Raw genomic sequence first — 57,671 nt, 5'->3', positions numbered from 1 at the left:
GCCAATGTCTTAAAGATACGGTAGTTTACACCGATCACACCAACCATGCCCAGTCCCTGAACGGTAATCAGGCAGGTGTCGTTGATAGAGGAAATACCTTTGATGATGGCTTTCCCTTCTTCTTTTACCTTTTCCTTGGAAATATAAGTACCCGGCGCTTCCGGATTGAATGTGTTCAGGATACGGATCGGAATATTCTTATGATATACCGGATAAATTGTCGGCGGATAGATGACCTTGGCTCCGAAGTTACACAACTCCATCGCTTCGGTAAACGTCAGCCGGTCGATTACATAGGCTGAACTGATGACGCGCGGGTCGGCAGTCATGAAACCGTCTACGTCCGTCCATATTTCCAAAACGTTGGCATCGAGCGCAGTAGCCAGGATAGAGGCAGTATAGTCGGAACCGCCACGTCCCAGGTTCGTTACTTCTCCGTTTTCCGTACTGGAAGAGATAAAGCCGGGAACCAGCGATACTTTAGGTAGCGGGTTGAAAGTCTCTTTAATGAGCTGGTTTGTCTGTTCGAAATCAACGATATGTTTGTTGAACTGCTTGAGCGTTTTGATAAACTTACGGGAATCGAACAGCTTGGCATCTTCAATGACATTCGACACGATGAGTGAAGAAATGCGTTCGCCGTAACTGACGATTGTGTCGGAAGTCTTGGCAGACAGGTCGTTGATAAGGTACACACCTTTGAAGATATTACCCAGTTCGTCCAGCAGGCTCATGACCTTTTTCTGCACTTCGATGCGCTGCATCTTATCGGGGATAACACCCTGAATCACATCCAGGTGACGTGTTATGATTTCGGAGAACTCCCTTTCGTATCCGACATCCCCTTTGGCAGCCATGGATGAGGTTGCCAGCAACTTATCCGTGATGCCGCCCAATGCAGATACGACAACGATTACAGGCTCTTCAATAGCCTCTACTATCTTCTTAACACTCAAAATACTATTCACGGAACCTACGGATGTTCCGCCGAATTTCAATACTTTCATCGGTATGTATTATTTTAATTGACAGCTGACGGTTGACAACTGACAATATATTTGTAACTAAATTAATTGATAAAAAGAACCGGAAAGAACCGGCATAAAGGATGCAATACAAATGATTGCAACAATGCAGGACGTGGCCGCTGCTCTTGTTTATTTGTAAATTCTAACCCCCCAAGGGGTCATCAATGCCCATGTATAATATGCTATACCTGCAATCATTCTTTTACTTTTCTAGTTTTCATATCTTATTGCAGGGGCAATATTACACATTATTTTTCAAATGCAAGCATTTTTTCAGTAGAAAGTGATAAAATAGTGGAAAGTTGATAGGAAAAGAGGGTATGATGATTACTATTGTTTATTTATTTTGCCCTTTTTCACCTGCCGTAACCAGAACACCGGGAGCAGACAAAGCAAGGTGACGATGAATGCGATATAGAAATCATCGTTGATGCCGCCTATGTATGCTTCTAGTTCGAGACGTTTGATTATTAGCTGTTCGGCGAGTGATTTGGCTGTCTCTTCGGTGGTGCCGGTTGTCTGTAAGGCGAAGAAACTCAGTTTATCTATTGTCTGGTGATATATCTTACCAGTATAATTTAATGCTTCGCTGTAGCGTTGGGTATGGTAACTGGTGCGTTGGGTAAGCATATGGCTGAAGATGGCGACACCGAAACTGCCGCCCATTTGGCGGACGATATTGGTGATACTCGATGCTTGTGCCATTTGTACGACACTGATACGGGCTAATGATAAAGTTAATAATGGCGTGAAAAGTATCCCCATGCCGATGCCGCGAAGATAGAGGCTCATCATGATATACCATTTTTCGGTCAGGAAGGAGAGGAAGATGTTGAGATAGAAACTGAGTGCCATCAGGATCAGTCCGCCTGCAATCAGTATTTTAGGGTTTATCTTCTGCCCCAGTGCTCCGGCAGTGGGAGAACAAAATCCCTGGATGATTCCTACGGGAATAAAGAACATGCCGGCCTGGAGGGCTGAATATCCCAGATTGTTCTGCAAATAAAGGGGAATCAGGAAAGTGCTTCCGAACATGCCGACCCCGAAGATGAACATCATCACGTTTGCCAGGGTGAAATTGCGGTCTTTGAATATACGCAGGTTGATTAACGGATGCTTCACCGTCAGTTCGATATAAATAAAGAGTATGAACATAAGTGCGGAAATCCACATCGAGCCTAATACGACAGGACTGTTCCAGCCTTGTGTGTTGGTAGACGAATTGACTTCCGATAACCCGTACATGAACAGAGGCAGGAAGATGCCGGAAGTGATGAATCCCGGAATATCGAAAGGCTGTACTGTCTCCGCCTTATATTCTTTTTGCAGGATGGCTGTTACAAAGAGAGCGAGAGCCCCGACCGGTACATTTACATAAAATATATAGTTCCAGTTCAGATTGTCGACCAGATAACCGCCGATGGAAGGACCGAACGAGACGGATGCTGCCGAAGCGATGGCCCAGAAACCGAGTGCCGTTCCCCGCTGCTCCGGAGGAAAAACATTGCTGACAATCGCCATTCCGACAGGCATGATTGCTCCGCATCCAAGGCCTTCGATTACACGCCAGAAAATAAGTTCTTCGATCGAGGTGGAGTTTCCGCACATGAACGAACCGAAAGTAAATACCAATAAAGAAAGGAAATAAATCCGTTTGTATCCGAACCGGTCGGACAGCCAGGCGGCTGCGGGAAGGATGCTCGCAATAGCCAGCATATATCCTGTCAGAACCCATTCGGCAGTGTTGATACTGGCACCGAGCGTCCCCATGATAGCCGGAAGTCCGGTGTTCACGACGGTGGAGTCGAGCACGGCCATAAATGTCCCGATCATGATGTTGCCCAACACCAGCCATTTGTAGGCATTATCATTTGTATTTCCGTTCTTACCCATTATTGCTTCTTGATAATCTTAACGGTTGCGGACATGCCTGATACCAGTTTCGGCATCCGGGTATTTTCTTTTCCTTTTTTTACCTGGTCGACGGAGACTTTTATCGGGATGCGCTGGGCAACTTTGGTATAATTGCCGGAAGCATTATTAGGAGGGATCAATGAAAACTCCGAAGCTGTGTTTGTACCTATATAGAATATCTTTCCGGAAAAGGTGAGTCCGGGGTAGGCGTCCAGCGTGAAATCGGCTTTCTGTCCGAGGCGGAGCGTCCGGAACTTGGTCTCCTCCAGATAAACGGCTACCCAAAGGTCTTTCCCTTCATTGATTGTAAAGAGTGTCTGTCCGGGTTGAACCATGTCACCCGGAAGCGACCACCGTTTGGCAATCACGCCGTCGACCGGAGCTGTGATGCGATAATATCCCAATGAAACACGGGTGGATTCTATCGCTGCATCAGCTGAGGCGATTGCCGCTTCACCGGATGTGATCTGTGCCCGTGAGACCTTGATCTGATCTTTGGCTACTTCTACTTTTATGCCTGTACTTTTCCAGGAGTCTTCCGCATCTTGGAATGTTTCCTGCGAAACGGCATTGGTGCTGTATAGTTTTTGGTCACGTAGATAGTTCACTTCTGCCTGATGGTAAGCGATTTCTGCCAGTTGGAGGTTCTTGATGGCAGTGTTGAGATTCTCTTTTTCCAGTTTCAGGTTGGCTATCGTCTGTTCACGGCGGGCAATGGTTTCCTGTAACTCTGCAACGATACCGCTGCTGTCAAGTTCGGCAAGGAGCATGCCGGCTTTGACCGTATCGCCTTCCCAGGCATATTGCCTGACCATCGGTCCCATGACCTGTGATGCGACGCTTACCCGGTAACTGTCAAGGTTGGCGTCATCAGTCGAAATATATTTGCGATAGTTCCACCACCATAGAAAGGCAATAATGACGGCGATAACCAATATGGCAATAAGCCATATCATACTTTTGTTGGGTGTTTTGTTAGAAGTACTTACACTATCCATAGTTGTGACGTATATTTTTCTGCTTAAAACAAATAAAATATATAAAGGTTCTGGCTATAAAGGTGATTAACAAGTTTGTACAAAAGCTTTTTCAACGGCTTTCCTTTTCCAAATCTGCCCGGCTCTTACTTTGTGTAACCAGATAAACCCCGGTAAAAACAAGGACTGCCGATAATACTTTTTGTAAAGAGAATGTGTCTTGCCCTATCATGACCGCAATCAGTGAAGCAATAATCGGTTGTATATAATTATACATGCTCACTGTTGTCGGACGGATGCGTTTCAGCGACATAGGTATTAATAAATAAGGAATGAATGTCGCACCGATCAGTACGAAACTGATGGCTCCAAGCTCTTGCATATTGAGTGTTTCCCGCTGGAAAGCAGGGGTATCGAGAACATGTCGATAAGTAAAAGGCAATAATACCAACGTGGAAAAAAGAAACATCCATTTCATCATCGTTACCGCTGAATAACGTAAACTCAACGGTTTGGATAAAACGAGGTAGATGGAATATACGAAAGCACTGACGATGATCATCAGATTACCTTCCAGACTGCTGGCTTGCCCCGTAGCATGTGTGGATGCCAGGATCAAAGATATCCCCCCGATGCATCCCATCAATACGCCCAAGGCTTTCATCTTGGTGATCGGCTCTTTCAGGATAACGGCTGCCAGTAGCATGACGAAGATAGGGACGCCTGTTGCGATGATGGAAGCATCCACCGGCGAGGTTCGGTTCAGCCCTACAATAAACAGTCCCTGATTGATGCCTACCCCGCACATGGCGCAGATAAAAAGCAGTCCCAGGTCTTTTATCGTTACCTTTTCCCGTTTGATAAATAACGAAGTTAACCAAAACAACAGGCAGGCAGACCCCATCCGCATGATGGTAAGCGCCTCGGGTTGCACATGGGAAGGTAACAGATATTTGGATATGGGCATATTGATAGCAAACAATATATTTGTTATCAAAATCAATATATGGCCCTTTAGTTTTTCTGAGTTCATCGTCTTGCTGCTTTACTGAACGCAAATGTAATCATAATACTTACACAGCCATTATTATTGGACATACATATGTAAAACAAGCCAGTTTTTAAATTATGTGGCTATATGTTTTTTTATCTTATCAAGGAAATTGATAAAACCGGGAATACATAAGTAAAACAATAGGGTTGGCCGGATAATGCAAATACCACAAGTTACAGTACACCGCAGCCGGCCATGGAAACAGGTTGCCCGCAATCCAAATATGGTGCCCGTTGCATCAAAGACCTCCCTGCCAAGTAAAATAAACGGCAATACATAGCAGCGGAACCGAAGATTTGAATATCTTTGTTTCTGCTGACTGTTTTTTAGCAGTAGCATACTATTATTAATATTTAAACTTAAATCAGAATGGCAGTTTACGAATTTTTCTGGAAGATCTGGCTACGGCTCAATCTTCTTACCAAAGATGTGGATAACGACTATACAGCCGAAGTTTCCACCATGAAAAACACCTTTCGCAACGAAGACATCGCCCGTGCCATCGTTGTGGAAGGCAGTGAAATCAAATTCGACACCATGTTGTCGATCATCAATCAACACGACCGTATTATCCGCGAAAAGGTACAGCAAGGCTACAGCGTACTGACCGAAACCTGCCAGTTCACTCCCCGCGTTAGTGGCAGCTGGATCACGGCAAAAGACCAGTTCGACCCGGCCCGCCATAAAATAACGCTCGACATAACGCTTTCCAGCCAGATGCGCGAAGCGTTGACAAAAGTCGGCGTCGAAGTGCTGGGCGTAAAAGACAGCGGAGCCGGTATCAACCGCGTTACCGACGGTGCGACAGGCGCAGTAGACAGCACGATCACTATCGGCGACACGATCGATATCGAAGGAGATAAAGTTCGCATAGCCGGTGATGCGGAAGGAGTAGGCGTTTTCTTTATCGACGCTTCCGGCGCCGTTACACAGGCCACCGGACGCCTGCGCCGCAACGATCCGAAATTCGTACAGATACAGGTTCCCGCCACCCTGTCGAAAGGCACGCAATATACGTTGCGCATTGTGACACAGTACACTACGGGTACCGGCCTGCTGAAAGAACCCCGTACCATCGAATTCGAACGCCCGCTTACTACTTCCGGCGACGGGGGAGGCGGCGACAGGCCCGAAATAGAATAGCGTCCTCTCTTTATGAGAAAATTTGCACAAAGGCTTTGTGGCGCCCGTCACAAGGCCTTTGTGCTGTACGTCACAAGGTCGTTGTGGTGGGCGGCACAAGGTCATTGTGAAAGCCGGCAGGTCGTACAGGTGAAACAACGCCGTGCTCTTATCTGTAATTAAGAGGGAAAATGATTGTTGTTAGATGCAAAAAAACTATCTTTGTATCTATCTAAAAAGTAGGAGGATTGAATATGACAGCATTTGAATTAGAAGCTCGTAAAACCGAACTTATCCGGGAAATACTTAACATTGATAATAGTGAAGTATTGGATAGAGTACGGCGAGAACTTCGTAAATGGCTATCCGTTAGTGAAAATGTACCTTGTTCCTATACGCTGGACGAAGTAAAACAACGACTCGAACAAACGGAGTCAGATGCAATAGCTGGGATTGGCATTAAGGGAGATGAAGCTGATCTGATAATAGATAGAATGCTATGAATCTTATATGGCATCCTTTGGCTTTAGATGATCTTGCTCAGATTATAGGATATTGCCGTCATAATTTGGGGATGCAAACTGCTAAAAGAGTAAGGACTAAATATCGATCGGATATAAATTTATTAAAGACACAACCTTATTTGGGGTTTGTAGAACCTTTATTAAAGGATGTTGGTTCGTTGGAATATCATTCATTAATAATAGATTGTACAAAAGTTATATATACTATTCACCCCGAATACGTCTATATACATATACTATGGAATTGTCGTCGTCAGCCGGAGCGTCTTTGTTCTGAAATAGAGAATCGTACCTTTGTATCATTATAATTAATGTATGGAAGAAAACAAACATAAAGACAAACCTATGAAACCAACCCGTATAATCGAGATATGTGCCAACTCGGCACAAAGTTGTGTAGAGGCCGAAGCCGGAGGAGCTAAGCGTGTGGAGCTTTGCGCCGGTATCCCTGAAGGGGGAACGACTCCCAGTTATGGTGAAATTAAAACAGCGCAGGCATTGACTTCTACCATTGATATAAATGTCATTATCCGTCCGCGTGGCGGCGATTTTCTGTATACTCCGGCGGAGATAGATGCTATGCTGCTGGATATTGAATTATGTAAACAACTGAAAGTACACGGCGTCGTTTTCGGATGCCTCACTAAAGAGGGAGATATAGATGTTCCGTTGATGCGCAGACTGATGGAGGCTGCCAAACCGTTGTCGGTAACCTGCCACCGGGCATTTGATGTCTGCCGTGACCCGTTTGCGGCACTGGAACAACTGATTGAACTCGGATGCGACCGTATCCTGACTTCCGGCCAGCAATCGGATGCCGTTAAAGGTATTCCTCTGATTGCCGAATTGGTGAAGCGTGCTGACGGACGCATCATTATCATGCCGGGATGCGGTGTCCGTGAAAACAATATCGCGAAACTCGAAGCGGAAACAGGAGCGAAGGAGTTTCATACTTCCGCCCGTAGCATCGTTTACAGTAAAATGGAGTACCGGAATGAAAATGTGCCGATGGGAAGCAGTATTGTCTCTTCGGAGTTTGAAACGGTAGAAACCGACCGGAATAAAGTGGCTGCTTATTTGTAACTGATGAGATGAAATACCGATTGTCCTTTGTTGCCTTGTTGTTGTCTTGTGCCCTGGGTAAGGCGCAACAAGATTCTATTGTCCCTTTTGAAGCGGCATATAAACGTGTTTATAATATAACGAAAGTGACAGGGGCGAAGCCGGTTATGGATGGGCGCCTGGATGAAGATTTCTGGACGAAGCAGGGCGAGTGGTCCGACCGTTTTGTTCAGATTATTCCTTATGAACGGCAAATGCCGGATGCGCCTACCCGTGTGAAACTATTCTATGACAATAAGTATATCTATGTCGGTGTCTATTGTAAGGAAAGCCATCCGAAAAAGATGAACCGCTTTATCGGCAACCGCGACGATAACAGCATGGGCGACCTTATCAGTGTTGCCTTTGATACGTATCATGATTACCGGGCCGCTCCGGAGTTTAATATCAATCTGGGGGGAAACAAGACTGACCTGGTCGTGACCGATAAGCTGAATGTCAATTTAAGCTGGAATGCCGTATGGGAAGGGAAGACTCATATTGACATGGCTGATTCCAGTTGGACGGCGGAATTGCGTATCCCGTTCAGCCAATTACGATATAACCAGCATTCCGATGATGGCATCTGGGGACTTCATGTCCGCCGTATCAGACGTCAGAATAATGAGGTTCAGAACTGGAGCATGATTCCTCTGAAGAATAACGGACATGTCTTTTCTTTCGGAGAGATGCACGGGATGGACGATTTGCCGAAGCCTCGTGGCATCGAATTTCTCCCGTATGTGATGGGAAAATACCGGAATGAACCGAAGGTTGCCGGAAGCCCTTATCAGAAAGGACATAGCTGGGGTGGCAATGTCGGCCTGGATGCGAAGTTCGCCCTTTCGGATTTTACGCTGGACCTGACGGTCAATCCGGACTACGGCCAGGTGGAACTGGACCCTTCGGTGATGAACCTGACGGCTTACGAAACATTTTATGACGAGAAACGTCCTTTCTTCCTGGAGGGAAAACATATCCTTGATTTTGCCAATGGCAGTGACATGATGTTTTATACCCGTCGTATCGGTGCCGCTCCCTCATATACTCCACAGGGAATCGACAATATCAACAGTTTTGCAGACAGCAAAGACAATGTTCCTATCATCGGTGCCCTGAAGCTGACCGGGACAAACAGACGCGGAGTGACAGTAGGCGTGGTGCAGAGCGTAACGGCTCGTTCTTCCGCTAACGTGACCCGTAACGGGGTTGAAGATGTTGAAGTCGTGGAGCCGCTGACAAATTATACAGTAGCCCGCGTACAGAAAAACTGGAAAGGAAATAGCCTGCTTGGAGGAATGGTCGCATCCGTCAATCGGGCATTGGACCAGCCTTATCTGGAAGACTTTATGGTTCGTAACGCTTTTACGGCAGGAATAGATTTTACCCAGTATTTCAAGAACCGTCTTTATTATATAGATGTAAAGGGAATGTTCAGTTCCCTGAACGGAAGCAAAGAGGCGATAGCTGTCCGGCAAACCAGTCCGGTTCATTATTATCAGCGTGCATCGGCATCCGGTTATCTGGGAGTGGACCCTGACCGCCGTTCTCTGAACGGAACCGGCGGTTATGTGAAAGTCGGACGGAAGGGAAATGCCAAGTGGGCTTTCTCGGAAACTTTTAGCTGGTCGTCTCCCGGTTTCGACCTGAATGACATGGGGTATATGAAAGAAGCGGATAACCGGACGAATGAAACGGAAGTGGTGTACCGCCAAACGGATATCTGGAAGTTATTCCGTTATAATGCCTTTACGTTTACCCAGAAAAACCAGTGGAATTATGGGGGAACTCCTTTCAGCAACGATGTCGCCCTTCGCTGGCAGAGTATGACAATGAGCCGTTATGAAATGGATATGAAGGAAACTTTCGTCTGGAATCGGTTGGATAGCCGTTTGCTTCGCGGAGGCTGGGATATGCGGTTGAATCCTTATTTCCAGACTTCGGTTAAAGTGAATACGGATAAGGCAAAGCGGATGATGTTCATGTTGAAATATGAAGGAAATCATAATCTGGACGGGTATAACCGTTTTAATACGTTGTCACCCAGCCTGACTTTCCGCTTAGGAAATCATGTGTATTTGTCGGGGCAGGTGGATTATGCCTGGAATACGGACAATATGCAGTATGTCGGAACATTAACGGCATCGGCATCTCCCGCTCAGACCGACCCTTCGCTGATCTATCTGATGGGGCACATGGACCAGAAAACGTATGGCCTGACAATGCGTTTGCAGGTCAATCTCACTCCGGATATCTCCATACAGTTCTATGGTTCCCCGTTTACCTCGACTGCGAAGTTCTCTGATTTTAAAGAGGCAGCGGATACGGAATCCCGTACGTATGACAAACGTTTCCATCTCTTTTCCGGAGATGAAATCGGTTATTCGGACGGAAGCTATCATCTAAAAAGTGGGGGACGAGAAGCATCCTTCAGGAATCCGGACTTTAGTTTTAATGAGTTCCGTTCCAACCTGGTGGCCCGTTGGGAATATTTGCCGGGTTCTACGATCTATTTTGTCTGGGAGCATCGCATGTCCAACCAGGACAACCACCGGGTGACAGGCTGGGGGAATAACCTGGACCGTATGTTCGGCCTTCCGGCAACGAATACTTTTATGCTGAAGATGAATTACTGGTTCAATTTGTAACCGGATTACTTCTGCCATATAGATATATATACTATCTTTACGAAACAAAAAATAAGACATCATGGAAGAAGAAGCACCAAGAAGACTTTATCGTTCGAATAATGGAATGATTGCCGGAGTATGCGGCGGTATTGCAGATTACTTTGGTTGGGACCCGACGCTGGTACGTGTCGGCTATATACTGTTGAGTATATTTACTGTGTTTTCCGGGGTTATAGCTTATTTGATACTCTGGATAGTTATACCTAAAAAAGGACTATACGAATAATGAATTTTGAGTTATCATCACCATTCAGCCCGACGGGAGATCAGCCGGAAGCAATAGCGGCTCTTTCGGAGGGCATTCAGAGTGGTGTGCCTTTCCAGACGCTCCTCGGAGTAACAGGTTCGGGAAAGACGTTTACTATTGCCAATGTGATTAAGGAGGTACAACGTCCTACTTTAATATTAAGTCATAACAAAACGCTGGCTGCGCAGTTGTATAGCGAGTTCAAAGCCTTTTTTCCGAATAATGCCGTAGAATATTTTGTTTCTTATTACGATTATTATCAGCCGGAGGCTTATCTGCCTACTACGGATACCTATATCGAGAAGGATTTGCAGATTAATGAAGAGATAGATAAACTCCGTCTTCGTACGACAGCTTCTTTGTTGTCGGGGAGAAGGGATGTGATTGTTGTTTCTTCCGTATCCTGCCTGTATGGTATGGCTGACCCGACGGCGTTTGCCGAAAAGGTGACCCATCTGGAAAAAGGAATGCAGATTGACCGCGACAAGTTGTTACGCCGTTTTGTCGATGCTTTATATGTAAACAATAAGTTAGAGTTTAACAGTGGATGTTTCCGGGTAAACGGAGATACGGTCGATATATTTCCGGCAATCGAATCGTTTGACGGAGTGGCTTACCGTATCGAGTTCTGGGGCGATGAAATAGACCGTCTGTCTTCCTTCGACCCGAAGACCGGACAGGAGATTGACGAGCAGGATGAACTGAATATTTATCCGACCAATTTATTTGTCACCACCCAGGAACGTATAAATATGGCTATCGGCCAGATCGATGTCGACCTCGGTACGCAGGTGAATTTCCTGAAAGAGATTGGCAAGCATTATGAGGCGAAGCGTTTGTATGAACGTGTAACCTTCGACCTGGAGATGATTCGCGAGTTGGGACATTGCTCGGGTATAGAAAACTATTCCCGTTATTTTGACGGCCGGATGGCCGGTGAACGTCCTTACTGCCTGCTCGATTATTTCCCGAAAGATTTTATGTTGGTAGTCGATGAAAGCCATGTCACGATCCCACAGATACGGGCCATGTACGGGGGAGATTATTCCCGTAAAAAGAACCTGGTAGAATATGGTTTCCGTCTGCCGGCGGCGATGGATAACCGTCCGCTAATGTTTGATGAATTTGAATCGATGACCCCGTTAGCTATTTATGTCAGTGCGACTCCGGCCGATTACGAACTGGAGAAGAGCGAGGGGATTGTTGTCGACCAGGTGATTCGTCCGACCGGATTGCTCGATCCGGTTATCGAGGTTCGTCCGACATTGAATCAGATCGATGACCTGATGGAAGAGATAACGCAGCGTTCGGCTAAAGATGAACGTGTCCTGGTCACGACGCTGACTAAACGTATGGCGGAAGAGTTGACCGCTTATCTGACCCGGATGGGAATACGTTGTAATTATATCCATAGTGATGTGGATACTCTGGAACGTATCCAGATTATGGATGATTTGCGGAAAGGTTTGTTTGATGTGCTGATTGGGGTAAACTTGCTTCGTGAGGGACTGGATTTACCGGAAGTCTCTCTGGTGGCTATTCTGGATGCAGACAAAGAAGGCTTCCTTCGTTCTCACCGTTCCCTGACGCAGACTGCCGGACGTGCTGCCCGTAATGTGAATGGAAAGGTTATTTTCTATGCAGATAAGATAACCGCCAGTATGCAACTGACAATGGACGAAACGACCCGTCGCAGAGAAAAGCAGCTTGCCTATAACGAAAAGCATGGCATTATTCCCCGGCAGGTTGTCAAGACCAGCGTCTCTCTTCTGGGTGAGAAACAGCCGGCTACAGCCGAACCGTATGCTTATGTCGAACCGGAACCAAGTCTGGTTGCCGATCCTGTTGTTAAGTATATGACTCGTCCGCAGCTGGAAAAAGCAATCGAACGTACCAAAAAGCAAATGACGGAAGCTGCCAAGAAGTTAGACTTTATTGAGGCCGCTCAGTTCAGGGACGAGTTGATTAAGTTGGAGGAATTGTTGAAAACGAAAGTGCAACCTTGATCTTTTGGTTACTTTTCTATCAAGAGAAAAGTAATATTCAAATCTGATAAATATTGAATTTATGAAAACGATTTTCTTGACATTCTTAGTCTGTTTAATTTGTTTCTGTGGGCAAGCGGCGGATAAGGTTTCTTATACAGAGGCTGACCGGGTTGTCTTTGACCAGTATGTTTCAGAGATGAAAGCAAATAAATCTTTGCCCACCGGTGAATTGATGGTTAAAACGGCACGTTTCTTTTTAGGCACTCCTTATGTGGCTGCAACATTAGAGATGGAGCCGGAAAGGTTGGTTGTCAACCTGCGTGAGATGGATTGCATGACATTGGTGGAGAATGTAGTTGCCCTGACACGGACAATTCAAAGTGAGAACCCTTCGTTTGAAACCTTTTGTAAGAATTTACAGGCACTTCGTTACCGGAATGGAGAGATTCATGACTATACCGATCGCTTGCATTATACCACCGACTGGATTTTCGAGAACCAGCGCAAAGGAATAGTGGAGGATGTTACTTCAGCGGCCGGAGGCATCTCCCTGCCGGTGAATGTCTCTTTTATGTCGACGCATCCCGATAGTTATAAGCCATTGAAAGAAAATCCGGAATTGACAGCCCGGATTGCCGCGAAAGAGAAAGAGATCAACGCCCGTCCTTATTATTATATACCGGAAACCGAGATAAACCGGAACGCAACAGGCATAAAAGACGGAGATATCGTTTGTTTTGTCACAACAATCAAAGGTCTGGATATATCTCATGTCGGTGTCGTTTGCCGGGTAGGGGATAAACTGACCTTTATCCATGCCTCTACTACGCAAAAGAAAGTGATAGTCAACGAAGCTCCTTTACAGGAATATGTGGAAAGTATCAAGCGTAACAGCGGTATAATGATCGTTCGCCCACAAATGTCCTATTAAAATAGTTCGAAGGCAAACTTGAGGCCGATATTCTGGTATTTCCATCTATCGAATCCGGCAAAGGCGGCAACATTGAAAATATGGTTACCGAAACCATATCCTACCTCTGTGTAACTCGGTAAAACGGGTGTCCACAGTTGGCTGAAATAAAAGCGTTCAGACAGAATGTACTTAGATGTTTTCTTCTTGAAAAGTTGTGACAGGATGAAGGGACTTTCGTACATAATATGTCCTTGCACATATTTGTCGGATGCATTGAACCAGAAACTCCTTAGTTGGTTGAAGACTCCTCCGAATTCATCTCCCCACGATTCAGGGAACTGGCGGCGTGAGAAATAACGGAAATCGGCAAAGTAAATAGATTTGGGATTCAGGTAAATGCCTCCGCTGATGTGATAATTGAGTTTTCTGGACAAACCGAGTGCGATGCTTTGGTGAATATCCGCTTCGATTCGTCCGTAATCACCGGAACTTTTACCTACTCCGGGGATTGCACGGGCAAATTCGACTGAAATGGTCGGATAATAGGAATATAGATATTCTTTGCGATATCCGTCCATCCAGTAATACTGGCGTGGCGTATAGGAAAAGCCGACGACGGGAGTAAAGTCATGATAGTTATCATTGATGATTTCTTCTATCCCTTCTCCGGGGTTTGAAATATCACTTTTCTTTTTTACCGGTATCCGGCGGTGGTAGGAAACGCCGGTCCATAGTTGGAATCCGTTGAACAGTTCGATGTTGTTGCGTATTTCAGCATAGTAGTGTTTGAAATATTCCAGATTTAGGTCATCGAAATTAAATGTAGAGTCTTTCAACTGCTCGTTTATCTCTTTCATAATGGCTGAAGAATAACTCTGGTTACCATTACCGATCGAGAGGCTCAATATGCCTTTTTTCTCCGGCAGATATTCCCAGTCTCCGGACACGGTGAAAAAGATTTCTTTCCGCTTAAATACAAAACCGACGTCCGGACGGAAACGGAGCTGGCGGTCTTTGTCGAAAGTTTTGCTGATGCGCAGACGTTGCCTGTACGTTATTCCGTTATGCCCTGAATATCCCAGTTGGAACGGGTTGAATATTCCCGAATATTTGAGGCGGGTCGTTTTATAGTCCATGCTGATGGTATTCGTGAACTTTTCTGTCAGTTTCAGGTATTTGGTGATATTCGCAGAATCTATTTTCTGTTCATTCGTATTGTTGGCGACATGATATAACTTCTCTTCTTCTTTTGTCAAAGGAATATCGCGTTTTTTGTTCCAGAATGTCGTGTCTGAAATGATGGGAACCGTATCTGAGGATAATTTATAATATCCGGTCAGGTCCAGTGATCTTTTTCTTTGCGTTTCGTTATCTTCTTCTACCCATTCCACCGCTTTGTATTTGAAAGAAGAATGGTAGCTGGTGGCAATGGCATTTCCTAGGACATGGTAGCGCAGATACAGGCTGGCTTTATCCGGAAGGATAAAGCGGCGGTAATCGCGTCCGAAAGTCATGATCAGGTTGAATTCGGCAAAATCGAAACGTCCGTTCACATCTATCTTGTCGATGATCCAGGATTGGTCGCGGATATACAGGTCGCCGCAGATTAGCTTCTGGCTCCATAATTTGGGCATGAACCGTATCTTATAGATCCTGAGCCCGCTGGTGTCACTGACACTTTCCAGGTCGAATGTATAGAATTTGGAAGCCTGGTTGGTCATAGGAGTGATGATACCTTCATTATATATGGTAGAAGAATAGACATTGAGGTTCAGAAAACTCAATGCTTCCTGCTGTTTCTTGTTGTTGGGGATACTATTTCCGTTTACGGCCTGGAAGTTGTGCAGGAAATTGTTGGGAGCATTGAATTTCGACTCACTTACCATTTCGAAGATCATATCCTTGTTTTTCCTGTCGACCGGGAAGAGATGATGTGCGAAACGTATCAGAAAGTTCTGTTTCAGTATTTCCGTACGCCCTTTTATATATATTTCCGCTTCGTACTTTGAAAGGACATGCTGGTATTTTTCGGCGTTTTTAATTACCTCTTTCATAATGGAATCGGCCTTTACGGACGATTCTGTTTTTTCTTTTAAATCAGGCAACACTTTACTTCTATAAGTGCTTTCCTGTTTGGCGGCAGCATTTATAGTCAATAAAATCAGAGCAAATATCAAAACGTACCTTTTCAACAAAATATCACCCCTTTTGCTACAAACGTAACGAATAAAATTCAAATTAGTAGTAAAAGAAAGTAAAATGTAATTATAAATACAATTTATCGTATTAAACATTTTATTATTTCAAAAGAAAAGTTGTACATTTGTGCTTCATAAGTATGTTATAAAACAGTCGTGGTTAAGCAACAAAAAGAAGAGGTCGATCTATCGGCCAGTTTAGCAGAAGTATGGAGAGTACTGACCGACAAAGAGCGGGAAGTTCTCCGTAATAATTCGACGATCCAGCATTTCAAACGTAACGAGTTGATCTATTGCGAGGGCGACGAACCAAGGGACATGATGTGTTTGCTGAGAGGTAAGGTAAAGATTTTTAAGGAAGGTGTCGGCGGTCGCAGCCAAATCATCCGCATGATCAAACCCGTGCAGTATTTTGGTTACCGTGCTAATTTCGCTCAGGAAAATTACCTGACAAATGCCTCGGCGTTTGAAGCATCTGTTGTTTGTTTGATACCGATGACAATAGTGACGGACTTGCTGATGGGTAATCCAAATCTGGCAATGTTTTTTATTCGTCAGTTATCGTTTGATTTGGGAGTGGCGGATGAACGTACCGTTAATCTTACCCAGAAACATATCCGGGGTCGTCTGGCGGAATCTTTATTATTCCTGAAAGATAGTTACGGTCTGGAAGAAGACGGGGCTACATTGAGTATTTACCTGTCTCGTGAAGATTTGGCAAACTTGTCGAATATGACTACTTCCAATGCTATCCGTACCTTATCGACATTTGTAACTGAGCGTATCATTGCTATCGACGGTAGAAAGATCAAGTTGATAGATGAGGATAAGCTGAGAAAGATAAGTAAGATGGGATAACGAAGATATGACTTTTGAAAACAAAAGAAGGGACTTTCATTTGCGAAGGTCCCTTCTTTTGTTTTTAAAAGTCATGACATTTATTTGATTGCTTCACGGATGCGGACTAAACGTGTCAGTAAGCCTTCGAGCAAATCTAATTGTAGCATATTGGCTCCGTCGGATTTCGCTTTGGAAGGTTCTGGATGAGTTTCGATGAAGAGACCGTCGGTGCCGACAGCGATAGCGGCTTTGGCTATTGTTTCTATCAATGCCGGCAGACCGCCTGTTACGCCGGATGTCTGGTTGGGCTGTTGTAATGAGTGGGTTACATCCATGATGACCGGATAGCCGAAATCCTGCATTTGCGGGATGCCCCGGTAATCGACAACCAGGTCTGTATAACCGAATGTAGTTCCCCGCTCGGTGATCATGACGTTGTCATTCCCTGCATCGGCAACCTTTTGTACGGCGAATTGCATGGCTCCGGGAGAAAGGAACTGTCCTTTCTTGATGTTGACGATCTTTCCGGTTTGTGCGGCGGCGACAAGCAGGTCCGTTTGACGGCAAAGGAAAGCCGGGATTTGCAGGACATCTACATATTCGGCAGCCATGGCGGCTTCATGGGTTTCATGTATATCCGTAACGGTCGGGACGTTGAATGTTTCGCTTACTTTGCGTAAAATCTTTAAGGCTTTCTCATCGCCGATCCCGGTAAATGAATCGAGACGGGAGCGGTTTGCCTTGCGGTATGAGCCTTTGAAGATATATGGAATATTCAGCTTCTCGGTGATGCCGATAACCTTTTCGGCGATACGTAGCGCCATGTCTTCCCCTTCGATCACACAAGGACCCGCCATCAGGAAGAAATTATCTTTATTCTTAAAATCGTTAACTGTTATCATAATTGTTATATATTGTTTTGTTCCAACAACTCCAATGTTTGCCTGATCTTTTCCTCTGTCGGTAATGTGGCATCTATCCAATGGATCGTGCAACCCCGGCGTTCCATTCCGCGGAACCAGGTCATCTGACGTTTGGCAAACTGGTGGATGGCTATCTCTAATTGGGAAACCATTTCTTCGTAAGAAAGTTCACCTATGATGTATAATGTGAGATATTTATACTCCAATCCGTAATAAATGAGGTCTTCCGGTTTGACGCCGGAGGCAATGATGCCTTTTACCTCGTCTACCATGCCTTCCTCCAGACGGGCACGCAGACGTCTGGATATTTTTTCGCGTCGCAGTTCCCGATCGATGTTTATGCCAATGATCAGGCTGTTGATCGGATCATATTCGTTTGCATCAGGGGCTTCGGTCTTGTAGTATTCTTCAATCTCGATAGCCCGTATTGCCCTTTGTGCGGAATCTACGTCTGTCTTGTTATGCAATACTTTGTAACCGGCCAGTATTTTTTCCAGTTCTTCCAGCGACTTGCCTTGCAAAGATTCCCTTAACTCCGGATTTTGGGGAACATCCAGCAGCTTGTATCCTTTCAATACCGCTTCGATATACATGCCGGTTCCACCGCAAAGGATAGGGAGCTTGCCTTTTTCCTGTACGGCCTGGTAGGCACGGAAGAAGTCGTGCTGATATTCGAATACATTATATTTATATCCCGGATCGCAGATATCGATCAGATGATAGGGGATTGCTTTACCGTTCACGGTATAATCGGCGAGGTCTTTCCCGGTACCGATATCCATGCCACGGTAAATCTGGCGTGAATCGGCACTGATGATCTCCGTATCCAGCCGGTCGGCCAATGCTGCAGCAAAAGGTGTTTTGCCGGAAGCAGTCGGACCTAGTATCGTTATAAGTTGATATGTTCTCATTGTGGAGCAAAGATAGTGCAAACTGAGTGCAGAATAAAATGAACTCGTTCATTTTTTATGCCGAGGTGCAGCCTGTCTTCGCATTAGTGCAAAGATAATAAAAAAAGCCGTCCCCTTTGCGGAGGACGGCTTCCATATACTGATTTGTATTTGATTACTTACCAGCGATAACGCGAGCCATTTCACAAACTTTGTTTGAATAACCCCATTCGTTGTCATACCAAGAAACGATCTTAGCGAAGTTGTCATCCAAAGAGATGCCAGCTTTAGCGTCGAAGATAGAAGTGTTAGAGCAACCACGGAAGTCAGTTGAAACAACTGCATCTTCTGTGTAACCCAGTACACCTTTCAATTCGCCTTCAGAAGCTTCTTTCATAGCAGCTTTGATGTCGTCCATTGTAGCAGCCTTTTCCAGAACTACTGTCAGGTCAACAACAGAAACGTCAGAAGTCGGAACGCGGAAAGCCATACCAGTCAGTTTACCGTTCAATACCGGCAGAACTTTACCTACAGCCTTAGCAGCACCTGTAGAAGAAGGGATGATATTTTCAAGGATACCACGGCCACCTCTCCAGTCTTTCTTAGAAGGACCGTCTACTGTTTTCTGAGTTGCAGTAGCAGCGTGAACTGTAGTCATCAAACCTTTAACGATACCGAACTTGTCGTTCAATACTTTAGCGATAGGAGCCAAGCAGTTAGTAGTACAAGAAGCGTTAGAGATGATGTCCTGTCCTGCGTAAGTTGTGTGGTTAACACCATAAACGAACATAGGAGTAGCGTCCTTAGAAGGAGCAGACATGATAACTTTCTTAGCACCAGCCTGGATATGTTTGCGAGCAGTTTCGTCTGTCAGGAAGAAACCTGTAGATTCAACTACAACTTCAGCACCAACTTCGTCCCATTTCAGGTTAGCAGGATCCATTTCTGCAGTCAAACGGATTTTGTTACCGTTTACAACCAGGTTGTTACCTTCTACAGCAACTGTACCATCGAAACGACCGTGTACTGAGTCATATTTCAGCATGTATGCCAAGTAATCAGCATCCAACAAGTCGTTGATACCTACAATCTGAATATCATTGCCGAAGTTTTTAACTGCAGCGCGGAACACCATACGTCCGATACGGCCGAAACCGTTAATACCTACTTTAATCATTGTAATAAAACTTTTATGGGTTTATTAAAAATATTACATAAAATCCATTTAACAGCCACAAGGAGTTGCGCATGAAGCCAATATCGTCAGCATTGCGGTGAATGCCATAAAGAGAATCAAATTACGTTTCATTTTATCCTTGTTTTTAACGACTGCAAATTTAGTCATGTTTTTTTATTCTGCCTTTATTAATGTGAGAAAAATATGCCCTCTAACATAAATTAAATGTTAGGAGTTATTTCTTTTTCTTAAACAGAAGGTTTGTAAACCAGCTTTGAGCTTTTCTGATTCCCCATGTCAGCAAGAATGGGCGGACTACATCCCAGGCTACCGGCAGCAGGCCTTGTGCGATACTCAGATAATCCGAGAAACCGATCGGGGTTGCCGGCTGGCTGGCTGTTGTTGCTGTTTCTGTAGATTCTGTTTTTTTTGATTTAGTGTTGGGAAATAGTAAGGTGGTGAAACCGGATATCAAAAGGCTGCCTGCATTTTCCTGGATATAAGAAAAGTCGTCATTCAGCTTTTGTTCCTGTATAACACATTGCTTCCGGATTCTTTCCTTGTCAGAAATCAGTTTCTCCAGTGGCGTCAGTGGCTTGTTTTGTATCTGTTGCATCATCTTTTTCGTCATTACCGTTTAATGCTGCAATCACTACGTTCAATACCGTGTTGCAGATTCTGCCTTTATTCATTATAATGAGCCCGATCAATAGGAGATATAACACTGCCACGAAAGCGAAGCCGGTTCCCATCGAACCGAAGATATCCCCCATAAAGAACCCTAATGCCAGGAATATGAACAGGATGGCAAAGAAAGCCAGAAACAATAAAATTAAGCCATACGAAAGAATGGCGATCAGTTGGCCGCTTCTTTCGTATGTGCTTAACTTTAAAAGTTCAAGCTTTAATTCTACGTAAGTTGAAACATCATCTTTCAGCTCACGAAAGATTTTTCCTGAATCTTTTTCCATAAATAATTATTCAGCTACGATTTCTTCGGTAGCTTTTACAACTTCAGTTTTACCTTCTTTGTACTTGGCGAGAGCGGAATTAAAGCCTTCTTTTACTTTTCCAACTACACCGTTCAATTCTTCCAGTAACTGTTCTCTCTTATCGGTAGCTGCCAGATATCCAACTGCTGCACCAACTGCTGCACCAACTACCAAACCTAGTAATAATTTAGAATCTACATTTTTCATAACTCTTACATTTAAATGTGTCTACTAAAATAACGCTTTTATTCGAATGATAGTTTACTTCTGTGTTAACTTTTACTGTTAAATAAAGTTATGGCTTCTGTGTCTTAACGGCAACCCAATTGTTTTTCTCTGCGTGGGAAATGAATTTCAATCCGTTGCGTTCGCACTCTGCCTGGATGGCGGGAATGTCTTCAGTGTAGAATCCGCTCATGAAAAGGGTGGCTCCCGGTTTCATGCAGCCGACGTATTGGTTGATATCGTTCAGCAGGATGTTGCGGTTGATATTGGCGAATACAATATCGAATGTACCGAATGCGGGGATTTGTTCGGCACCGCCTAAGGCAATCTGTATATCTTCCGTATAGTTCAACCGGGTATTTTCCAGCGCGTTGTTGTAAGCCCATTCGTCGATGTCGATTCCGACTACTTTATTGGCGTGTTTCATTTTTGCCAGGATGGCCAGTACGGCTGTTCCGCATCCCATATCCAGCAGGTCTTTGCCTTCCAGGTCGAGTTTCAGCATTTCGCTGATCATCAGGTAAGTCGTTTCGTGATTGCCTGTACCGAAAGCCATTTTCGGGTCTATTATAATATTATATGTATAACCCGGTTCCGGTTCGTGGAAAGAAGCGCGGATGATGCAGTCGTTACCGATACGGATGGGCTTGAAATAGTTTTTTTCCCATTCTTCGTTCCAGTCCTTGCTTTCCACCAGTTGTTCGGTGTACCGGATGGTTACGTTTTCCAGCGGAAATTCATTCAGTTTATCCTGTAATGCTTTTACATTATATAATTGGTCGGATACATAGGCCAGCAAGCCGTCTTCGTCTTCGGTAAAACTCTCGAAACCGATTTCGCCCAGTTCGGACGCCAGTACATCACTGATGATTGTTGCCTCGATAGGCGATTCATAGGTGAATTTCAGTTCGTAATAATTCATATTCTTTGCTTTTTATTCGTTTGGGGACAAAGGTATCGAATATATTTAAGAAAATATAATCAGGATAAGAAAGTAGGTATGCATAAACAGGTCGTTATGGTCGATATTCTATCATATTGTTCTTAATGACAAGCGGACATTTATATTTCTTTCTTAAATCTTCCTGCAATTTTTCGGTTGTCCGATCTTTTTGAGGAAAACGCGAACTGACAATAAACGCCTTTTGCAAAGAAATATTCTTGAGCAACCCTTCTTGCATAAAGCATTGAATCGTTGAAATGATCTGGCTCATCGCCTTGCCGATATTCTTACCTTTCAGCTCCACAAAATAAGCATGACGATCATTTTTCGTTTTTCCCGAAGGATAATAAAAGAAAAAATAATCGCATTTCTCTTTTTCCTGATTGCAGATAAGGGCACCATCGACTTTAATCTTTTCGACATTCTTCCAGTCTGAAACAATCAAAACAAACTTGCGCCCATTCTCTTCAACCATCAAACGTGCTTTTGATGTGCATTGGCATGTACTTGCCGGGAGGCGTTCTATTAAACTTCTTCCAGTTACTTCTTGGTTAAAACATTTACAGCTACTCATTGTATTTTATATCTAAAAGCGAATCGTAAATTTCGGATAATTCGGCAGAAACATCATCCATCTGATTAATACCTATTGTGTGGTATTCATCATCCAGAATATTGTGGCTTGTACCGTCGCTGGAAAAGAACTGACAAGTCAGGTCCTTGTAATCGATCCATTTATCAGGACTGACGAGTTTAGCCACTTGTTCTGCTTTCTCCGGACTTTCTGCGGCAACGTTGCCGGCTTGCAAAAGATTTTGGACAGTACTTAATATATAAGGACTATGGGTGGTAATGAATAACTTCGCCTTCATCTCTTTTGTTCGTTTGACAAGATATTCTGTCAGGTCCTTCTGTACCTGGGTGTACAGATTGAGTTCGGGTTCTTCGATGATAGTGCAGGTATCTATATCTAAACCAAGATCAAAAACAGACAATAATGGGATAATTGATTGCAAACCGCTCGATGCCTGGGTCAATTCAATCTCTTCTCCATTTTCCAGTCTGATTTTATCATTGGTAGTACTATCAAAATGCACTTCCAAATTAAGAAAATTTATTTTGTATTGTTCCTGATTGTCTTTAGCCAAGCTATACTTATTTGCAAATATTTTTAAGCAATCCGGGATATTTATTCCCTTTTCATAAAAACTGAATATTGCTTTGGAAAGAACTGACATTAATATTCGTTCTGCAGGAATATAAACAGATGGGATTTCGTTATAAACATAAGTATGCATTAATCGGGAATAGAATTGAATGTATTGATTATCCCGTATTTTTTCATCAGGAAATTGTTCGATATGTTCAAAATTCTGCAACTCCGGTAAACGGATATCCTCATTTAAGAGATTCAGCAGTTTGATTATTCGTGCTCTAAAAGGTCTATGGCTTTTTGTAAATAGGACATTCCCATGATACCATTCATTGGCAATATCAGTAAAAGGATAATCCGTTTCTATCCCTTTTTTTGAAATAGTCCATGTATATTCACCTTTTTTATACACAATACATGTATGCTCTTTAAAATCAAAGTCTATATCGTATTTTTTCAGCAAAGATATAAAAGGAACGAGATTGTCTTTCGGCTCAATGAAATAAAACTCCTGACTATTAAATAAATCCAGCAGCTTCGCCACCGTGCTTTTCCCACTTGAAGTATGCCCAATCAAAATGCAGAACGGTTTTATCTCTATCTCCGCATGTTGGATAGGCCCAAAATCAGTAACTGAAATTCTTTCCATATCATCTTTCTTTATTATGACAAATATACGTCTTTTCTTAATAGGTTAAATGATCTTTTGTATAATATCCTTTATATCCGGATTCAATTGTCTTTACCGTCATCCTTGACTCTGTTTATCAAAATGTCATTTTACCTCTGTTGTCAGCAGGTTGTATGTGTCGGGGCTTGGGTGTATTGTTTTTTATTCGATTCTAAAGAGGATTGAAAGTGTCTTTATTTTGATTTTTATGATTTTGGAGTGCCTTTTTGCTTTGTTTCGTTGATATAAAATAGATAAAGTGAGTGAATAAAGTTGTATACATGTAAATGTGTTGTTTGAATTGTATGTGTGTTTTTATCTCTTCCAGAAAATAATTCTGCTAAAAAACATGTATTTTAAGTGATAAAACCATCCAAAAACGGCTAAATTCAACTGCAATTAACAAAAATTTTCTTTTAAACGAACCTCTATTTTGTTTAAAAGGAAAATAATCTCGTTTTAAACGAAGTTCAAATTTATTTAAAACGAGATATTGGAATTGATATTAATAGCAGATGTGTTAAATATTGTAACTATTCTTATTCTGATTCAATCAAACTATCAAATACATCAGATACAGAAATGGCTATATAATGAACTTTGTGATAGATTATTGTAACTTAATAGATCAAATTGATATTTCGGGGAGATGTGAACTAAAGAAGAGTTGCATGAAATACACGTTTTGATAGTCCAAATCTTTCTACAATGTAATCTGACAATAAATTCAAAACAGATTCTGAATATTTTTTATGCAACCTTTATTTTTATTTATTTTGATATTACCTTTGTCAGGCGTACTAAAAACGTAGAAGTGTTATATATTATCCAGTATGCTTCACGCTACTGCAAACTTAGAGCTTTCTTTATAAATTGAATATATTTATGTTTGATGTTTCTTTATTAAGTCAGTTAAGAGAAGGGAACCGTGAGGCTTTCAACAGCTTGTTTCGTCATTACTATCCCCGTGTTATGGCGTATGTCGCAGCTATGGTGGAACAGGAAGTGGCGGAAGATGTCGTTCAGGATGTTTTTTTGCATGTTTGGGAAAATCGAAAAAAGCTATACGCCGGAGAAGGGTTTCATTCTTATCTGTTTCAGGCGGCTTATACCCGCTGTATTGATTATTATAGAAAAACACAGTCTGCCGACAAATATAATCTTCATATGGAGAGCGCATATCTGGAAGAGTATAATGCCTTATTACGTTCAGATGCGTCGGTCCTGGAAGAAATTTATTCAAAAGATTTTTACGAGCAACTACATAATTTACTGGAAAAATTGCCAACCCAGCGGCGTGAGATATTTATTCTTACTTATATTGAAGGCTTAAAGGCAAAGGAAGTATCCGAGCGTCTCCAAATCCCACAGCGCACGGTAGAGAGTCATATTTACCTGGCGATTAAGTATCTTAGGGCACATTTATCTAAAAATGATTTCTACATATTATCTCTTCTTTATTTTTTTCGTCAGTGAAATTAAAAAAAATGAATGATTGCTCCGTAGTTTTTACCTCTCATACGTTTAGCTTGTATAAAAGATGAAAAATGGAATTTGATTACGGACTTTTGGCAAAATATCTGGCAGGAAATATCTCTTCCGATGAAATGCAGAAGATGGAGGAGTGGAGTAACTTGTCACAGGATAATAAAAAGATATTATCTGAAGTGATGCGTCTTCGTGTTTCCTATAATATGATGTATTATAAAAGTTCGGACCATATTGAAAAGGCATTGGAAAAACTGAATGTGAAGATCAATCGTTCCAACCGTTTTAAGTTAATGCGTAACGTGTTGCAGTATGCTGCCGTCTTTTTGATACTGTTTTCCTGCTTTTATGGGGGTTATGAGTATTTAAAGCCTGAAAAATATATAAGTATTGTGGTCAAACCCGAGCAAGACGTGAAAAAGGTCGTGCTTGCTGACGGAACGTCCGTTTGGTTGAAGGGTGGATCGACATTAAAATACCCGGAATCTTTCTCTGACGAGAATCGTCAGGTCTCCTTGCAAGGAGAAGCTTTCTTTGAAGTCTCAAAGAAAGCAGAAACAATTTTCTCTATTTAATGTCTTTACCGGATATGTGAATATCCAGGTAAAAGGTACTTCTTTTGATGTAAAGACCGATGTAGAAAATAAAAGAGTAGAGGCTGTTTTAGTCAGCGGAGAAATAGAATTGCTGGATGCGAACCGTAATAAACTGCTGGATGTATCCCCCGGAGAAAAAGTAACTTATAACCAAAACAAGAATGAATATACTACAGAAACTGTCGATGTGAATATTCTGACAGCCTGGCGACTGAGACAGTTTGTTTTTGAAAACGCGACCCTGCGTGAAATAGTCAATAAACTATCCGTAAAATTTAATGTAAACATAAATATCGAGTCTTCAGCTCTTGCACAACGTAAATTCCGGTGTGTGATTAATGATGATGAAGAGTTGGTTGATATCCTGAAATTATTGGAATACCTGGCTCCAATACATTATAAGATAGAAGAAAACGAAGTTTTCATATACGAACAATTTAAAAAGTAATGCCTATGAGAAAATGATTGAAAAAACTGACACACACACAGAAATGTAACTAAAAAATAGTACTAACATTATTAAATCACATGTATGATTAAAAAAGTTTCTATTGCTACATTAGCAATGTTTTTGACTTCTGCATCGCCCGCCATGGCGATAAGCGATGCGCATTCTTTGTATGTGAATCTGGAACTGACGTTGAATAGCACAACGGTCGGTGCAGTTATACAGAGTATCAGTGAACAAACCGGATATGAATTTTCTTATGACGAAGCCTTGTTGAATAAGAAAATCTCCAACGTATTTGTTAATTTTAAAAATGAACACATCGAAAAAGTGCTCAAAGAGGTTTTTAAGAATACCGGTATTTCTTATAAGATCGTAAATAACCGTGTGTTTTTAAAAGATAATAATGTAAAGAAGAATGTTCGGACGGTAGAACAGCTGATCGTAAATGAAATTCAGCAGAATAAAAAGAAGATATCAGGAGTTATTGTCGATGAGGAAGGGACACCGGTTATCGGTGCAAACATTACTCTTGAAGGAAACAAAGGAGTCGGAACGGTGACGGATGCCGAAGGTAAATTCATCTTGAGCGAGATTCCGGCCGGGGCGACTTTGCTTGTTTCTTATATCGGTTATTTGGAACGGAAAGTACAGGTGGAGGATGGTAAGAGTTCTTATCAGATTACATTGCATGAAGATACCCAAAAACTGGATGAGGTAATCGTTATCGGATATGGTGTAGAGAAAAAGATAAATATGACCGGTGCTATTACAAATGTAAAAACAGAGGAGTTATCTAGCATTTCGACGACCAACTTATCTAATACATTAGCGGGGCGCGCACCGGGATTGACAATTGTCGGTAGTTCCGGCTTTATGGGAGCAAGTTCGGAAATCCGTATGCGTGGCGGATTCGGCGACCCGTTATTTGTTATCGATGGAATCATTCGGGACAAGGCGGCATTCGATGCGCTTGAATCGAACGAAATCGATCAGTTGAGTTTCTTGAAGGACGCTGCGACAGCTTCTGTTTACGGTTCTAAAGCCGGTAATGGCGTTGTCCTGGTAACGACTAAGTCGGGCGCGGATAGCATGGGAAAACCTAAATTTGAATATCAGGGATCATATACGTTCAACAGACCTACCCGCAAGCTGTTCACGGATGATATGAGCGCTTACAAAGAGTTGGTGTATCAAAATTTAGTGGCTGAGGCTAACGGACTTGCCCGGCCTAACAACGATGAAGAGATGGAGTATGCCAAGACACATGATTATAATGTGAATGATCTGATCTGGCAAAATCCATGGAATACAAAGCATTCTATTAGTGCGACAGGTGGTACGGAAAAAGTCAAATACTATGTTTTAGGTAGTTTTATCAGGGAAGAAGGATCTTATAAGAATCTGGAAAATAATAAATATTCATTTCGATCCAATCTGACAGTGAATCTGAGTAAATATATATCCTTGAATGCGAATGTTTCCGGTTATCAGAAAGATGACAGACGCTTTAATTGGTCTGGTAGTGGTGATGACAGTGAGGATATATTCGACTTTTACAGAACTACGTTTAATTGTTTGAGGACGGTTCCGTCTTATGCGTATCTGGATGGTACTCCGGCAAACGAAAAGACTGATTATCCTATTTATCCGGATGTCAGTAATTTTAAAGGTTGGAATGTCGCAGATGTGATATTGGGTGATCGTTATATCAAAACCCGCAGACGTAATGTAAATGGTATTTTATCATTAAACATCGATTTGAGCAAGCTTTTACCCGGATTATCAACCAAAGTAACCGGAAATTACATAATCAATGACTATGCCCGCAAGAAATATCTTACTCATCAGAAGGCCTACAATTTTCAATCGGCTGATCCTAATAACCGTTTTGTTCCGGGACCGCTGGATTTGAATAAATATAATATCTTCACGTTTGGTTCCAATTATGAGAATCTGACTTATGGTTCCCGCCAATTCTGGAATGAACAGTTTGACTGGACGGTGAATTATAAAAATAAGTTCGGTAAGCATGAAGTAGGCGGAATGATCACTTTTGAGCAGGCTCAAAGTCAGGGTGAAGCCATCTATGCAACAGCGAATGATCCGCTGACGGCTTATGACCAATGGTTCGTGTTTTCAACCGATCCGGAAAGACGGACGGTTTCAGTAAATGAATCGGAGAACTTAGGTTCGCATTTGTCGTGGATCGGACGTGCTACATATAATTATGATTCCAAGTATATAGCAGAGTTCTCATTCCGTTATGATGGAAATAATAAGTTTCCTAAAGAAAGCAGATGGGGCTTTTTCCCCTCGGCCTCACTTGGATGGCGTATCAGTAAAGAAGCCTTTATGGAGAGCGCTTCTAATTGGCTTGACGACTTAAAAATACGTGCTTCTTATGGTACAACCGGTAACGATTTGAATACATCGAATGCGTCGATTGGATATTTCCAGTATATAGAAAGATATACTTCCGGTAGCAGTTATATGTTTGGAAACGGATTGGCAAACGGTATACAGACAGGCAGTATGCCGACTTATAATTTGACCTGGGCTACTTCATCGACTATCAATGGTGGTTTGGATTTTACCTTTTTGAATAATCGATTGAGTGGAACAGTTGATGGGTTCTACAGAAAGGAAACCGATATTTTAGGTTCAAGAACATCTACTTTGCCAAGTACTTATGGGGCATCGTTGGCTCCTGAAAATTATGCTGAACGTTCATGGAGAGGTGGTGAAGTGACGCTGGGTTGGAGAGATAAGGCTAAACATGGAATAAATTATTCTCTTTATATGAATATCGGTTACTCGAAAGATCGTTGGGACGTATTGGATGAATCGGTGATTTATATGACTGGTAACCTGAAAGATTTGTCTTTGGTCGGAATGTCGGCCGGGCGTATCACGGGGTTGAAAGTCGATCATTTGTTGACCGATCAGGCGGAAGTAGATGAATTGATTGCCAAAGGATTCAAACAGTATGGACGCGATCCGTATCTTGGCGGTCTTTTGTTCCAGGATACCCGTGGTGATGGTTATGCTCCGGGGCCGGACGGAAAGATTGATGGAAATGACGCGTATAACTTGTTGTCCACAAACGGGACTCCCCGTATTAACTATGGTTTCGGTGGTAGCTTCAGTTGGAAGGGTATTACTATTGATATGCATTTTCAGGGTGTTGGCAACTATGACCGGTTGGTAGGATGTGAGGCAACCCAGGGCATACCGCAGTATGGTGGTAACACTCGTCCGTATTATCCTATCTGGACAAGTGATAAATGCTGGAGTCCGGAGAATCCTGATGGTATTTATCCCCGTGTAATCGGTAAGAACCAGTATGAATCAGGTTATGGTAATACTGATTTCTGGATGCGGAATGGAGCCTATGTTCGTTTAAAAAACCTGAATGTAGGATATGATTTGCCTATGGCTGTTCTTCGTCCATTAGGATTGACTCGTGCCCAGGTATTTATGAATGCAACTAACTTATTTTCTATCTCGGCGATGAATGAGTTCATGGACCCTGAACAGAAATACTATGATTCATTCCCTTTGATGAGATCATTTACATTCGGACTTAACTTCTCATTCTAAAATTAAAAAAATATGAAACTGAATAAAATAAAACAATTATCGATTGGTTTGGCAACTATATTGCTGGTCAATGGATGCAATAGTTTGGATATCTCGAACTTGTGGAACTATGATGCAGACCTGGTTTGGAATGATGACAACTTAGCAACTGCTTATGTGACTGATCTCTATGGCGATATCTTTAGCGGTTGGTCTACAAGTGCGGATAATACAGCTGAGCAGCAAACGGGTATTCCTTTTATGTTGAGTACTATTACAACGTCGGGCAGTGGTTATAAGCGATGGAATTATACCAATATCCGTAATATAAATTTAGGACTTGAGTATCTGGCAGAAGGAGGATGTACCGAATCTGTTAAGAATAGCCTGACGGGACAAATGCTGTTTATGAGAGCATATCAGTATGGTGAAATGGTTGTTTATCATGGAGGTATGCCGTATATTACAAAAGCCCAGGATAAGGATGAAGATGATTTGTATGTGACTCGTACTTCCACGGCAGAGTGTTTTGATTTAATAATTAAGGACCTGGATGATGCTATTGCGTTGCTTCCGGCCAAAGCAACCGGTAACGATTATGGGCGTATAGACCAGTGTTTTGCTAAGGCTTATAAGGCAAAGATGTTGCTCTATAAGGCTTCTCCGCAGTTTAACCCAAGTAATATGTATGATAATAAATATTGGAACGAAGCTTATACGGCGGCGAAGGAGGCATACGATTTCTGTATAGCTCAGGGGATTAAACTGACTGCGAATTATGCAGATAACTGGTTGGTGGACGGCAACTCCGAGGTCGTTTTTCCTATTATCTATAGTAATCCGGATAAAACGGCCAATTGGGAAAACACGATTCGTCCCTCTTCTTTGAGTCGTAGTAATGCCGGTAATACTCCGACCTGGGATATGGTAAAAGCGTTTCCGATGTTGGATGGAAAGCGGTTTGATGATCCGGCCGGTAAATATTATGCAGGTGCTGAATCTGACTTTTTACAGAAATTCTGGCAAAATCGGGATCCCCGATTTGAGGATTGTATCCTGTATAATGCGGATTTATATCCGGTGTCGGGAACGGCTTCAGGATATCGCCAATATACTTCGGTCGGTATAGCTGTCAGAGAAGATTCATATGGAATCAATCCCAATGTGGGCAGCACTGCTACACAGAATGATGCTATTAGCGGCATGTATGTGCGTAAAGGATCTGATTTGTCTTTGAGTCAGGATTTGGTATCTACGTATGATCATGATTATCCGTTTATGAGATTGGCTGAAGTCATGTTTATCTATGCGGAGGCGGCCAATGAAACGGACCATCAGGATGTGGCTGTAGATATGCTGAAGCAAATTCGTAAACGTGCAGGTATCGAAGCCGGCGAAAATGGGTTGTATGGGTTGAAAGTTGCTAATCGTAAAGAAATCCGGCAGGCTATTCTTGATGAACGCAATGTAGAATTATGTTTTGAAGGGCATCGTTTTATGGATCTTCGTAGAACCCGTAATATGATGCAGTTAAACGGACTGCAAAAATATGGAGTCGAGGCCATTGCTATCAATGAAGACGGTTCAGAAATGGATATTGCCGAAGCTACCCGGAAAGCCAAGACATATTCGTTGACTCCCGATAATTTTAAATATATTCTTAGAATGGTGCCGATCAGTGCCATAGCCGAGAATAAATTTTTGATTCAGGAATCGTATTATTTTTTCCCGATCCAGGAAAGTAAAATATTGGAAAATCCTAATCTCGAACAAAATAACAATTGGGGAGGAAAGTTCAACCCGACTATGGAATGAACAGTCTTGAACGATTATGTCATAAAAACTCGTAAATATTTGCGAAAATTATGGGATAAATAATATCTTTGTGAGACGTTAGGAGGCAATTAATCTTTCTAACGTCTTTTTTAAGCGGAAAAAATCAATAAAATTGCTAATCAATATTATATTAATTTGTACTATGAGAACAAACAGAAGGGACTTCCTTAAAACCCTTGGAGGAATTGCGGCCTTTACGATTGTGCCGCGCCACGTGCTTGGGAAAGGCTTTATCGCTCCAAGCGATCAGTTGACTAAAGGTATTATCGGTACAGGCGGGATGGGACGCGGTCACGTGAACTATGCCGGAACACGCTTGGTGGCCGTTTGTGATGTTGACAAGAAACATCTTGAATTAGGAAAACAATTGGTAAAGGAAAAAATTGCTGCTTATCATGACTTCCGCGATTTGATTCTGGACCCGAACGTAGATATCGTACACATCGCTACACCTCCTCATTGGCATGGAATCATGTCGGTAGAGGCTGCCAAGGCGGGAAAAGATATCTGGTGTGAAAAGCCGATGACACGTACGATCGGTGAAGGTAAACGGGTGATGGAAGCTGTAAAGCAGAACGGACGTATGTTCCGTCTGAATACCTGGTTCCGTTTTGCTGATCCGTTCTATGGATTGGGTACTCCGGTGAAACCGTTGAAAAAACTGGTTCAGAGCGGTATGCTCGGTTGGCCGTTGAAGGTGACGATCAGTAAACATACCGGTTTCGACTGGAAGTTCTACTGGGTAGGTAAAGAATATCTCGAACCGCAAACAGTCCCTTCCGAACTGGATTATGACATGTGGTTAGGCCCGGCTCCTTATAAACCTTATAATGCACACCGTGTTCACGGTACTTTCCGCGGATACTGGGATTATGACGGCGGCGGATTGGGAGATATGGGACAGCATTATATCGACCCGGTACAGTATTTCCTCGGAAAAGACAACACAAGCCCTGTGAAAGTGGAAGTGGATGCTCCGCAACAGCATCCGGATGCCGTAGGAACATGGCGCTCTATTACCTATACCTATGATGACGGTTGCCAGATCGTCCTTTGGGGTGGCGACTTCGGAGATCCTAATACTCCGTATATCTCCGGTCCGAACGGTAATGTCTATAAGAATTTTGTATGTGATATCCCTGATTGGGAAAAGAAACTGGCCGATTATCCGGAACCTGAACCTCAGGTGACAGACTTTATCGAATGTGTGAAAACACGCCAGCCTTTTGCCCTGAATGAACGGAATGGTTTCCGCTCGGCTACGATCGTGAATATGGGTGCTACGGCACTTCGTCTGAATCGTACATTAGAGTTCGATCCTGTGAAACTGGAATTTATCAATGACGAGGCCGCTAACCGTCTGCTGGATCAGCCGATGCGTTCACCCTGGAACATTTGATAATTAATAATTGAAAATTGAGAATTGAAAATTAGGGGAGAATTATAAAATTATAGACAATGAGAAAAGCATATATATCGATTGCCAGCTTGCTATTATTCGGCAGCGTACTGATGGCCCAATCTCCGGCGAACCGTACAGCTAAAACAATTGCGGCTGACGTATTGGCACAGATGCCTGCTGAGAAACAGGCTGAATACAATAAAATGATCAATGACCTGAAAGGTACCGGCGAAGAAGGGGTACTGATGTTGGTCAACATGATAAATGCTCCCGGAAAGGGAAGCAATGCACAAGTGGATTACGCGTTGAGCGGCCTGACCCATTATGTGATGGCAAAAGGGGAAGAAAGCGCCCGTTTGGCTATGGCTAACGCTTATCTGAAAGCGCTTGACCTGGTGACTGAACGCGAAACGAAAGCGTTTATCATCCGCCAGTTACAGATATTGGGACAGGATGAATGTATCGATGCGTTGTCGGCTTACCTGGGTGATGAAAGTCTGAGTGGCCCGGCTTCACGTGCACTGGCTGCTATCGGTTCTGAAAATGCCGGCAAAGCGTTGAAGGCTGGTCTGATGCGCCGTATGGGTACTCCGAAGACACAAAAAGATATCATCGTAGCAATCGGCGAAGCGCAGGTGGCTGATTCGGAAGAATTGCTGAAGGCGCTGCTGGGTTCGGGCGATGAAAATATGCAAAAGGCTGTCCTGCACTCATTAAGCCGTGTGGGAAGCAAGGCTTCCATCAAAGATATGGCTGAAGCTGCCGCCGCATCGGGTTACACAATGACCAAAACGAATGCGAACGAAGCCTATATCGCTTTATTGAAACGTGTTGCCGCACAGGGCGATGTGAAAGAAGTGGAAAAAGCGGCCAACGATCTGCTGAAGAAGGCTACCAAGGCTAATCAGACGCAGACCCGCGACGCTGCTTTGCAAATTCTTTTGTCACTGAAGAAAGAAAACAGTACCAAATTGTTGCTTTCCGCTTTGAAGGATGGCAATAAGGAATATCGGAATGCAGCATTGAACTTTGCTTCCGACTTTGCCAATAAGGAAGTTTATATCGAAGTCATGAAAGCGATGCAGAAGGCAAAACCGGAAGTGAAAGTCGATATTATCAACTGGATCGGCCGCGAAGCCAAATGCCCGTCAAAACATGATGTGATCAAGAGTTTGGAACTCCGTTTTGACCTGACTGCCATGCAGGTGCTGCTGGCTCAGTTGAAAGACAGCAACTTCGACGTAAAACAGGCAACCGTATGGACATTGGTGAAGATCGGTGACAAACAGGTGATACCTGTGCTTGCTGAACTGCTGACCAGCGACAATAAAGATGTAATCTTGCTGGGACAGGATGCCTTGGCTGCATTCAATGGTGATATCGACCAGGCTGTTGCCCGTGCCATTCCGTCTGCTACGGATGCCGGTAAGATTGCCGGTGCTGAGTTGTTGGCGATGCGTAAAGCGACTGCTAACCTGACTACAGTGCTCGAACTGATCAAGTCCGGTTCACCGGAAGTGAAAAAAGCTGCTTATACAGCGTTGAAAGATGTTGTGTCGGAAGGCGATCTGGTTAATCTGTGCGGTATGCTGGAAACAGCGGATGCATCGGCCGTTGCTCCGATCCAACAGGCTGTTATCTCTGCTATTTCTTCCATGTCTCCTGCGAAACAAAAAGAAACGATCACCCGCCGTATGCTTCAGGCTGGCGAGAGCAAGAAATATTTGTATTATATCGTTCTGGCGACAACTGGTGAGAAAGATGCATTGGCTACTATCGTAGACGGTTTCCATAAGGGATCGGGCGCTGCTCGCGATGCTGCTTTCGAAGCGTTGTTGAACTGGAAAGGTATTGAGGCTGCCGACGAATTGTATGCTATCTGTAAAGATGCTTCTTCTTCTGCTTATTTGGATCGTGCATTGAAAGCATACGTTAAGCTGGTTTCAAATCCTGCATTTACAGGTGAGAATCGTCTGCTGAGTTTGCGTAAAGCGATGGAAGTGGCAAAGACAGACGAACAGAAAAATATAATTCTGAAACAGGTTGAACGGACAGGCACCTTCCTGGGTATGCTCTATGCCGGCGAATTCCTGAATCAGAAACCTGTTCAGCAGGCTGCCGCCAATGCTGTTATGAATATAGCTTTGGGTAATAAGGAATATTATGGAGCCAATGTACGTGAATTGTTGAACAAGGTAATGCAGGTACTCGACAATCCGGATGCCGGTTATCAGAAGGAAGCGATCAAGAAGCATCTGGCTGAAATGCCGCAGGGAGAAGGTTTCATTTCTATCTTTAACGGCAAAGATTTGTCGGGCTGGAAAGGATTGGTACAGAACCCGATTGCCCGTGCGAAAATGAAACCGGCCCAATTGGAGAAAGCTCAGGAAAAGGCTGACGAGATTATGCGTAGCGGCTGGAGTGTGAATGATGGTATGCTTGTCTTCAACGGTAAAGGTGATAACCTGTGTACGGATAAACAATATGGTGATTTTGAAATGTACGTAGACTGGATGCTTGACCCCGCAGGTCCTGAAGCCGATGCCGGTATCTATTTGCGCGGAACGCCTCAGGTGCAGATCTGGGATACTTCACGTGTGAATGTGGGTGCCCAGGTAGGTTCAGGTGGTCTGTATAATAACTCGGTAAATGAAAGCAAGCCGTCTAAAGTGGCTGATAACAAGCTGGGCGAATGGAACAGCTTCTATATCAAGATGGTTGGTGACCGCGTAACAGTTATTCTGAACGGAGAGAAGGTGGTGGATGATGTGATCCTTGAAAACTATTGGGATCGCAAGCAGCCGATCTTCCCGGTTGAACAGATTGAATTGCAGGCTCATGGTAGCAAGGTTTACTACCGTAATATATATGTAAAGGAACTGGAACGTAAAGAACCTTACAAATTATCTGCCGAAGAACAGAAAGAAGGTTTCAAACTATTGTTTGACGGAACAAATATGCATCAGTGGACTGGTAACACGGTAGATTATACGATGGAAGACGGTTGTATTTCCATGATACCGAGCAAGAGCTATGGTGGGAACCTGTATACAAAGGACGAATTCGGGAACTTTATTTATCGTTTCGAGTTCCAGCTGACACCGGGAGCCAATAACGGAGTCGGTATCCGTACTCCGATGGAAGGTGATGCCGCTTATGTAGGTATGGAAATCCAGATTCTGGATTGTGAACATCCGATCTATAAGAATATTACCAAATATCAGCATCATGGTTCTGTTTATGGCATCATCCCGACGAATGCCGATCACCACAAAGCGTTTAAGCCTGTCGGTGAATGGAATGAGGAAGAGATTGTTGCAAACGGAGATAATATCAAGGTAACAGTTAATGGTGTAGTGATATTGGAAGGTAACATTCGCGACGCTGTAAAGAACGGTACTCCTGACGGTAAGGAACATCCGGGCTTGTTCAATAAGAAAGGACATATCGGGTTCCTGGGACATGGTTCTCCTGTGAAATTCCGTAATATCCGTATAAAAGAATTGAAATAACAGACTATATAGTCCGAAAGGAAGCGGGGATCGGTTTTTACTGGTCTCCGCTTTTTTTGTGTGAATCTTTGAAAACCGTTGAATATAAACAGAAATAAAATTTGCTGGTCTGATTTATTATAACGAATTTTGTTGCTTACTAGTATTAAAAAAATGGATACAGCTCAATATAAGTTATTGCTGGATACGGCGCAAGTCGGTTGGTGGGAAATTGACTTTGATAAGAGAGTCTATATATGTTCGGATTATCTGGTCAGTTTGTTGGAACTGAAAGATAAAATTATTCCGACCAGAGATTTCCTCCAGTTGATACGTGAAGATTATAGAGCCCGGATTGCCAATGAATTTGCTTATTTCAGGGAGGTCGGTATTTACGAACAGATATTTCCGATCAAGACTTGTTATGGCTTTAAGTTTGTTCGTTCTAAAATTTGCAAGCGGGAGATCGAACCTTCCGGACGTGTTTATGTGTTAGGCATTCTTCAGTTGGTGCCATATAGCGAGGAAGAAACGAATAAACCGGCAACGGAAGGCAGCCAGGTAGATGGTTTGTTAAGGCATTTGGGGAGTATTTCGCGTGCCTTACATTCTTTTATCCAGACAAACGATTTGGTTGAATCTATCCAGTTGGTGCTGACTGAAATTCTCTTTTCGATCGATACAAAGGGGCGTGCCTGTATCATGGAATACAGTGATGACAAGCAGACGCTTAGTTGTACGTATGAAGTTTGCAGCAAAGGTGTTGCCGCTGTCCGTTCCTCATTGCAGAATATACCGGTCTCCACGCTGGTTTGGTCGACACGGAAAATACGGAATCTTTATCCGGTGATGATAAACAATCTGAACGAGTTGCCGGAAGATGCGGAATCTGAAAAAATGTATTTGCAGAAGAGAGGAGTGCTTTCGTTTGTTCTGATTCCTTTGATCATAAAGAAAAAAGCTTTGGGATATATCGGGATCGATATTGTAGATAAATATCGCATATGGACGCTGGAAGACTATCAATGGCTCTCGTCCATCGCCAATATTATCAGTATTATTACGAAAATGGCGAGAATCAACGAAGCGCTCGACCATAGCGGAAAGTTGTTGCGTAATATTTATACGAATATACCGGTCGGCATAGAGTTGTATGATAAGGACGGATATCTTGTCGATATGAATAATAAGGATGTAGATATTTTTGGACTCGGTTCGAAAAAAGAGGCCCTAGGTGTTAACATCTTTGATAATCCTCAGATTCCCCCTGATGTACTGGAAAAGATGAGAAAGAGGAAACCTGTCTCTTTCCGCCTGACTTATTCTTTTAGCGATATTATATCCAATGGGTATTATCCGACGAAGAAAAACGGAGTTATAGACTTGATAACCAAGGTTAGTATGCTTTATGACAGTAAAGGTGAACTGATCAATTACCTATTCATTAATCTGGATAATACGGATAAGATGGTCGCTTATAACCGTATTGAGGAGTTTGAATATTTCTTCACCCTGGTTAGTCATTATGCGAAAGTAGGATATGCCAAATTCGATTTGCTGACACGCGAAGGATATGCCATCAGCCAGTGGTATCAAAATCTGGGGGAACAAGATGGCACGCCGTTGGAGCAGATTATTGGTGTATATAGCGCCGTGCATCCGGAAGACCGTAAAGTGATGATGGACTTCTTTGACCGGGTTAAGAGAGGGGAGGCAACCAGTATCCGCAAGGAATTGCGTATCAAGACGGATTCCGGTTGGAAGTGGATACGCGTAAATGTGATGCGTAACCCTCAGTCGAATGATCCGGATAAACTGGAAATGATCTGTGTGAATTACGATATCACGGAATTGAAAGAAACTGAACAACAGCGTGAAAAGGCAGAAGAACTGGATCGCTTGAAGTCTGCTTTCCTGGCAAATATGAGCCATGAGATCCGAACTCCGCTGAATGCGATTGTCGGCTTTTCTACTTTACTGGTCGATACGGATGATAAAGAGGAACAGTCGCAGTTTGTAGAGATTATTCAGAAGAATAATGAACTTTTGTTGCAGTTGATCTCTGATGTGCTGGATCTGGCTAAGATAGAAGCGAATACAATTGAGTTCAAACCAAGTCGTATTGAGCTCAAAGAATTTTTGGATGATCTGGTGAAGTCGCTGAGTATCAAACTTCATGAGGGGGTTGTGCTTGGCAGTCAGCCGGATTTGTCGCCTTGTACTTTTGATTTCGATCCTGTGCGCCTGAACCAGTTGTTTTCCAACTTCATAAACAATGCGATCAAGCACACGGATAAAGGTTCTATCATGTTGGGTTATGAAATAAAGCCTGATGAAGTTGTCTTTACGGTGACGGATACGGGAGAGGGGATGAGTGAAGAAGTGCAGGCTCATGTCTTCGACCGCTTTTATAAGGGAAATGACTTTAAGCAAGGTACAGGGTTGGGACTTTCTATCTGCAAAAGTATTGTCGAACAGCAGAAAGGAAAAATCGGAGTAAGTTCTGAGCCCGGAAAAGGTTCCTGCTTTTGGTTCTCCTTACCCCGATAAAATATTCTTTTATTCTTTTTCTCCGTAAGCAAGATCTCCGGCATCTCCCAGGCCGGGGATGATGTAGGAATGATCGTCCAGTTCGTCATCCAGTGCGGCGATCCAAATCGTTGTTTTGTCATCCGGCATTTTTCTTTGCAGATATTCTATTGCCTGTTTGCTGGCGATGATGGAGGCCACATGGATATGCGAAGGATGTCCTTTGGTCAACAATGCTTCATAGGCCAGTTCCATGGAACTTCCGGTGGCTAGCATCGGGTCGGTGATGATCAATGTTTTCTCTGTCAGTCTCGGGGATGCGATATATTCGATGTGAATGTCAAAGTTCAGACGGTCTTTATATTTGCGATAGGCAGAGACAAAGGCATTTTCGGCATAATCGAGATAGCTTAAAAATCCCTGGTGATAAGGAAGTCCTGCACGTAATATCGTACTGATTACTATCCGGTCGTCGGGTGTATTCATCGGTGCGACTCCTAAAGGGGTTTGAATATCTTTTTGGCTGTAGGCAAAATCTTTGCTGATTTCATAAGCCATGATTTCGCCGATGCGTTCAATGTTTCTACGAAAACGAAGGCTGTCCTTCTGGATATTTACATCTCTAAGTTCGGATACGAACCTGTTCAGTATGGAGTTTGACTCTCCGAGATTAACTATTTTCATGTGTATTATATTGTATATGCAGACTAAAATTTCCGGTGTCGAAATTAGATATAATTAGAGCATCATACAAATGTTTCTCTGTAAAATTCCAGGTATAGGGCAAAAGTTTCACATTCCGAAACAAGAGGTGCTGTTCGGATTCTAAAATTGCGATAATTGAATTGGGGACATGCTTGCGGTTGTTTAATTAGAACCTTACGGTTTCGATATTCATTAAAAACACCCCTTTTTAGTGGATTTCTGTATGTATTTTTGCAGATATGATAAAGTAAACAGAAAAAGGAGGTGTAAAAAACTTCCTTCCTGCCGAAGCAAGAAGGAAGTTAAAGAAATAAATCATATTATTTTTTTTCGCCAGTGCCGTTCATAGCCTCCAGCAAGAATTTACCGGGTTTGAACTTTACCGTTGTTCTAGCTGGAATCTGTACCGGAGTACCCGTTTTAGGATTACGAGCCAGGCGACTAGTTTGCGGTCTAGGTATTAAAGTACCAAAACCGATAAGAGTAATTTCCTCTTTTTGCGACATTTTTTCGGTTACAATCTCGATGTAAGCATCTAATACTTTTTTTGCTTTTTGCTTTTGTAACCCTGCCTTATCTGCTAAGGCTTCGATAAGTTCTGCTTTGTTCATGAGTGTTTCTTTTTAATGATTATATACATTGCAAATGTAAGCATTGATTTTTTTATATGGTGTCTTTTTTCAGACAACAAAATTTGCTTGCATTTCTTATTAAACAATAGCTGTAGCCTTTTGTTACGATTTTAGAAACAAAAAACGTTAATTCACATTGGTTTGCGATAATCGAAACGAAGAAAGGCGTTAATGCTATTTGACCACACTTTATTTTTATTGTATTGTGAGAAGAATATATGAGTAGAAATAGTAAATAACACACTAATAATTATGAAAGATGCATTGAATAACGGGCTGATAAAAGCCATGAGGGAACATCTCCCGGAGGAGACAAATTTGGCTAACTATATTATGGATATTATATCTATAGGTAAGGAAGCCGTTTATCGCCGGTTGCGTGGGGAGGTTCCGTTTACATTTTATGAAGTATCATTATTGTCTCAGAGTCTGGGGATTTCCCTGGACCAGATCGTTGGAACCAACCGGGCGGAAGGAGCCGTTTTTAATCTGAATGTCTCTAATAATATGAGTCAGATGGAAAGTTACCATGATATACTCAAACGTTATCATAAATTATTTACATTTGCCAAGGAAGATCCCAAATCGGTACTCAGTGCCGCTTGTAATATCGTTCCGTTTACATTTTATTCTCCATATGAGCGTCTGACCAAATTCCGTCTTTGCCGGTGGATGCATCAGAATAACGGGATGAAGATCACTGCAAGTATGTCGGATATCGTTGTGACGGAGAAAATACTGGAGTCCCAGCGTAAACTGATGCAGGAGTGCCGCCAGGTTCCGTCTACCTATACGATTCTTGATAATAATATTTTCCAGTCGTTGGTTAGGGAGATCAAGTATTTTGCAGGGCTGAACATGCTGAGCGATGATGATATCGAAGTGATGAAACTGGAACTGAATCGTTTATTGGATGAAATGGAACAGATTGCTGCCCGGGGGGAATATCCGAATGGTAACAAAGTTTATTTGTATCTTTCCAATATTAATTTTGAGGCTACATATACATTTCTGGAAAAAGGAAGCTTCCAGTTGTGCATGTTCCGTCTTTATGCTATCAACTATATGGATTCGCAACATCCGGAAATCTGCCGCGCCCAGAAAGAATGGATCCAGTCGTTGAAACGTTACTCTACTTTGATCTCGCAGAGCGGAGAGATACAGCGGATGATCTTTTTCACGAAACAGCGTGAAATCGTAGATACCTTATAATAATATGCCAATGTGCCAATAGATCAATATGCCAATTATAAAGATATTTCTCAATTGGCATGTTGGCACATTGGCATATTAGCACATTATTACTACTTTTGTCCCGCAATAAATAAACAGATATTATGAGGATAGAAGAGAATTACTCCCTGGAGAAGCATAATACATTTCACCTGCCGGTTAAGACGCGGTGGTTCATGGAATATACGAATGAAGAAGAATTAGGACGGGTTCTACGGGACGAGTATTTTCAGGAGTGTTTGTCGCTGCATATCGGCAGCGGAAGCAATCTGCTGTTTATAAATGACTTCAACGGTATCATCCTGCACTCGGCCATCAAAGGTATCCGTGTGGAGAAGGAAACCGACGAACATATTTGGCTGCGTGTCGGTGCCGCCGAAAGGTGGGACGATGTTGTTGCTCATGCCGTTGCCAACGGGTGGGGAGGAATAGAAAATCTTTCCCTGATCCCGGGTGAAGCTGGCGCTGCCGCTATCCAGAACATCGGAGCCTACGGGGCGGAGATAAAAGATGTGATAGAAAGTGTGGAAACATACAACCAGTTGACTTTTGAAAAGCGGATATTTACGAACGAAGAATGCCAGTATGGCTATCGCAGCAGTTATTTCAAAAACGAACATAACGACCCGCACATTGTTACATATATAATAATACGGTTGGATAAACGCCCATCCTTTTCCATCAACTATGGAAACCTGAAGGAAGAGCTGGCTAAATATCCGGAAGTAACATTGGAAGCAATCCGCCGGGCTGTGATCGCGATCCGTCAGGAGAAGCTGCCCGATCCGGACAAGCTGGGAAATGCCGGCAGTTTCTTTATGAATCCGGTTATTCCTGTTGCACAGTTTGAGAAACTGAAGGAGCAATATTCCGGTATGCCTTCTTATCCGGCTGGTGAGGGAAAAGTGAAAGTTCCTGCCGGTTGGTTGATCGAACAATGTGGCTTTAAAGGCAAATCGCATGGTCCGGTCGGCGTATATGAAAAACAGGCACTGGTCCTGGTCAACCTGGGAGAAGCCCGGGGACACGAGATTGCTCTGGTGGCGGAAAGTATCCGTACTGCCGTAAAAGATCGTTTTGGCATCGAGATAATGCCTGAGGTTAAATATGTAGGATAATGAAAATTACATTTCTGGGAACGGGAACTTCAACCGGGGTTCCCGAAATAGGCTGTCAGTGTGAAGTTTGTACAAGCAAAGATCCCCGCGACTGGCGCCTGCGTACATCGGTATTAGTAGAAACAGAGGGGAAGCGTATCTTGCTGGACTGTGGACCGGATTTCCGCTGGCAAATGATACAAAGTAAAACATACCACCTGGACGCCGTCCTGATCTCACACGAACATTATGACCATGTCGGAGGATTGGATGACCTGCGTCCGTTCGGACGGGAAGGAGACATACATATATATACTGAAGAAAATGTGGCTGAAGCCATAGAGACGCGTATCCCGTATGTTTTCCGCGAAAATAGATATCCGGGTGTTCCCAATCTAAAAATCCACCGTGTGACGACAGAACCTTTTATGGCTGCCGGGATAGAGATAATTCCTATCCGGGTAATGCACGGAAGACTGCCTATCCTGGGGTTCCGGATAGGGAATATGGCCTACCTGACCGACCTGAAATCTCTTCCGGAAGAAGAATATGCCAAACTGGAAGGATTGGATGTTTTGATTATTACTGCTTTGCGCTGGGAAGAGCATCCGACGCATGAAAGTGTGGGAGAAGCATTAGAACAGATCGGACGCATCCGTCCCAAAGAATCCTATCTGATTCATATGAGCCATCGGATCGGCTTGCAAAGCCAGGTAGAAAAAGAGTTGCCTCCGCATGTTCATCTGGCATATGATCAATTGGAAATTCCCAAACTGCAACCGGTATAATATACTTTCCCGTTTTCTTCATAAATCTGGCTGGAAATATGAAGTTGCGGGAAATGTTGTTCTAATCTGACCGACAGTGTATCGCCAATCGTCTTGAAAAGTGTGTCGGCTGGTTCATGATACGGCAGACTGCTAAAGTAACAAATATTCCCTTCGCTTTCAAAAAGGTCGGCTCCCAGCCATCTGTCGCTGATTCTCCATAGGGTAGAATCGTTCGCTTTCACATATAAGTCTAACAGTTTCGATTGTATCATCAGGTTAAGCGGAGCATTGCTGTCGAGTGTTTTACGGAGTAGCATTTGTTCCTTCGGCTGGTTGTTTTTTTGCTTTCTTTGTATGGCCGCTACTTCCTCCAGCAATTTCCTGCTGTAACTGGAAACCCATACGCCATTATGTTGGTAGTAGCCGAAAAAGCGGTTTCCGGCATCCGGGCAATAGGTAAAAGTGATGCCTCCTTTGGTTTGCTGTTGAGGAGCGAATGATTTGAAAGCTGTTTTTAAAACATTTTCTTCTATATGTCGGGATATGCTTTTATCCGCTTTTACATACATTACAATACCCTGCGGATGGAATGAGAGATGTAATGAGGCAATTTCCGGATTCTTTCGGATGATAGTAAGATATATTTCAGGGATTTTAGAGGCGAATGCCTGGTAAACAGGTTCCTTGGTTAGTATTATCCGGGCAAAAACGGAAGGACGGTTTACGGCAAGTATCGCTTCCGGTTCCGGTGCAGTCAGGGTATATAAATCTGTTTGCACCAGTTCTTTACTCTCTTTCATGTCACCGAAAAAGTAGTAGACTGCCGACAGCGTAGCGAGAGCAGTTAAGATGATAATCACTATTTCCCGCCTGTAAATTCTCATTCTCTAAATTTTTGCCTTCAGGAAATATTTGCACCAAGGCTTGAGTCCGCATTCCTCACATTTGGGCTTTCTGGCTACGCAGACGTATCGTCCGTGCAGGATCAGCCAGTGGTGAGCGATAGGTATCTGTTTCTCCGGGATGTTTTTCACCAGTTCTTTTTCTGTTTCGAGCGGTGTTTTGCTGTTGTTTGTCAATCCGATGCGGTTGGCGACACGGAATACGTGGGTGTCTACGGCCATTGCAGGTTTGTTGTAGACGACAGAGGCGATCACATTGGCTGTCTTGCGTCCTACGCCGGGCAGCTTTTGCAACTCGTCTATGTCCGAAGGGACTACGCCGCCGAAATCAGCCATCAGCATTTTGGCCATCCCGACCAGATGCTTCGATTTATTGTTCGGGTAGGAGACACTACGGATATATTCAAATACGACCTCCGGTGTGGAAGCTGCCAGCACTTCTGCTGTCGGGAAATCCCTAAACAAAGCCGGCGTAATCATATTCACCCGTTTGTCGGTGCACTGAGCTGATAGAATCACGGCAATAAGCAGTTGGTACGGATCGTCGTAATGAAGTTCCGTTTCTGCAACCGGTACGTTTGCTTCGAACCAGTCTAATACACCTTTATATCGTTCCTCTTTTTTCATCCTGTTATTTCATTAAAGATAATACATTTTTTCCGAGTAACAAACCCAGGAAAACGGCAATAAGTCCTAAAACGTTACTAGCCAGTATGTTTAAGAGAGCTAATTTATAATCACCGATTTTTATCAGTGACATAGTATCCAGTGCAAACGAAGAAAAAGTTGTAAATCCGCCAAACAGGCCGGTGAAAAGAAATGCCCTTGTGTTGGCTGAGAAGTTGTAATTTTCGGCAAGACTCCAGCAGAAGCCGATCAGAAAAGAGCCGATTATATTAACGGATAGTATCCCAAAGGGAAAGGAGTACTGCAACGAACGCTGCACCCACATGGAAACTCCATAACGCAGTGCCGATCCGATTGCTCCTCCTGTAATTAAAATTAAAACCTTTATCATATTTCATCCTCCTTGTGTGTTTCCCCCGGGCTGGTTAAAGGCCCGGGGAAGATGGTAAATGATTTAGGTTTTCAATTTAATTGGCTGATTCGAATTGTTTCAGGAAACGAACATCGTTTTCTGAGAACATTCGTAGGTCTTTAACTTGGTATTTCAGGTTTGTAATACGTTCGATACCCATTCCCAGTGCATATCCGGTATAAACTTTGCTGTCGATACCGCAATTTTCGAGTACATTCGGGTCTACCATACCGCAACCGAGTATTTCTACCCAACCGGTATGTTTACAGAATGCACATCCTTTACCGCCACACAGGTTACAGGAAATATCCATCTCAGCAGATGGCTCTGTGAACGGGAAGTAGGAGGGGCGTAAACGTATTTTCGTTTCCGGACCGAACATTTCTTTTGCAAAGAAAAGCAATGCCTGTTTCAGGTCGGCGAATGAGACATTCTTGTCAACATACAGGGCTTCTACCTGGTGGAAGAAACAGTGTGCGCGATAAGAAATAGCTTCATTACGATATACACGTCCGGGGCAGATGATGCGGATAGGAGGTTCCTGAGTCTCCATCACACGAGTCTGTACCGATGATGTATGTGTTCGCAATAACACATCCGGATTATGTTGTATGAAGAACGTATCCTGCATATCACGTGCAGGATGGTCTTCAGCAAAATTCAAAGAAGAGAAAACATGCCAGTCGTCTTCGATTTCAGGACCTTCAGCAATGCTGAATCCCAGACGTCCGAAGATGTCGCAGATTTCCTTTTTAACGATTGAAAGCGGGTGGCGTGTGCCGAGTTCGATAGGATAAGATGTACGCGTCAGGTCGATGTCATCGTTTCCGGTCTGTACATTGTCGAAACCTTCTTTCAGTTCATTGATTTTATTTTGAGTAGCTTCTTTCAGCTCGTTGAGGAATTTACCCACTTCACGCTTCTGGTCAGCCGCAACGTTGCGGAAATCATTCATCAGCGCAGAAATTTCTCCTTTCTTGCTGAGGTATTTGATGCGTAAAGCTTCCAGCTCTTCGGCATTTGCAGCCTTCATATTCTCTACTTCCTGAAGCAGAGCTTTAATTTTATCGATCATTTCTAATCATATTTGTTTTCGACGTGCAAATTTACTCCTTTCTTTTGGATACTGCAACCGATTGCGGAAGGTTTTTTCTTAAAAACACAGGCAGTCTCCTTTCTATTCCTAAAAATTATAGGCAAGACCTACGCCGAGTATCTCTTTGAACTGTACTTTTGCCCCATGTTTCGTACCGTTGTCATCGAAGGTTTTCACGTCGTTGTCGTATTTCAGTGTCGTGTTGAGCGTAGCCGACAGGAATTTGTTGATCTTCATACTAATGAGCATGTCCCAGTTGACATCGATGTTTCCGAACTGATTACTATACGGAGTGAAAAAATCGGCTGTAGTGATCAGGCTTACGTTTTCCATCACCGGCATTTCTGCACGGGCTTTGAGGTAAGCGCCACATTCGATCTTGAAACGGTCACCGGGATCGACACCGAATGCGCCCAGATCGGACAGGTAATCGTCCTCAACAAAAGTCATTTTTGCTGAAACGGGAGAGAGGTAGATCGAATAATTGCTTTTCGGGCGGTATTCCATACCCAGCGAGACGTTGGAATAGGCCGGCGCGAAAAAGTTGGAGATATAATGTTCCTTGTCCGGATAATTGTATCCTTTGGCAAACTGTGTGTTCAGGTCGCCCATTAGTGTGTAGAACCAGACATTGTTCGTTGAATAGCCCAGCTGGGTGGAAAGTCCGATCTTGTCGGTGCTCTTGCGCATCCCCTGCGACTTGGTTTTTGTCAGTCCGTAATCGAGAACCAGGTTAGTCACCCAGAGCCAGTTTCCGTTTTTGTGTGTCAGCGAACCGTTCAGGTAGGCATTTCCGGCTACTGAGTTTTCACCTCCGGCTGACCAGTTGGTCATCGCTGTTTGCGACAAGTTGAGGCCTGATACGCCTTTCAATACATATTTTCCTTCTTCGTAACCTTTATCGTCGGTTTGACTATATGCGATAGTTGCCAGTGCGGCAAATGCTATCATTAAAAATGTACGTTTCATATACTGTTATATTTTAAGTTGTTTTTTATAAAGAGGCCACTTTATTATTTAAACATGATTCATTTATTTTTGTTTAAGGATGGATTAAGATTGTCCTGTCATATTCTCCGTTTTTCCGATTATCAAAATGACACTACCCAACCGGGTAAATCGGATTAATATACCGGGTAAAATAAAATACCCCAGCGGGTAATATTTTTTAACGTATCGTTTTGTTTAAAATGAGAAGCTATTTGCGTTAAAATGTAAATGATAGCTTTGTGGACAAAATGTCGATATTGCTATGTTGTCAATGTAAGAGAGCTAGAAAAAGCGGCATGTATTCTTTCAGTTCCGTGCGTAGTATTTTCAAAGACTGTGATATGCGGTAAGCGATAGTTTTGGGTGATACACCGGTACGCTCGGCTATTTCGTTGTAGGTTAGATGTCCGAAACGATTCATTTCGAATGCTTTCCGGTATTCTTCAGGGAGCTCCCTGATCGCCTTGGTTGCCAAGGCGATCAATTCTCCTTCTATGTAAAAATCCGGATCTTCGAATTGATTTTCAAATTTGGCATACAACTTTTCGTGTACCCGTTGTTTGATTTGATTGTGGGTTATATTATTCAGGCATTTATTTTTGACAATAGTAAACAGCAATGATTTGAGGGACATTTGAGGAACCAGCATCGCACGGTTTTCCCAAAGCCACATCATCACTTCCTGTACGATTTCTTCCGTTTCCGTCTCGGCTACATATTGGGAGGCGAAGGCGCATAACCCTTTATAATATTGTTTGTAGACCGCATCGAATACACTCTCGTCACCGGCTTTAAGTCTATTTAAGGTCTCTTCATTGCTTGTTATCACTGATATGAATGTTTTGATATAGTGCAAACTTAAACAAATATTTTAAGAATTAACAATTAACGCCCGGGTTTTTGTGAAATATTTCCGGGCGTCAGCTATGATAAATAATTATTTCTTTGTTTTTTTCCCCTGGTTGGCAACTGCTTCCATCAGTTTTTTGATCTCTTCCGGATCCCCCAGGAAATAATCTTTTACAAGATTCAGGTCGTCATCGAATTCGAGTACGTAAGGGACGGCTGTCGGAAGATTCAGGTGTACGATCTCTTCATCCGGTATGTTACGTACATATTTAATAATACCTCTCAGGCTGTTGCCGTGGGCTGTCACTAAAATCTGGTCGGCAGTTTCGAGCGAAGGAAAAATGACGTCTTTCCAATAAGGGAGGATGCGTTCGACAGTATCTTTCAGTGATTCCGTACGTGGCAATTCGGCATCGGGTACATCTTTATAACGTATTTCGAATCGGGGGTTACGCGGATCGTCCTCTTTCAATGCATGCGGAGCCACATCGTAACTTCTGCGCCAGATCAGGACCTGTTCATCACCATATTTTTCGGCTGTCTCGCTTTTGTTGAGACCTTGTAAGGCTCCGTAATGTTTTTCATTCAAACGCCAGCTTTTCTCTACCGGAATCCAATCCTGGTCCATGCGGTCGAGTACGCAATTTAATGTTTTGACGGCACGTTTCAGGTAGGAGGTGTATGCTTTATCGAACACATATCCTTCTTTTCTTAGTAATTCACCTGCTTTATATGCTTCTTCAATCCCTTTTTCTGTCAGATCAACATCCGTCCAACCCGTAAACCGGTTTTCTTTGTTCCATGCGCTTTCGCCGTGGCGAAGTAAAACAATCTTTTTCATATGCTTTTTATTTATTATAACTATCTGTTTATTAGATAACAATCGAGAAGCAGGAAAAGATATTGAACTTTTTCTAAAAAAAATCACATTTTCGTTTAGTATATCTTTTTTCTGAATTGTATTAATTATAGAAACAGGAAAAAAGATGATAGTAGACGAAAACATACTGATAAAATATCTCGACGGAACATTGACTGACGAGGAACGTACCCGGGTTGACGACTGGGTTGCCGAGTCGACCGAGAACGAGAAACTACTGGAACAGGTCTATTTCACCTTGCAGGTGACTGACCGTTTGCGGGTAATGGAATCGGTCGATCCCGAAATGGCTTTGGTCCGTTTCAAATCGAGAGTACGTAAACAAAATAAAAAGGTTAGTTTCCGCCACTCCCTACAGTTTATGCAAAGAGTTGCAGCGATACTGTTCATTCCGGTATTAGTTTTATCTGCCTATTTCTTTATGCAGACGGGTAAAGAGAAGGTGCGCATGGTAGAAGTGCGCACCAATCCCGGAGTGGTTTCGACTTTCGAATTGCCTGACGGATCGAAAGTTTGGTTGAATGCCGGAAGTTCTTTGAAGTATCCTGAAAATTTCTGGCCTGAGTGCCGGCTGGTTGAATTGACCGGGCAAGGTTATTTTGAAGTGACGAAGAATCCGGAAAAGCCTTTTATCGTGAAAGTCGATCCGGTCTATTCTGTGGAAGTGCTCGGAACACGTTTCGATGTATCTGCCTATAATGATGACGATGTTGTTTCCACAACTTTGGTGGAAGGCTCTGTGAAATTGAATATAGCACAGGCAGGAGGTAAAATCGTTCATCAGATTCTGAAACCCGACGAGAAAGCGGATTTTACGAGGGTAGGTGGAAAATTATCTATCACTTCGGTCAACGCAGATAATAAGGTAGCCTGGCGTAATGGTGAGATCATTTTCAAGAATACTCCGATGGGGCAGGTCCTGAAGACGTTGCGACGCCATTATAATGTACAGTTTAACGTGAAAGACCGGGACGTGCTGAATGCCATCATTACCGCAAGGTTTAAAAATGAGCAATTGCCGCAGGTCATGGAATATATCAAGCTCGCCTCGGATATCAAGTTTAAGATCGATAAGCCGGTCATAACGAATGATAATCGTTTGGAAATGTCTGTTATAGAAATATCGAAAGAATAAATAATAGTGTAGAACCTTTTTAAATCAGAATGCCTATGTGGAAGTAAAAAAGAGTCCAAAAAAACATGCAGAAAGATGTTGACGCATCTTCCCGCATGTAAAAGTCCAAGCTGTTGACGCAGCTATAGTTAACTTTATATTAAATAATAAGCATCACAAAATTATGAATAAAATTGTAACCTTAGAAATTATCGGTAAGAAAAGTTATTCTCTCTTCCGAAAAATACCATTAGTTATGAGATTGAGCGTTGTATTCTTTTTCCTTAGTCTTGGTATCGCAGTAGCGGGTAATACGTATGCACAAAATGCTACGCTTTCGCTGGATATGTCGAACAGTACGATCGCCAGTGTGCTCGAAGCTGTTGAAAATGAAACGGACTTCTCGTTTATCTATGATGCCAATATTGTAAACACCAGCCGTAAAGTATCTGTAAAAGTAGACGAAAAGAACATTTTCGATGTGCTAAACAAACTGTTCGGTGATTCCGATATCGCTTATACAGTAGTAAACACAAAAATTATCCTTAATAAAAAGGAAGCGATCATGCAACAGGCCGGAAAGACGGTAACAGGTGTTGTTACTGATAAAACGGGCGAACCGATCATCGGTGCCAACGTGTTGCAAAAAGGTACAACCAACGGTACGATTACCGATATCGATGGTAAATTTACATTGACCGTTCCTCAAAATTCCGTTATCGTTATATCTTATATCGGATATAACCCGCAGGAAGTTAAATATGCCGGCCAGTCTTCTCTGAATGTACAATTGGCAGAAGATACCCAGAATATCGAAGAAGTGGTAGTCACGGCTTTGGGTATCAAAAAGAAAGAAGCCTCCCTTACTTATTCGACCCAGCAGGTGGGGGGCGATGAGCTGACACGTGCGAAAGACCCGAATATGATTAACGCTCTGGCTGGTAAGACAGCAGGGGTTCAGATCAACAAAAGTTCTTCCGGATTGGGTGGTTCAGCCAAAGTATCTATTCGTGGTAACCGTTCGGTAAGCGGAAACAACCAACCTTTATATGTAATCGATGGTGTACCGATGTTGAATAGCAGTAACGAACAGGCTGTCAGCGCAATCGGTGGTACGGCAGATGCCGGTAACCGTGATGGTGGCGATGGTATTTCCAACCTCAACCCGGACGATATCGAAAGCATGAGTATCCTGAAAGGTGCTTCCGCTGCCGCTCTTTACGGTTCGCAAGCAGCCAACGGTGTTATCCTGATCACAACGAAGAAAGGGAAAGCTGGCGTGCAGAAGATCACTTTCTCTTCCAACCTGACGGTCGATCATGCCATGAGTTTACCGGAATTTCAGAATGAATACGGAATGGATAAGGAAACGAAGACCAGTTGGGGACCGAAGGGGAGTCTGACCCCTTATGATAATGTCGGTGACTTCTTCCAGAATGGAGTGACCGCTATCAACTCCCTGTCTCTTACGACCGGTAACGAAAAGATGCAGACTTATTTCTCATATGCCAACACAACCGCAAAAGGTATCGTGGAGCATAATAAGATGCAGAAGCATAACCTGAATTTCCGCGAAACCGCCAGTTTCTTTGATGATTACCTGAAACTGGATGCGAACGTGAATTTACTGTCGCAGAGTATCAAGAACCGTCCGGCCTCCGGTGGTTATTACATGAACCCGTTGGTAGGTCTTTACCGTTTCCCGCGTGGCGAGAATATCGGTGAGTATCGCACGAACTTTGAAACTTTCAACGACACCCGCAATTTGATGGAACAAAACTGGTATACAGATGCCGAACGTGATATGGAACAGAATCCGTATTGGATCACTAACCGTATTAAAAGTAACGACAAACGTACCCGTGCCATCACTTCTTTGACGGCCAGCCTGAAGATTACAGATTGGTTGAGCCTGCAAGCTCGTGGAACAGTCGATTATACACACGATACATATAACCAGAAAATGTATGCATCGACCGCACCGGCTATTGCCGGATCGAACGGCCGTTATATAGACCTGAATCATACGGAAACGTTGTATTATGGAGACTTTATGGCTATGTTTAATAAGAAATGGGACGACTTTGCTTTGACAGGCGCTATCGGTGGTAGTATTAATAGTACAACAGTCAACTCCCTGAGGCTGGATTCAAAGACTGCTTCCCTGTATTATCCGAACCAGTTCTCGGTAGCTAACATCATCATGTCTACGGCTTCTTATATCGACCAACAGATCGATCAGAAACGTGTGATGCAGTCTGTCTTTGCAACCGCCCAGCTGGGATGGAAAGAAAGTTTATATCTGGACCTGACCGCCCGTAACGACTGGTCGTCGACGCTGGCTTATACAAAACACAGCAGTTTCTTCTATCCGTCGGTTGGCTTGTCATGGATCATCAATAACTCGCTGACGATGCCGGAATGGATCAACTTCGGTAAGGTAAGAGGTTCATGGAGTAAAGTAGGTAATGACCTGCCTCTTTTCATCAGTAATCCGGTTGCCGGAAGCAACGACCTGATCGTGGCTGGCGGAGCTATCCAGACGAATTCAAAAGCTCCGTTCGATGAACTGAAACCTGAAATGAGTACTTCATGGGAAGTAGGTACGGAATGGAAATTCTTCGATTACCGTTTGGACTTCGATTTCACTTACTATAAGACAAACACGAAGAACCAGTTGTTTACTTTGCCTTCTTCTGCTGGTGCAGCTTATAAATATTACTATGTGAATGCCGGTAACATCCAGAATCAGGGTGTTGAAATCAGCTTGGGTATCACACCGGTAATGACAGAAGATTTCCGTTGGAAGACTTCATTCAACTTCTCAACGAATAAGAACAAAGTGATCGAACTTCATCCTGACCTGAAGACATTTGTCTATGGCGACGAAGGTTTCTCTTCCTCTTACTCCATGCGTCTTGTAGAAGGCGGTGCACTGGGTGATATTTATGGCAAGGCGTTCGAACGCGACGAAGCGACAGGCCAAATTGTTTTCTCGAAGGATGAGGATGGTGATTTGGTTCCTAACGTAGTCGGTTCGGGTAATACGGTCAAAGTAGGTAATAGCAATCCTGACTTTATGTTGGGCTGGGGAAATACCTTGACTTATAAAGGATTTAGCCTTTACTTCCTGATCGATGGCCGCTTTGGTGGCGATGTTTTGTCGCAGACACAGGCCGATATGGACCAGAAGGGTGTGAGCGTCGAATCAGCTGCAGCACGTAATGCTGGATTTGTAGACCTGGAAGGTACGCAAGTGAAACCGGATAAATTCTATACGGCTGTCAGCGGTCGTAACGGATGTACCGAATATTATATGTATAGTGCAACCAATATCCGCCTGCGTGAACTATCTTTAGGCTATACGTTCCCGAAGAGATTGCTGGAGAAAACGAAGGTTTTCCAGGATGTACAGTTGTCATTTGTCGGTCGTAACTTATTCTTCTTCCACAAATCGGCTCCTTTCGATCCGGATGCAGTCCTTTCAACAGGCAACGACAACCAGGGTATCGATGTATTCGGTATGCCGACTACCAGAAGCTTAGGTTTCAATGTTAAATTTACATTCTAATAAAGACAGTATATTATGAAAAAGAATTATAAATATATAGCCGCAATTTTTCTGGGCGGATTGATCGGTTTTTCAGCTTGTACGGATGATTTTGAATCTTATAATACGAACCAGGCCGGTTTCCCGGATAAATCGAAAGAGCAGGAGTTCAATAAATACGGTATTCCTCTGGGAGTAGTTCAGCAGGGTATTTATTTTAATTACGACTGGGGTGGTGGTAAGAACTGGCCGTTCCAGGTAATGCAGAACTTGGGTGCCGATATGTTTTCCGGTTATGTGCACGACTTCAATCCGTTTAATGAAGGGCGTGGGAACACAACCTATAATATGCAGGACGGATGGAACGGTTCGTTTTGGGAAAACACCTACGGATATATCATGACGGAGATTCAGAAATCCGAAGATCTGACGGAGAAAGATTATCCTTCTTTCTATGGTATTACCCAGATATTGAAGGTTGAACTGATGCACCGTGTATCTGATTTGTATGGTCCTATCGTCTATACACAGTTTGGTTCGAAGACTGGTTCCATGCCGGATACACAGGCTGAGGCTTATAAGGCATTCTTTGAAGACTTGGATGCCGGAATCGGCTTGATACGTGCCTATATGGAAGCAAATCCGGATGTGGAAAACTTTGCCAAATTTGATATCCTGATGCCGCAGGGCAAACGTACGTATGCCGAATGGATACGGTTTGCTAATTCGTTGCGCCTCCGTCTCGCTATCCGTATTGCCATGGCCGACCCCGTACTGGCAGCCTCAGAAGCCAAGAAAGCTTTGACGGATGCAGGAGGTTTGTTGGAAGAAGATAACGATATCGTGGCTGTTTCTACCGACGGAACCGGTTATAATAACCCGTTCGGTGAAATCAATAAAGGCTGGGGTGAAGTATTTCTGAATGCGAACATGGAATCTTATTTGGGTGGTTATGATGACCCCCGTTTGCCGAAGTATTTTGATAGAGCGGCTGGTGGCGAAGGCACTGAAATTGTTCCGGTGAAGGGAACTTATAAAGGAATCCGCCAGGGAACAGGGTTCAACCATAAAAATTACAGCAAGCATTCGAAAAGTACTATTTCACAGACGTCTAATGCTATCTTGATGACAGCAGCCGAGGTATGGTTTCTGCGTGCAGAGGCCGCTTTGAGAGGTTGGTCTTCCGAAAATCCGGGTTCTTGTTATGAAAACGGCGTTAAAGCCTCTTTTGCACAGTGGGGAGCTAAAGATGTTGCCGTATATCTGGAAAGTACGAAAACGCCGAAAGGCTATCAGGATGCTTTCAATGCTGCTTTCAATGTAGAAGCTATGAGCCAGGTAACTCCTGCATGGGACAACGCTGCTTCAAACGAAGAAAAACTTGAAAAGATTATTACCCAGAAATGGATTGCCTGCTATCCCGAAGGCTGTGAGGCTTGGGCCGAACAAAGGCGCACTGGTTATCCTAAGCTGTTCCCGGTTTTGGTGAACGACAGCCAGGGAACAATCGATACAAATCTGGGACCGCGCAGACTAAACTTCTTTGTCGGCATCCAAACAGCCAATCCCGAGCAGTATGCTGCTTTGACAAAGGCATTGGGTGGCGCCGACAATTGTGGAACCCGTCTATGGTGGGATACCGGAAGAAACTTTTAGATGATATACAGTTATTAGATTAAGGTAAGAGTATAAGATGATGGAAACGGAAGTCGTGGTATGAGCGGCTTCCGTTTTTTTAATGCTAATTCTTTATTACTTTCAGCCTCTACACGTATTTCGTAGAGGCCTTTTGTAAAAGCACATGTTATTATGGATAAATCTTTATCTAAACGAAAACAATAGGTTTTACCTAATAATTGTTCAGTAGCCACCTCCGCCCACGAAGCGGAACCAGATGTCGCCCTCGGGCGGAACCTGTCCGGGAAACTGTCCCGGGGTGGCTGTTTACACAAACGCACACAAAAAGCTGCGCAACCCCTTGCTGGGGGCTGCGTAACGATTGGTGCATCTGTCGTTAGGTTACAGATGCGATTGACAGGGAAAAGAAATAAGAAGGGAGTTTCTGTTTTATAAATGATTTAGTAATTCTTTTATATCTAATTGTATTTTAGAGAAAGCGAACCATTTCTTTCCTAAATCTTTCAAGGAAGTACCGATATGGTAAAGTTCTTTTTCATCTATGATCAGGAAACGGTCGTGCGACTGTCTAAACAATTGGATGTCGATTGGATCATATTGAGCGTTGTGACGCTGCAAATCCAACGATAACTGTTTCGGTATCTGGTTTGTGTAAATAGTCACTTCTATTTTGTTTATGCGTTGATTAATAACATATCCTTTAAACATATATTCTTTAAGTACTTTGTTCGCCCATATCCTGAATTGAGTACCTCTTTGTGACTTTACTCGATAGCCAACAGAGATAATAACGTCGAGGCTATAGACCTTCACCGGTTTATCTGAATTTGCAATATGCAAAAAATGCATATTGCTTTTTTCATCCAACTCTTTTTCTTTGAAAATGTTTCCGATGTGTCTGGCTATAACTGATTGATCTCTTTGAAATAATTCTATCATTTGTGCCTGGGTCAGCCAAACGGTTTCATCTTCCATTCTAACCTCTAATTGTAAGGTGTTTTCAGATTGATAAACAATAATTTCTCCTTTGTCTTTCATAATTAATATGTTTTGATTGTTGAATTATGTAGGCAAAGGTATTGTTTTCAATTGATATAGAATACAAGTTGATTAAAATATTTTCAAAATAGAATCAGTTTAGTCTCATTGTTTTTACAACACTTGATTAGAAACAGATTTATCTTTTTCCTATCAATCCCATCATGTCAAAGATCGCTCAGGCGGAGCCTGCTTGCCGTTTTTGTTATTTGTTTTCTATTTATCAGTGATACAACGAACGTGTCCAATTGTATTCTGATTATTTTCAGTAGCTACATTCGCACCTCCTGAAAAAAATCTCATCGTTTCAGAATCAGAACTGAAATAACTGGTCATAGAAAGATATGCTCCCGAGGTCAATACAAACAGATTCTTATTATACCAATCTTGCCATAGAGCAGATGATGATGATAATACATCTGTTCCGCTGGTTCCCAATATTGTTCTCCACTCGCTCGATGTCGGAATGCGCCAAGTTGCACCAGTCTGTTTGGAACAGATTGTTTTTTATTGGTCAGTCGGATGGTAACAGATTTCATTATCGCGTTTATATTATTGCGTTGGGTGATTACAATATTTTTAGCACCGCTTCCAGTAGTTTGGTCTGTTGAGATGTCAAACCATTGATCGCCTTTGTTCCAATTCAATACAGTTGCCTTAACTCCTTCAGGAGAAGTGACGGATATGTTTGTATTTCCAGAGTTAGCCGCTTTTACATAGAGGTTTGATGCCTCAATTGTCGTAGCCGGTGCATTTACCGTATACGTAGTAGTAGCCTTTATCTCGTCCGATTTGTTAGCAATCTGGAAAGTGGCAGAATTACCGCTCTTCCAGGTGACCACATAGGTCTTTTCTACAGCATAATCGTCGGCCGCCTCAACGGTAATGTCGCCTTCGATATTTTTGACGCAGGTACCACCCAGTGCATTTGCTTTGATGCTAACTTGCGATCCTTCCACCTGATACAATTTGATGTCAGTGCCCGTCATCGTGTTTTGGGTGGGCGAGTTGCTTCCGCTGACAAAAGTGACGGTGGGGACGGGGAATACCGGTGATACGGTGAAGACGGTGTTTTCGCCGCCAATCTTGTTTTTGAGTGTGACGGTCGCCTTTTTCGCTCCTCTCTGCTTTGCATTGTCTAACGAGAAGGTCAACTGGGTATTTTCATTGAGAGTTTTTGTGACGGGAGCGCCTTTT

The 57,671-nt window shown here is 43.1% G+C and carries 47 protein-coding genes and 1 pseudogene (1 of these 48 running past the window's edge); 23 read left to right on the top strand and 25 right to left on the bottom strand.

Annotated features, from left to right (window positions below; genetic code table 11):
- The 4 genes from thrA to DWW91_RS25100 form a co-directional block, all read right to left on the bottom strand.
- Positions 1-1,007: the beginning of a bifunctional aspartate kinase/homoserine dehydrogenase I gene (gene thrA, locus DWW91_RS25115; RefSeq protein ID WP_007652897.1), read on the bottom strand. The gene continues 1,435 nt to the left of window position 1, outside the view; only the first 1,007 of its 2,442 coding nucleotides appear in the window; it begins with the start codon at positions 1,005-1,007; the stop codon falls past the left edge of the window.
- 351 nt (positions 1,008-1,358) lie between these two features.
- Positions 1,359-2,921 (bottom strand): DHA2 family efflux MFS transporter permease subunit, encoded by a 1,563-nt coding sequence (locus DWW91_RS25110; RefSeq protein WP_122329255.1) that lies wholly within the window; start codon positions 2,919-2,921, stop codon positions 1,359-1,361.
- Positions 2,921-3,940, bottom strand: a complete 1,020-nt coding sequence (locus tag DWW91_RS25105; RefSeq protein ID WP_007652899.1) for an HlyD family secretion protein — start codon at positions 3,938-3,940, stop codon at positions 2,921-2,923. The genes DWW91_RS25110 and DWW91_RS25105 overlap by 1 nt, the downstream gene beginning before the upstream one ends.
- A gap of 91 nt (positions 3,941-4,031) precedes the next feature.
- The gene (locus DWW91_RS25100) at positions 4,032-4,952 is read right to left on the bottom strand and encodes a DMT family transporter (RefSeq protein ID WP_007652900.1); all 921 of its coding nucleotides are present in this window, start codon (positions 4,950-4,952) and stop codon (positions 4,032-4,034) included.
- Between the two features lie 390 nt (positions 4,953-5,342).
- Here DWW91_RS25100 and DWW91_RS25095 point away from each other — a divergent pair, with 390 nt between their 5' ends.
- From DWW91_RS25095 to DWW91_RS25060, 8 genes are all read left to right on the top strand, one after another.
- Entirely contained in the window at positions 5,343-6,116 is a 774-nt protein-coding gene (locus tag DWW91_RS25095; RefSeq protein WP_007652907.1) for a DNA-binding domain-containing protein, read from the top strand.
- A 233-nt stretch (positions 6,117-6,349) separates the two neighbouring features.
- Positions 6,350-6,598 carry a hypothetical protein gene (locus DWW91_RS25090; protein ID WP_122329254.1) on the top strand — a complete coding sequence of 83 codons (249 nt, stop codon included), beginning with the start codon at positions 6,350-6,352 and terminating at the stop codon, positions 6,596-6,598.
- The gene (locus DWW91_RS28435; RefSeq protein ID WP_122329253.1) at positions 6,595-6,927 is read left to right on the top strand and encodes a type II toxin-antitoxin system RelE/ParE family toxin; all 333 of its coding nucleotides are present in this window, start codon (positions 6,595-6,597) and stop codon (positions 6,925-6,927) included. Before DWW91_RS25090 ends, DWW91_RS28435 begins: the two co-directional genes overlap by 4 nt.
- Before the next feature lie 37 nt (positions 6,928-6,964).
- Positions 6,965-7,702 (top strand): copper homeostasis protein CutC, encoded by a 738-nt coding sequence (locus DWW91_RS25080; RefSeq protein ID WP_122329276.1) that lies wholly within the window; start codon positions 6,965-6,967, stop codon positions 7,700-7,702.
- Positions 7,703-7,710: 8 nt separating this feature from the next.
- Complete coding sequence (locus DWW91_RS25075; RefSeq protein WP_122329252.1) at positions 7,711-10,368, top strand: DUF5916 domain-containing protein; 2,658 nt, start codon at positions 7,711-7,713, stop codon at positions 10,366-10,368.
- 61 nt (positions 10,369-10,429) lie between these two features.
- Positions 10,430-10,636 (top strand): PspC domain-containing protein, encoded by a 207-nt coding sequence (locus DWW91_RS25070; RefSeq protein WP_007652914.1) that lies wholly within the window; start codon positions 10,430-10,432, stop codon positions 10,634-10,636.
- A complete protein-coding gene (uvrB, locus tag DWW91_RS25065) occupies positions 10,636-12,663 on the top strand; it encodes an excinuclease ABC subunit UvrB (protein WP_122329251.1) in 2,028 nt (675 codons plus the stop codon). Before DWW91_RS25070 ends, uvrB begins: the two co-directional genes overlap by 1 nt.
- A 61-nt stretch (positions 12,664-12,724) precedes the next feature.
- Positions 12,725-13,576: an N-acetylmuramoyl-L-alanine amidase-like domain-containing protein gene (locus DWW91_RS25060; protein WP_122329250.1), complete on the top strand. Its 852-nt coding sequence runs from the start codon at positions 12,725-12,727 to the stop codon at positions 13,574-13,576.
- On the opposite strand, the gene DWW91_RS25055 is transcribed toward DWW91_RS25060, so the two are convergent.
- Complete coding sequence (locus DWW91_RS25055; RefSeq protein WP_007652917.1) at positions 13,573-15,852, bottom strand: DUF5686 family protein; 2,280 nt, start codon at positions 15,850-15,852, stop codon at positions 13,573-13,575. The genes DWW91_RS25060 and DWW91_RS25055 overlap by 4 nt on opposite strands.
- A 123-nt stretch (positions 15,853-15,975) precedes the next feature.
- Here DWW91_RS25055 and DWW91_RS25050 point away from each other — a divergent pair, with 123 nt between their 5' ends.
- Positions 15,976-16,614 carry a Crp/Fnr family transcriptional regulator gene (locus DWW91_RS25050; protein ID WP_154278289.1) on the top strand — a complete coding sequence of 213 codons (639 nt, stop codon included), beginning with the start codon at positions 15,976-15,978 and terminating at the stop codon, positions 16,612-16,614.
- Positions 16,615-16,694: 80 nt separating this feature from the next.
- On the opposite strand, the gene kdsA is transcribed toward DWW91_RS25050, so the two are convergent.
- From kdsA to DWW91_RS25005, 9 genes are all read right to left on the bottom strand, one after another.
- Positions 16,695-17,498 (bottom strand): 3-deoxy-8-phosphooctulonate synthase, encoded by an 804-nt coding sequence (kdsA, locus tag DWW91_RS25045; protein ID WP_007652920.1) that lies wholly within the window; start codon positions 17,496-17,498, stop codon positions 16,695-16,697.
- A 5-nt stretch (positions 17,499-17,503) separates the two neighbouring features.
- Entirely contained in the window at positions 17,504-18,430 is a 927-nt protein-coding gene (gene miaA / locus DWW91_RS25040; protein ID WP_048317200.1) for a tRNA (adenosine(37)-N6)-dimethylallyltransferase MiaA, read from the bottom strand.
- 154 nt (positions 18,431-18,584) lie between these two features.
- Positions 18,585-19,586, bottom strand: a complete 1,002-nt coding sequence (gap, locus tag DWW91_RS25035) for a type I glyceraldehyde-3-phosphate dehydrogenase (RefSeq protein WP_007652928.1) — start codon at positions 19,584-19,586, stop codon at positions 18,585-18,587.
- Between the two features lie 235 nt (positions 19,587-19,821).
- Positions 19,822-20,205, bottom strand: coding sequence for a hypothetical protein (locus DWW91_RS25030; RefSeq protein WP_233584573.1), 384 nt, complete (start codon positions 20,203-20,205; stop codon positions 19,822-19,824).
- Positions 20,150-20,557: a phage holin family protein gene (locus DWW91_RS25025; RefSeq protein WP_048317187.1), complete on the bottom strand. Its 408-nt coding sequence runs from the start codon at positions 20,555-20,557 to the stop codon at positions 20,150-20,152. Before DWW91_RS25025 ends, DWW91_RS25030 begins: the two co-directional genes overlap by 56 nt.
- Positions 20,558-20,563: 6 nt before the next feature.
- The gene (locus DWW91_RS25020; RefSeq protein ID WP_007652933.1) at positions 20,564-20,785 is read right to left on the bottom strand and encodes a YtxH domain-containing protein; all 222 of its coding nucleotides are present in this window, start codon (positions 20,783-20,785) and stop codon (positions 20,564-20,566) included.
- An 88-nt stretch (positions 20,786-20,873) separates the two neighbouring features.
- Positions 20,874-21,725: a 50S ribosomal protein L11 methyltransferase gene (gene prmA / locus DWW91_RS25015; RefSeq protein WP_122329248.1), complete on the bottom strand. Its 852-nt coding sequence runs from the start codon at positions 21,723-21,725 to the stop codon at positions 20,874-20,876.
- A 94-nt stretch (positions 21,726-21,819) separates the two neighbouring features.
- A complete protein-coding gene (locus DWW91_RS25010) occupies positions 21,820-22,221 on the bottom strand; it encodes a hypothetical protein (RefSeq protein WP_122329247.1) in 402 nt (133 codons plus the stop codon).
- A gap of 91 nt (positions 22,222-22,312) precedes the next feature.
- Positions 22,313-23,548, bottom strand: a complete 1,236-nt coding sequence (locus tag DWW91_RS25005) for an ATP-binding protein (protein WP_122329246.1) — start codon at positions 23,546-23,548, stop codon at positions 22,313-22,315.
- Positions 23,549-24,454: 906 nt separating this feature from the next.
- Here DWW91_RS25005 and DWW91_RS25000 point away from each other — a divergent pair.
- From DWW91_RS25000 to DWW91_RS24965, 8 genes are all read left to right on the top strand, one after another.
- A complete protein-coding gene (locus tag DWW91_RS25000) occupies positions 24,455-25,045 on the top strand; it encodes an RNA polymerase sigma-70 factor (protein WP_122329245.1) in 591 nt (196 codons plus the stop codon).
- A gap of 71 nt (positions 25,046-25,116) precedes the next feature.
- On the top strand, positions 25,117-25,632 hold the full coding sequence (locus tag DWW91_RS24995) for a FecR domain-containing protein (protein WP_122329244.1): 516 nt from the start codon (positions 25,117-25,119) through the stop codon (positions 25,630-25,632).
- On the top strand, positions 25,592-26,101 hold the full coding sequence (locus DWW91_RS24990; protein ID WP_154278286.1) for a FecR family protein: 510 nt from the start codon (positions 25,592-25,594) through the stop codon (positions 26,099-26,101). Before DWW91_RS24995 ends, DWW91_RS24990 begins: the two co-directional genes overlap by 41 nt.
- A gap of 84 nt (positions 26,102-26,185) precedes the next feature.
- Positions 26,186-29,704 carry a TonB-dependent receptor gene (locus DWW91_RS24985; protein ID WP_010799860.1) on the top strand — a complete coding sequence of 1,173 codons (3,519 nt, stop codon included), beginning with the start codon at positions 26,186-26,188 and terminating at the stop codon, positions 29,702-29,704.
- A 12-nt stretch (positions 29,705-29,716) separates the two neighbouring features.
- A complete protein-coding gene (locus DWW91_RS24980) occupies positions 29,717-31,498 on the top strand; it encodes a RagB/SusD family nutrient uptake outer membrane protein (RefSeq protein ID WP_122329243.1) in 1,782 nt (593 codons plus the stop codon).
- Positions 31,499-31,661: 163 nt separating this feature from the next.
- Positions 31,662-32,918: a Gfo/Idh/MocA family oxidoreductase gene (locus tag DWW91_RS24975; RefSeq protein WP_010799858.1), complete on the top strand. Its 1,257-nt coding sequence runs from the start codon at positions 31,662-31,664 to the stop codon at positions 32,916-32,918.
- Positions 32,919-32,977: 59 nt separating this feature from the next.
- Positions 32,978-36,433, top strand: coding sequence for a DUF1080 domain-containing protein (locus DWW91_RS24970; RefSeq protein WP_122329242.1), 3,456 nt, complete (start codon positions 32,978-32,980; stop codon positions 36,431-36,433).
- A gap of 153 nt (positions 36,434-36,586) precedes the next feature.
- Positions 36,587-38,962 carry an ATP-binding protein gene (locus DWW91_RS24965; RefSeq protein ID WP_010799856.1) on the top strand — a complete coding sequence of 792 codons (2,376 nt, stop codon included), beginning with the start codon at positions 36,587-36,589 and terminating at the stop codon, positions 38,960-38,962.
- Between the two features lie 9 nt (positions 38,963-38,971).
- On the opposite strand, the gene upp is transcribed toward DWW91_RS24965, so the two are convergent.
- Positions 38,972-39,625 carry a uracil phosphoribosyltransferase gene (upp, locus tag DWW91_RS24960; protein ID WP_007652949.1) on the bottom strand — a complete coding sequence of 218 codons (654 nt, stop codon included), beginning with the start codon at positions 39,623-39,625 and terminating at the stop codon, positions 38,972-38,974.
- A gap of 341 nt (positions 39,626-39,966) precedes the next feature.
- Positions 39,967-40,257, bottom strand: coding sequence for an HU family DNA-binding protein (locus DWW91_RS24955; protein WP_007652950.1), 291 nt, complete (start codon positions 40,255-40,257; stop codon positions 39,967-39,969).
- 273 nt (positions 40,258-40,530) lie between these two features.
- On the opposite strand from DWW91_RS24955, the gene DWW91_RS24950 reads away from it, so the two are divergent.
- The 3 genes from DWW91_RS24950 to DWW91_RS24940 all read left to right on the top strand — a co-directional run bounded on the left by DWW91_RS24950 (position 40,531) and on the right by DWW91_RS24940 (position 43,396).
- Positions 40,531-41,490 carry a hypothetical protein gene (locus DWW91_RS24950; RefSeq protein ID WP_122329241.1) on the top strand — a complete coding sequence of 320 codons (960 nt, stop codon included), beginning with the start codon at positions 40,531-40,533 and terminating at the stop codon, positions 41,488-41,490.
- Between the two features lie 125 nt (positions 41,491-41,615).
- On the top strand, positions 41,616-42,629 hold the full coding sequence (gene murB, locus DWW91_RS24945; protein ID WP_122329240.1) for a UDP-N-acetylmuramate dehydrogenase: 1,014 nt from the start codon (positions 41,616-41,618) through the stop codon (positions 42,627-42,629).
- On the top strand, positions 42,629-43,396 hold the full coding sequence (locus DWW91_RS24940; RefSeq protein ID WP_010799854.1) for an MBL fold metallo-hydrolase: 768 nt from the start codon (positions 42,629-42,631) through the stop codon (positions 43,394-43,396). The genes murB and DWW91_RS24940 overlap by 1 nt, the downstream gene beginning before the upstream one ends.
- On the opposite strand, the gene DWW91_RS24935 is transcribed toward DWW91_RS24940, so the two are convergent.
- The 7 genes from DWW91_RS24935 to gpmA all read right to left on the bottom strand — a co-directional run bounded on the left by DWW91_RS24935 (position 43,363) and on the right by gpmA (position 49,095).
- A complete protein-coding gene (locus DWW91_RS24935; RefSeq protein WP_007652954.1) occupies positions 43,363-44,262 on the bottom strand; it encodes a hypothetical protein in 900 nt (299 codons plus the stop codon). The two genes, DWW91_RS24940 and DWW91_RS24935, sit on opposite strands and share 34 nt — an antisense overlap.
- A 3-nt stretch (positions 44,263-44,265) precedes the next feature.
- On the bottom strand, positions 44,266-44,907 hold the full coding sequence (gene nth, locus DWW91_RS24930) for an endonuclease III (protein ID WP_007652955.1): 642 nt from the start codon (positions 44,905-44,907) through the stop codon (positions 44,266-44,268).
- 4 nt (positions 44,908-44,911) lie between these two features.
- Positions 44,912-45,298 (bottom strand): fluoride efflux transporter CrcB, encoded by a 387-nt coding sequence (gene crcB / locus DWW91_RS24925; protein WP_007652957.1) that lies wholly within the window; start codon positions 45,296-45,298, stop codon positions 44,912-44,914.
- A gap of 76 nt (positions 45,299-45,374) precedes the next feature.
- Positions 45,375-46,394 (bottom strand): phenylalanine--tRNA ligase subunit alpha, encoded by a 1,020-nt coding sequence (pheS, locus tag DWW91_RS24920; protein WP_007652959.1) that lies wholly within the window; start codon positions 46,392-46,394, stop codon positions 45,375-45,377.
- Positions 46,395-46,502: 108 nt separating this feature from the next.
- On the bottom strand, positions 46,503-47,384 hold the full coding sequence (locus DWW91_RS24915) for a DUF3078 domain-containing protein (RefSeq protein WP_007652960.1): 882 nt from the start codon (positions 47,382-47,384) through the stop codon (positions 46,503-46,505).
- A gap of 289 nt (positions 47,385-47,673) precedes the next feature.
- Positions 47,674-48,234, bottom strand: a complete 561-nt coding sequence (locus DWW91_RS24910; RefSeq protein WP_007652962.1) for an RNA polymerase sigma-70 factor — start codon at positions 48,232-48,234, stop codon at positions 47,674-47,676.
- Positions 48,235-48,342: 108 nt separating this feature from the next.
- Positions 48,343-49,095, bottom strand: coding sequence for a 2,3-diphosphoglycerate-dependent phosphoglycerate mutase (gene gpmA, locus DWW91_RS24905; protein WP_010799852.1), 753 nt, complete (start codon positions 49,093-49,095; stop codon positions 48,343-48,345).
- A gap of 145 nt (positions 49,096-49,240) precedes the next feature.
- Here gpmA and DWW91_RS24900 point away from each other — a divergent pair, with 145 nt between their 5' ends.
- The 3 genes from DWW91_RS24900 to DWW91_RS24890 all read left to right on the top strand — a co-directional run bounded on the left by DWW91_RS24900 (position 49,241) and on the right by DWW91_RS24890 (position 55,454).
- Entirely contained in the window at positions 49,241-50,269 is a 1,029-nt protein-coding gene (locus DWW91_RS24900) for a FecR family protein (protein ID WP_122329239.1), read from the top strand.
- A gap of 163 nt (positions 50,270-50,432) precedes the next feature.
- Complete coding sequence (locus tag DWW91_RS24895) at positions 50,433-53,819, top strand: TonB-dependent receptor (protein ID WP_007652967.1); 3,387 nt, start codon at positions 50,433-50,435, stop codon at positions 53,817-53,819.
- A 15-nt stretch (positions 53,820-53,834) separates the two neighbouring features.
- Positions 53,835-55,454, top strand: a complete 1,620-nt coding sequence (locus tag DWW91_RS24890) for a SusD/RagB family nutrient-binding outer membrane lipoprotein (RefSeq protein WP_007652968.1) — start codon at positions 53,835-53,837, stop codon at positions 55,452-55,454.
- Between the two features lie 411 nt (positions 55,455-55,865).
- Here the strand turns inward: DWW91_RS24890 and DWW91_RS24885 are convergent, their stop codons facing one another.
- A complete protein-coding gene (locus tag DWW91_RS24885) occupies positions 55,866-56,474 on the bottom strand; it encodes a virulence RhuM family protein (protein WP_007652969.1) in 609 nt (202 codons plus the stop codon).
- 356 nt (positions 56,475-56,830) lie between these two features.
- Positions 56,831-57,671 (bottom strand): annotated as a pseudogene (locus DWW91_RS27745) (hypothetical protein); the annotation flags it as partial.

Source organism: Parabacteroides sp. AF17-3 (assembly GCF_003635445.1).
GTDB classification, from domain to species: Bacteria; Bacteroidota; Bacteroidia; order Bacteroidales; family Tannerellaceae; genus Parabacteroides; species Parabacteroides goldsteinii.
The sequence above is the reverse complement of the archived record's forward strand: the minus strand, read 5'-3'. Positions and strand labels throughout refer to the sequence as shown.

Coding starts and splice junctions, on each gene's coding strand:
- DWW91_RS25110 (WP_122329255.1), bottom strand. CDS start 2,921: ATGGGTAAGAACGGAAATACAAATGATAATGCCTACAAATGGCTGGTG.
- DWW91_RS25105 (WP_007652899.1), bottom strand. CDS start 3,940: ATGGATAGTGTAAGTACTTCTAACAAAACACCCAACAAAAGTATGATA.
- DWW91_RS25100 (WP_007652900.1), bottom strand. CDS start 4,952: ATGAACTCAGAAAAACTAAAGGGCCATATATTGATTTTGATAACAAAT.
- DWW91_RS25095 (WP_007652907.1), top strand. CDS start 5,343: ATGGCAGTTTACGAATTTTTCTGGAAGATCTGGCTACGGCTCAATCTT.
- DWW91_RS25090 (WP_122329254.1), top strand. CDS start 6,350: ATGACAGCATTTGAATTAGAAGCTCGTAAAACCGAACTTATCCGGGAA.
- DWW91_RS28435 (WP_122329253.1), top strand. CDS start 6,595: ATGAATCTTATATGGCATCCTTTGGCTTTAGATGATCTTGCTCAGATT.
- DWW91_RS25080 (WP_122329276.1), top strand. CDS start 6,965: ATGAAACCAACCCGTATAATCGAGATATGTGCCAACTCGGCACAAAGT.
- DWW91_RS25075 (WP_122329252.1), top strand. CDS start 7,711: ATGAAATACCGATTGTCCTTTGTTGCCTTGTTGTTGTCTTGTGCCCTG.
- DWW91_RS25070 (WP_007652914.1), top strand. CDS start 10,430: ATGGAAGAAGAAGCACCAAGAAGACTTTATCGTTCGAATAATGGAATG.
- uvrB (WP_122329251.1), top strand. CDS start 10,636: ATGAATTTTGAGTTATCATCACCATTCAGCCCGACGGGAGATCAGCCG.
- DWW91_RS25060 (WP_122329250.1), top strand. CDS start 12,725: ATGAAAACGATTTTCTTGACATTCTTAGTCTGTTTAATTTGTTTCTGT.
- DWW91_RS25055 (WP_007652917.1), bottom strand. CDS start 15,852: ATGTTTAATACGATAAATTGTATTTATAATTACATTTTACTTTCTTTT.
- kdsA (WP_007652920.1), bottom strand. CDS start 17,498: ATGATAACAGTTAACGATTTTAAGAATAAAGATAATTTCTTCCTGATG.
- miaA (WP_048317200.1), bottom strand. CDS start 18,430: ATGAGAACATATCAACTTATAACGATACTAGGTCCGACTGCTTCCGGC.
- gap (WP_007652928.1), bottom strand. CDS start 19,586: ATGATTAAAGTAGGTATTAACGGTTTCGGCCGTATCGGACGTATGGTG.
- DWW91_RS25030 (WP_233584573.1), bottom strand. CDS start 20,205: ATGATGCAACAGATACAAAACAAGCCACTGACGCCACTGGAGAAACTG.
- DWW91_RS25025 (WP_048317187.1), bottom strand. CDS start 20,557: ATGGAAAAAGATTCAGGAAAAATCTTTCGTGAGCTGAAAGATGATGTT.
- DWW91_RS25020 (WP_007652933.1), bottom strand. CDS start 20,785: ATGAAAAATGTAGATTCTAAATTATTACTAGGTTTGGTAGTTGGTGCA.
- prmA (WP_122329248.1), bottom strand. CDS start 21,725: ATGAATTATTACGAACTGAAATTCACCTATGAATCGCCTATCGAGGCA.
- DWW91_RS25010 (WP_122329247.1), bottom strand. CDS start 22,221: ATGGTTGAAGAGAATGGGCGCAAGTTTGTTTTGATTGTTTCAGACTGG.
- DWW91_RS25005 (WP_122329246.1), bottom strand. CDS start 23,548: ATGGAAAGAATTTCAGTTACTGATTTTGGGCCTATCCAACATGCGGAG.
- DWW91_RS25000 (WP_122329245.1), top strand. CDS start 24,455: ATGTTTGATGTTTCTTTATTAAGTCAGTTAAGAGAAGGGAACCGTGAG.
- DWW91_RS24995 (WP_122329244.1), top strand. CDS start 25,117: ATGGAATTTGATTACGGACTTTTGGCAAAATATCTGGCAGGAAATATC.
- DWW91_RS24985 (WP_010799860.1), top strand. CDS start 26,186: ATGATTAAAAAAGTTTCTATTGCTACATTAGCAATGTTTTTGACTTCT.
- DWW91_RS24980 (WP_122329243.1), top strand. CDS start 29,717: ATGAAACTGAATAAAATAAAACAATTATCGATTGGTTTGGCAACTATA.
- DWW91_RS24975 (WP_010799858.1), top strand. CDS start 31,662: ATGAGAACAAACAGAAGGGACTTCCTTAAAACCCTTGGAGGAATTGCG.
- DWW91_RS24970 (WP_122329242.1), top strand. CDS start 32,978: ATGAGAAAAGCATATATATCGATTGCCAGCTTGCTATTATTCGGCAGC.
- DWW91_RS24965 (WP_010799856.1), top strand. CDS start 36,587: ATGGATACAGCTCAATATAAGTTATTGCTGGATACGGCGCAAGTCGGT.
- upp (WP_007652949.1), bottom strand. CDS start 39,625: ATGAAAATAGTTAATCTCGGAGAGTCAAACTCCATACTGAACAGGTTC.
- DWW91_RS24955 (WP_007652950.1), bottom strand. CDS start 40,257: ATGAACAAAGCAGAACTTATCGAAGCCTTAGCAGATAAGGCAGGGTTA.
- DWW91_RS24950 (WP_122329241.1), top strand. CDS start 40,531: ATGAAAGATGCATTGAATAACGGGCTGATAAAAGCCATGAGGGAACAT.
- murB (WP_122329240.1), top strand. CDS start 41,616: ATGAGGATAGAAGAGAATTACTCCCTGGAGAAGCATAATACATTTCAC.
- DWW91_RS24940 (WP_010799854.1), top strand. CDS start 42,629: ATGAAAATTACATTTCTGGGAACGGGAACTTCAACCGGGGTTCCCGAA.
- DWW91_RS24935 (WP_007652954.1), bottom strand. CDS start 44,262: ATGAGAATTTACAGGCGGGAAATAGTGATTATCATCTTAACTGCTCTC.
- nth (WP_007652955.1), bottom strand. CDS start 44,907: ATGAAAAAAGAGGAACGATATAAAGGTGTATTAGACTGGTTCGAAGCA.
- crcB (WP_007652957.1), bottom strand. CDS start 45,298: ATGATAAAGGTTTTAATTTTAATTACAGGAGGAGCAATCGGATCGGCA.
- pheS (WP_007652959.1), bottom strand. CDS start 46,394: ATGATCGATAAAATTAAAGCTCTGCTTCAGGAAGTAGAGAATATGAAG.
- DWW91_RS24915 (WP_007652960.1), bottom strand. CDS start 47,384: ATGAAACGTACATTTTTAATGATAGCATTTGCCGCACTGGCAACTATC.
- gpmA (WP_010799852.1), bottom strand. CDS start 49,095: ATGAAAAAGATTGTTTTACTTCGCCACGGCGAAAGCGCATGGAACAAA.
- DWW91_RS24900 (WP_122329239.1), top strand. CDS start 49,241: ATGATAGTAGACGAAAACATACTGATAAAATATCTCGACGGAACATTG.
- DWW91_RS24895 (WP_007652967.1), top strand. CDS start 50,433: ATGAATAAAATTGTAACCTTAGAAATTATCGGTAAGAAAAGTTATTCT.
- DWW91_RS24890 (WP_007652968.1), top strand. CDS start 53,835: ATGAAAAAGAATTATAAATATATAGCCGCAATTTTTCTGGGCGGATTG.
- DWW91_RS24885 (WP_007652969.1), bottom strand. CDS start 56,474: ATGAAAGACAAAGGAGAAATTATTGTTTATCAATCTGAAAACACCTTA.